Raw genomic sequence first — 57,671 nt, 5'->3', positions numbered from 1 at the left:
TTAGTTTACTTCCCAGAAAACTTACCAGAGTACTTAAACGGTTTTGGTGTGCAAGCAAGCTATACGATGCTTGACTCAGAGCAAGATACACCTGAATTCAATGAGCTAGGTGAAATCTCTGGTTATGTTGATTCACAAATGGCAGGTGTTTCTGATGAATCGTACAGCATCGTAGGTATCTACGAGCGTGATTCATTCGATATGCGTTTATCTTATGTATGGCGTTCTGAGTTCTACACAGGTAACGAAGCGGCAATCTTTGCTAACCCGATTCAGTTTTGGAATCGTCCTGAGCAAAGCTTAGACTTCCAATTTAGCTACAATGTGAATGATGACTTTGTTGTAACCTTTGATGCAACGAACATCCTCGACGACGTATATCAAAGCTACTACGGTGAAGGTAACGACAACCTATTTAACTTTGGTAACGGTATCTACTCACGTACATTCGCACTAGGTGCGCGTTATTCTTTCTAAATTTCTTTTATAGACCTAAAAACCCCGGCTTTGCTGGGGTTTTTTATTGGTTTCTATAAACCTAACCATCGGTCGAAAAGAGTTGCGATTTAATAAGTATGATAATACTATGAATTAGATTAGCATTAAATTTACAAAAATAACGAACGCTATGGCCAAGCTGTGTAATATCTAAGGCTGTAAATTTATTTGATACGCAATGTTGAGGGTTTTCGACATTGCTTGAAATAGTGAGTTGCGACTCATTATTGACCAATTAGGGTGTTGTTGTATGGAATCTCAAAAGTTATCCGTTGTAGAAAAGGTCGGCTTTGGTGCCGGTGACATGGCAGTAAATGTCATGGTTGCAGCGTTATTCTATTTTATGTCTTTCTTTTACACCGATATCTACGGACTTGATCCGGTTGATATGGGTGTGTTGTTTTTAGTGGCGCGTTTTGTTGATGCCTTTACCGACCCTTTAATGGGGGTGATCACCGACAAAGTGAAAACTCGTTGGGGTCAGTTCCGTCACTGGTTCTTATTTTTATCTGTGCCATATGGTTTGTCGGTCGTACTGCTATTTACCACGCCTGATTTCGACTACAACATGAAGTTAGCTTGGGCTTATGCCACTTACCTGTTTGCGACCTTGATGTTTACCGGTGTTGCTATCCCTTATATCTCTTACATTGGTGTATTAACTGCCGATCCTAAAGAGCGTTTGTCAGCCAATGGCTACCGTATGTTCTTCGCTAAAATTGCTAATGTAGTCATTGTATTTTCAGTTCCGCTACTTGCCTCATATTGGGGAGATGGCAGCTTATCGTATGGTTATAAACTGGCAATGGCATTGGTATCGGCATGTGCTGTTGCGTTGTTCTTGTTCTGCTTTTTTACTACCCGCGAACGTATTACTCATGAGCCACAAACCGAAGGCGTGCTTACGCAATTAAAGGTACTACTTAAAAACGACCAGTGGTTACTACTGTGTGCTGCATGTGTACTAGGTACGCTTGGTTATGCGATTCGTGGCAGTGTTGCTATGTATTACGCAACGTATTATTTAGGTGTACCAGACTTAGCAGGTGCCTTTACCAGTGCAGGTATTGCTGCATCTATTGTCTCTATGGTGGCAAGTACGTGGATCACGCAGCGTTACTGTAAAATGAAGCTATTCCGTCAATCACAAATTGCCGTGTTATTCATCTCATTGCTAATGTACTTTGTGGTGCAACCGGGTGATGTGATGATGGCGTTTGTACTTTATATCATCTTGTCATTTGTGGTTGATTTACACGCGCCAGTATTCTGGTCTGCAATTGCTGAAGCTGTAGATTACGGTGAAATTAAAGACGGTGTTCGTGCATCAGGTCTATCGTTTGGCGGCATTTCATTCTGCCAAAAAGCTGGTGGCGGTTTAGCTGGCTTAGCAGGTGGTTTATTACTGGCATTCTTTGAGTACAAGCCTAACGTTGAGCAAACCGAGTTCACCCTAATGGGCTTAGCACTGATGCTAACTATCATTCCTGGTGTATTTCACGCCTTACTTGGTTTGATCTTGAAAAAATACAAAATTACCGATGAGTACTATACGGATATGGTTATTCATAAACGCCTACCAAAATAACCACTCTTTAAATGCGCACACTAAACGGGGTGTGCGCTTTGCTCTTTAAAATAACAATTCGCTGGGAGGCAACAAACAGTATGAACACATTAAAAGTTAGCTATTTAGCAAGCATTTGTGCTGCATTATTAACTGTGACCGGTTGTAGTGAGCTGCCAACAGACAGTAAACAAACTGCTGCTGTGGAGCATGCTGAACATACCAGCGAACAACATTTATTTGCCCTAAACCAAGTAAGTTTAAGCGCCAGCCCGTTTTTACATGCACAGCAAACGAATGTGCGTTATTTATTAGCACTTCATCCTGATCAGCTACTTGCTCCTTACCTGCGTGAAGCCGGCCTTGAACCTAAAGCGCCTAACTATGGCAACTGGGAAAGCACAGGTCTTGATGGCCATATTGGTGGTCATTACCTTTCTGCCTTGAGTCTTGCGTGGGCAGCCACCGGTGACGAAGAATTAAAGCAGCGTTTAGATTATATGCTAAGCGAGCTGGATCGCGCCCAACAAGCCACAGGTGGTTACTTAGGTGGTATCCCAAATGGCGATGAAATGTGGCAGCAGATTGAAAAGGGTGAAATCAAAGCAGACTTATTTAGCTTAAATGACCGCTGGGTACCGCTTTATAACATCGATAAAATTTTCCATGGCTTGCGTGATGCATACGACGTAGCCGGTAGTGATAAAGCCAAACAAATGCTATTTAAGTTAGGCGAATGGTTCTTAGCGACCACAGCAAAGCTAACTGATGAACAAGTTCAACAAATGCTGTATTCAGAGCATGGTGGCTTAAATGATGTGTTTGCTGACATGTACTTTATTAGTGATGATGAGCGCTACTTAAAGCTAGCCCGCCAGTTTTCTCATAACATCATTATCGAACCTTTATTACACAAAGAAGATAAGTTAACGGGCCTGCATGCCAATACGCAAATTCCAAAAATTATTGGCATGTTGAAAGTAGCAAATGCCAGCGATGATGAAGCATGGCAGCAAGGTGCTGACTTTTTCTGGAAAACAGTGAGCCAAGAGCGCTCAGTATCAATTGGCGGTAACTCAGTACGTGAGCATTTTCATGATAAAAGTGATTTCACGCCAATGGTTGAAGATGTTGAAGGCCCAGAAACCTGCAACACTTACAACATGATGAAACTAAGTAAGTTATTGTTCTTAAAAAGCGGTGATACGCGCTATTTAGACTATTATGAGCGCGCCATATATAACCATATTTTATCATCACAACACCCAGAGCATGGTGGTCTTGTTTACTTTACCTCAATGCGTCCTGGTCATTACCGTATGTATTCGTCAGTGCAAGATTCAATGTGGTGTTGCGTAGGCTCAGGTATTGAAAATCACAGCAAATATGGTGAGCTGGTTTATAGCAATACTGGCAAAGAGCTATGGGTAAACTTGTTTATTCCAAGCACCTTAAACTGGCAACAGCAGGGCTTACAGATCACGCAAGAAAGCCAATTCCCAGATGATAACAAGGTCTCACTGACCGTGAATCGTTTGTCTGAGGGGCAAAACAATGAGTCGGTAATTCATATTCGTAAACCGTCTTGGCAACAAGGCGAGCTGAGCTTTACTCTAAATGGACAAGCTGTCAGCGCAATCGAAAAAGACGGTTACTACAGCATCAGCCATGCGTGGCAAAGTGGTGATAAACTTGCCTTTGAGCTTAGTCCTAAGCTTTATACTGAGCAGCTCCCTGATGGTCAGCATTATTATTCGGTGATGTACGGGCCTGTTGTAATGGCCACCAAAGTACAAGCATTTGCCAATGAAAAGCTTAACTTTGTTGCTGATAATAGCCGCATGGGCCACATTGCCGCAGGGCCGACTTGTCCGCCAGAGGCTCTACCAATTATGCTGAGCGAGCCAGAAAAATTTATTGCCGATCTCACTCGTAAACCGGGCCAAGAACTCGCATTTATCGCCGATAAAAATGTGGCGATTGCCAAGCAAGGTATCGATAACACTAAGAGCACAGAGCTAATTCCGTTCTTCCGCTTACACGATAGTCGCTATCAAGTGTATTGGCCGCAGCAAAGCGAAGCTGAGTTCACGCAATTTGTTGCCGATGCAAAAGCGGCCGAGCAAGCGAAAGAGCAGCTTCGTTTATTAACCGTTGATCAAATTACGCCGGGTGAACAACAACCTGAAGTCGAACACGACTTTAAAGGTGAAGGAACCCGTGCAGGTGTTAATAATGGTCATCATTGGCGCGATGCGACAGGTTGGTTTGAGTATCAGCTTAGTAACCCAGAACAAAAAGCGGTTGCTTTGCGTGTTCGCTATTTTATTGGCGATGTGAATCGTCATTTCTCAATTAATTTAAATGGTGAGCAATTAGCAGCAGTTAGTTTGCCTGTAGGTAAACCAACTGATGAGTTCTACACCATTGATTACCCGTTAACAGAAGCAATGAAAAAGTCGAAAACGCTGACCTTACGTTTTGCTGCCGACAAAGATTCTGTTGCCGGTGGTATCTATGGTATTCGTTTAATTAACGCACAATAAAGAGTTGGCTATGTTAAGCAACAATGTGTTCGCGACGGCGAAAGAGCAAGTCTTACCGTCGCTTTTAGATAACAGCGCTGAGCAACACAGTTTTTACCGAACACCGACAGGGCTTGGTTATCGAGTAATTGAGCAAGGTCAGGGGGATAAACCTAGTTGGGATGCCACAGTGACTGTGCATCAACGCGTTACCCTTAAAAATGGTCGGGTGTTGTTCGACACTCGCAAGCAAGGCGCTGCTGTAGAGTACGAAATTGCAGAGGCGATAGTGGGCTTGCAAGAAGCATTGCAATTAATGAATAAAGGCAGTCGCTTTGAGGTTTTAATCCCTGCACACCTTGCGCGCGATGTGTACAGCGTATTTATTGAAGAAAAGCATCAACAAGGCTGCCAAAGCCCCATGCTCGTTGATATTACCTTGGTTGATTTTAGTTGATAACACCTACTTTCAACCTCAAACGAGGTCATTAAAGCAAATAAAAAACCTGCAATTTGCAGGTTTTTTTGGTTTGAATAATTACTTTGTGAGCTTGGTTTTGAGCTTATTTAGGTCGGCGGGGTTAACAACCGGCCAATCGTTTTTCCAGCTCATAGGTAAAATACGTAGCTTTTGCACGCCGTTGTCGGCGGTTTCGTAGGCGTGTAATACTAAATAGTCTTTGCCATCAAAGGTGTATGCAGCATTGTGGCCAAGAGCAGCCCAATCTTTGTTACCTTCAATAACTAAACTGCCACCGCCATCAACCATAGAGCGACCTTGTTGATCTAAATATGGGCCTTCGATGTTTTTACTGCGGCCTACGCGCACGTTGTAAGTACTCTCAACGCCACGGCAGCATTTATCAAACGAAACAAACAAGTAGTAATAGCCGTTCTTTTTAAAGATATAAGGTGCTTCAATTGGGCCATGTTCCGTGTTTGGGCGACTCGCAATGTGGTGCCATTTTTCAGGTTTTGCTAAGCGCACCATGTCATCATCAAGTTGTACTAGTTTAAGACCACCCCAGAACGAACCAAAGCTCATCCACGGTGTACCATTCTCATCTTCGATAATGGCAGGGTCGATCGCGTTCCAATCGTCACGCTCAGGCACTGATTCAACCACTATGCCGTAGTCAATCCACTTGTAATCAGGTGATGATGGGTCAAGGGTTTCGTTAATCGTTACACCAATTGCTGAGGTGTTTTTGCCAAATGCAGAGACTGAGTAATAAAGGTAAAACTTACCATTTTTCTCATACACATCAGGTGCCCATAAGTGGCCATCAAAGCTTGGTGAAATACGCTTTGCCCAACTTGGCTCGTCTTTAAAAACGCGGCCTGTGAGTTTCCAGTTGGTTAAATCTTTCGATTCATAATAGGTAATACCAGGGCCTGTGCTAAATACATAGTACGTGTCGCCTTCTTTGGTCATCACCGGATCGTGTACTTCAACTTGCTTTGCAGAAACGGCTGCGGCAGAAAAAAGTAGCCCTGTTGAAAGCCACTTCATTGCGTGTGTCACCTTACTTACGGGTCTCATGCTTGAATACCTTTTGTTGTTTTAACTCTTGTGTTCATTCAGCTACTATATAATATGTAATACAATATTAACAATAAAATCGAGACGAAATACAGGACACATTATGCTCAAAAAATTATCTCGGCTAACGCTTGTTAGTGCGTTAAGTGCCTCGCCATTGTCAGCCCTTGCTGATGCTAATAGTAGCAAGACTTTAGCGCCAATTGATAACCCCATTGTACTCAAACGTGCCGATCCTTGGTTAGTTCGCGATGATAAAAGTGGCTGTTACACGTTTATAGGTAGTTCGCCGAAATTTGATGAAATTGAGCTGCGCCAAGCTTGTCGCTTAAACGATTTAAAATTAGCTGAGCCGAAGGTTATTTGGCAAAAGCGCGATAAAGGCCCAATGAGTGTCAATATTTGGGCCCCTGAGCTGCATCAGATTGATGGCAGTTGGTATATCTACTTCGCTGCAGGTGATATCGAAAAGCCGTTTAGTATTCGCATGTATGCACTTAAAAACGACAGCGCTAACCCGATGCAAGGTGAGTGGCAAGAAATGGGGCAAGTCACCAGCCATCTTGATAGTTTTTCGCTTGATGCCACAAGTTTTACGCACAAGGGTAAACGTTATATGATTTGGGCGCAGCAAAACCAGCCTGCAACCTATAACTCGGCTTTATGGTTAGCTGAAATGGACTCACCAACATCAATTAAAGAACCGATTATTGCGATTACAGAGCCAACTCTTGATTGGGAAGTGCAAGGCTATAAGGTGAACGAAGGTGCTGCAGTCATCACCCATGGCGATAAAATATTTGTCACTTATTCAGCCAGTGCCACCGATCATCGATATGCAATGGGCTTGCTATGGGCAGATGTGAATGCTGACTTACTTGACCCTGCTAGCTGGCATAAGAAGGCTGAGCCGGTGTTTACCAGCAATGCTGAGCTAGGTCGTTTTGGTCCTGGACACAACAGTTTTGTGAAAGCTGAAGATGGGATAACCGATTTAATGATTTATCACAGCCGTGACTATAAAGAGCTCAAAGGCACACCACTTACAGATCCTAACCGCCATGCGCGAGCACGTATTATTACGTGGGATAAAAACGGTTTTCCAGTGTTTTCACCAGAACTCGCTGATTAAAAAAGGGCGCCAATTGGCGCCCTACAACTTTGGGAACGAACGATTACCAGAAGCGGTAGTAAATAAAGGCAGTAATACCAATAATACCCGCGGTATGAATGTAATCCCACTTATCTAAGCCGGCAGCTACTTCTTTCATAGTTGCTTTATCTAGGCTTGAGAAAGTAAGACCTTTCAATTGTTCTTCGTCTGCTTGTTTGGTGAAAATACTCACCACAATCATAATCGCAACGACCACGACAAATAGCAGAATACAGTAATACAACCAGTTCATCGTGGTGATCCATGCAAACGATGAACCTGTTAAATCATCCTTAAACGGTAGTAACACTAAGCGGATCATACCCAGTACAAACCCTGATACTAAGCCCACAAAACCCGCTGTTGGAGTGATGCGTTTACTACATAAACCTAGTAAGAATACCGCAGCAATACCCGGTGCAATAAGAGACTGCACACTTTGCAAGTATTCATAAAGCACATCGGCAATTAAGCTCATCACGGGTATCCATAGAAGGCCTAATACAACAATAACGATAGTGGCAATGCGGCCTACTTTAAGAAGGTGCTTCTCAGATGATTCTGGTTTGAATTTTTTATAGAAATCAATGGTGAACAAGGTTGCTGATGAGTTAAATAATGATGCTAAAGAGCTCATAAGAGCCGCTACTAAACCACCAATTACAATTCCCTTTACGCCCGCTGGTAATAGCTCAGCAACTAACGTTGGGAAGGCTTGGTCAGCACTTTCATAGCTAATAATACCTTTAACATTTAATGCGTATGCAATCATGCCCGGTACTAAGAAGATAAATACAGGAAGTAGCTTTAAGTAACCGGCAAACATGGTACCACGACGGGCTTCTTTAATGCCTTTTGCAGATAAAACACGTTGTACGATGTATTGGTCTGTACACCAATACCAAAAACCAATTATGAATGAACCAAACACAATGCCAGGCCATGGGAATTCAGCATCTGAAGCACTACGAATAAGGTGCATATTAGCATCGTTGATACGCTCAACTTCTGCCCAGCCACCTACTTTATCTAAACCAACAACTAATATGACTAAGGAGCCAATAATGAGCACAGGGGTCTGCAACACCGAGGTCCACATGATGGCTTTCATACCGCCAAGTACCGTATAAATACCAGTGATCACCACAAGGCCAATGGCTGAAATCCAAAAGAAATCGATACCCCAAATACTCTCAATACCTAAGATTGTTTTAAACGCGATACCACCAGCATAAACCGTCACCGCAACCTTGGTTAATACATAACTAATCAATGAGATAACAGATAAGAAGGTACGTGATTTAGAGTTAAAGCGGCGCTCAAGGAACTCTGGCATGGTGTAGACTTTACTACTCCAATAAAAAGGCACGAAAATCCAACCGAGTAGTAGAATGATCCACGATTGCATCTCCCAGTGAGCCAGTGCCATACCCGATTGTGCACCTGAACCTGAAAGGCCCACTAAATGTTCCGAGCCAATGTTTGATGCGAAAATAGAGGCACCAATCACTAACCAACTTGCATTACGACCCGCTAAAAAGTAATCAGCGGTGTCTTCTTCTTTTTGTCGCATAGACATCACGACAACGCCCAGTAACAGGACAAAAAATCCTGCTAGCACTGCCCAGTCTAAGGTACTTAGTTCGACCATCGTGTGTTCCACCTAATTTTGAAAGAGAATTTTTGCTTTTTTAGTTGTCTAATAAAAATATTATATTATAAATAGGCCAAGTGAAAGAGATTTGTTAAAATAAGGTGACACTATGTAGTTGAAATGGTGACTTGATTGCGCAATTTATAGACACTTGCATTAGGCTATTTTTTGTTTGTTATTGATTTTAATCAATTATTTCCAGGATGACGGAATAGCTTTATAGATGTATCATATTACTCAGATCTTTTGAGGAACACACATGGCGCGCTTAGAAAATTTAAACCTATCACAACAAGTTACCAATGAGCTTGGTAAGGCAATTATTGTTGGAGATTATAACTCTGAAACGGGGCTACCAACCGAAGCACAATTATGCGAAGTGTATGGTATTAGCCGCACAGCTGTTCGTGAAGCAGTGAAAATGCTAGCAGCAAAAGGACTGATTTCTTCTCGTCCACGACAAGGTATTCGTGTTGAGTCTGCTGATAACTGGAATTTATACGATACAAGCGTATTAAAATGGTTGTTAGAAAGCAGCCCATCGCTGTACGTATTAAAAGAATTCTTACAAGTGCGCTTGGCGATTGAGCCACAAGCAGCAGCACTTGCAGCAAGAAAAGGCGACCAAGCAGCCATTGCAGAAATCAAAATGGCACTCGATAAAATGCAAGCGGCAGCAGAAGAGCCAGAAGGCGTAATGCATGAGCCAGATCTTGCCTTCCACACTGCAATTTTACATGCCAGTGGTAACCGTTTCTTCTATCAATTACGTGATTTTATTAGCACCGCATTACACGTGAGTATTCAACATACTACACCTGCTAAGGGCAACAAAAAGGCCATCGCTGAAGAGCACTTTAAAGTGTATAACGCGATTGCGAGCGGCGATCCTGAACGTGCTAAAAACATGATGACGTACATGATTGATGAAGCAATGGCGTTTATTGAAAAAGAAATCGCTGATAAAGAAGCGGCTCAATAAGTATCGCTTTTTGACGTTGTAATTACTTTAAAACAAAAGGTTATCATGCCAAATTCAAACGAGCTAAAAACAGTTTACCCAAGCCTTGTTGGTAAGAGTGTGTTTATTACTGGCGGTGCATCGGGAATTGGTGAAGTAATGGTAACGCGGTTCTGCGAGCAGGGCGCGAAAGTCACCTTTGTTGATATTGCAACCGAGCAAAGCGATGCGTTATGTGCGAAATTAGCTGGTAAATATGAGTTTGACCCGCAATTTATTCATTGCGATATACGTGATGTAGAAGCCTTAAAAGCGGCCATTGAGCAAACTCGTCAGCAACAGGGTGACATTGGTGTGTTAATTAATAACGCAGCCGATGACACCCGCCATGCCGCTGAAAATATGGATGTGAAATATTGGGAAGACAAGTTTGCAGTTAACTTGCGCCCGTGTTTTTTCTCATCGCAAGCTGTGGTTGAACACATGCAGCGTTTAGGCGGTGGTAGCATTATCAATATGGGATCGGTAAGCTGGCGTATTAAGCAAACAGGCATGCCAGCCTACACAACAGCGAAAGCGGGGATTGAAGGTTTAACCCGTTCATTAGCTGCTTCATATGGTAAAGACAATATTCGTGTAAATTCACTGGTTCCGGGGTGGGTGATGACAGAGCGCCAAATTACTCATTGGCTAACCCCAGAAATGATTGAAGATGTTCGTTTAAGTCAATGTATTAACGAAACAATTCAACCAGACCATGTAGTGAATGCCGCGCTATTCTTAGCCGCTGATGATAGCTGCATGATGACAGCACAATCACTGATAGTGGATGCAGGTTGGACTTAACTAAATTGTCAGTTGCATTAACTTAAAGCAAAGAAAAAAATTTTACATAATTCAAATGATACTATAATAATAAATAATTATTTAAAACATTTGAAATCTCATAGTTAGGAAGGTGGTAAGAAAGTTTGACCGACTTTGTGCTTGTTTATTTAATTCTGATTATTGGCGCTTGCCTGCAAAGTGTTATTGGCTTTGGTTTAGGCATGTTATGTGTGCCAGTGCTTTACTGGCTAATGCCAGAGCTGGTGCCGGGACCAATGATTTTGAATGCGCTGTTTTTAACGTCGGTGTTAATGATTAAACACCGTGGCTCGATAGACATGAAACAAACAGGCATATCCATTATTGGTGGAGCTGTGGGGGTTATCTTTGCTGCTATTGTGATGTTGTATGTCAATGCGAAGCAGTATCAGCTATTGCTTGGGGTGAGTATTTTGGTGGTGGTGGCGTTGTCTATCATAGGTATGAAACCGAAAATTTCCACCATTACAAGCTTGCTAGCGTCGATGTCGTCGGGCTTTTTAGGCACCACTACTTCTGCTGGTGGCGCGCCAATGGGGCTGCTCTATCAAGCTGAAGATAAAGACAAAATTAAAGCTAATCTAAGCGCCTTTTTCGTATTTATAAACTTGTTTGGCATTGTTGTACTGATGCTTACAGGCTCTGCCGATATGGCTGATGTGAAGTTGTTCTTTTTCTGCTTACCCGCAATTTTAATTGGCTGGGGCTTGTCGTTTGTGATCAACAATAACCTCAATGAAAAGGCCATTCGCGGCATCATCTTACTGGTTGCTGGTTTATCTGGCCTAGCACTTATTTTCATACACAGATAGAATGAGAATAGTTCAGCTGTTTGTGTAATGAAGCCTATGCTCGATGACACCATTAAAGTAATCATTTCTAGCCAATGCCAATTAGGCGAAGGTGCCTATTTTGCCAAGGCGCATAACTGTTTATTTTGGGTCGATATTTTAGGGCAGCGTTTGTTTCGTTTAGATTGCCAATCGATGCGCGTTAGCCAGTTTACTATGCCAGAACCTATTTGCTGGGTGATGGAAACCGAGCAAGGCGAATTAGTGGCAGGCTTTGCTAAAGGTGTTTATAAGCTAAATAGTGAAGACTTTAGCCGCGAGCTAGTTTATGCAATAGATCACGAACCGCTACAAAACCGCTTAAACGATGGTAAAACGTCTCGCCAAGGCTTTGGCTTTTTTGGCTCAATGGACTCTCAAGAGCAAAGCAGTAGTGGCAAGTTATACCGTTTTGGTCATGGTCAGACTCCGACAGCGGTAGATCATGACTACACGATTAGCAATGGCCCCGCGGTAAGTAAAAATGGCCAGTTTCTATATTCTACAGACTCAGATAAACAAACAATCTACCGCTTCACTCTGAATGAGCATGGCGAGCTTGCTGATAAGCACGAGTTTATTCGCTTTACTGACAATATGGGCTTTCCTGATGGCATGACCGTCGATAGCGAAGATCATCTTTGGGTTGCCGCATGGAATGGTTATGGCATTTATCGTTTTGCTCCAAGTGGTGAGCAGGTGCAGTTTATTCGCTTGCCCGCACCGCGTGTTACGAGTGTCGCATTTGTCGGCGAGGAGCTCACACATCTTGCGGTGACGACTGCTGCAGTAGGGTTAGAAGACTCGGTGCTCGCTGATTACCCGCACAGTGGGGGCGTGTTTATTCTTGAGCCGGGCGTTAAAGGTATTGCTGAAACGCCCCTAAAACTATAGGTTTTCCATCACTTGATAACGCAATTCGCCAAGAAATGCGCGTGCTGCCGGACCTAGTTTGTCACCATCTTTAAAGAGCAAATGTAACTTAGCGCTACGACTACTGTTATGAGTTAAATTGAGCGCTTTCATTTGCCCAGCAGCGAGTTGTTTTTCTATCGCTATTTTTGGTAGCCATGCAAAGCCAAGTCCATTACTGATCATATCAATCGAAGTGCGTATATGAGTAACGGTCCAGCGCTGGTCGGCACCTAACCAGCCACCATCTTGTTTGTGTTTTTTTGCTGAGTCGCGAACAACAATTTGGCGGTGTGACTTTAAATCTTCGAGAGTGATTTCACGCTCTATCGCATGTAAAGGGTGATCTGGGTGAGCTACAGCGATAAATTCGATATCGCATAATTCTTCGTGAAAGTTTGCCGCTATCGGAAAGCCGGTAATGGCAATATCAACCTGATCGTTTTCGAGCAGCTCATTGCCCCCCATTAGCACAGACTCATGCAGTTCAATACGCAGTTGCGGGTATTGCGACGAAGTATCGTTAAGCACTTTATAAAGCAATTGCTGCGGAAAAATAGCATCAACAGCAATGCGTAATTTACTTTCTATACCTTCACCTAAGGTTTGACCTATAGCCTCAACTTTTGCAGCTTCATCAAGTAAGTAATTGGCACGGCGCAGTATCATTTCACCAGATTCAGTGAGTACTGTTTTACGGCCTTGAATGCTGAATAACTTTACATTGAGTGCAGATTCAATCTTACCAACTGCATTATGAATACTCGATTGGCTTTTATGAATGCCTTGTGAGGCTTGGTTGAAGCCTCCAAATTCAACAACAGCACGAAACATGCGCCACTGTTCTAGCGTAATTCTTAGCATGATGTTCCTTTGCTTACTTAACTGCCTAATAGTACCTGTAAATGCTGAAAAAGTTTACTTTTTAGCAGTGGGCAACTCAATATACTCAAGCTCATCACCAGGAATGCTTGCAAAGCGCTGAGCTTGCCAATCTTGTTTTGCTTGCTCGATGCGCTGTTTGCTGTAAGCGACAAAATTCCAGTGTAAATATGGGACTTTATTAAATTTACTGCCACCAAGTAAAATAAAGCGGCTGTGCACCAGTGTCGTTATTTCGTGTTCGCTGTCATCAAGTAGCACAAAGTCGCCTTGGGTATAGCGAGTATCACCCACACTAATTTCACCATAAATAACATACACGGCGGTTTCATGATGAGGATGCGGTTTAGTAATATGGCTACCTTGCTCGGCTACCGTATCTACATAAAACATCGGCGAGTAGCTTTTCACCGGCGAGCTTAAGCCATAGGCATCACCCACGATGAGTCGCATCAACACGCCTTTTTCTATTTTTTCAGGCAGCTGCTGTTTTTTGATATGTTCAAAGCGCGGTGCTATTTCGGTCATACTCTCAGGTAAAGCAACCCAGCATTGCAGGCCATTGATGTCGTGCTCGCTCGCCCGCACCTCAAGGCTTTCTCTTTCTGAGTGCACTATACCGCGACCTGCTGTCATCCAGTTAACATCGCCGGGTTCTATTTGCAGGCTATTACCTAGCGAATCGCGATGGTAAATGCTGCCCGTAAATAAATAAGTGAGCGTTGACAGGCCAATATGAGGGTGAGGCTTTACATTTATGCCTTCACCGCGAGGAAAGTGATTCGGCCCCATGTGGTCAAAAAAGATAAATGGGCCTACCATTTTCTTGTCAAAATGCGGCAAGATGCGTTTTACATCGAGCCCACCAATATCGTGGCTGGTTGCTGTTAATAATTTTGCCATGCTCGCGCCTCTTAAAAATAAACTCAGCCAATAACCTAGGGTATTGGCTGGGATTAATATTATGCCTGACTACGCTTTAAAACTAGTTGATCTAGGCTGATTTTGCCTGCCCCAACACTCGCTAATGCTAAAAAGCCGCCAGCCATTGCAATGTTTTTGTAGAACATTAAAAATTGCATTTGATCATCAAGTTGAAAGTGGAATAACAAAGCACTGACTAGGCTGAAACCAGCAAAAGCGACAGCGGTTAGTTGTGTTAAAAAGCCCAGTAAAATAAATAACCCGCCCACAATCTCAAATGCAATCACAAACGGCAGTAAGAACTCTGGTAAACCGACACTACTCATATATTGCGCTGTTGCATCAAAGAATTCTATTTTGCTAAAGCCGGTTAGTAAAAAGATCGCCGATAAACCAATACGTGCCAATAAAGTGCTAATATTTTGTAATTGTGGTTGTGCTGTTATTAAAGTAAAAAGTTTCATAGTAGGTATCCTGTTTAGTTAAGCAGTGTGTCTGCGATGGAGTAACTATAAGTTCACTTTAAAAGAATTAAAAATTGTAAAATTAGCGTCAATTATTCTTTAAAAGAGAATTTAAAAGGAGGTTGAATATGAAGTTGTTGTTATTAATAGGGTTTAGTTTTTCGGTGGCAGTAAGCAGCTTGGTGTTTGCTAATCAAAATTTACCAAATAGCCGCCATTATGAGTTATTAGCTTCAGATATTGCGGTGCAACAAAGCTGGCAAGTTAAAGACACAATTAAAGGTTATGAGATGCTGGAATATCAAATAAACCTTAATAAAGGCAATACCTTAATGGTTGATTTGGCTCCTTCAAACTCGAGTAACTACTTTAATATTTTACCAAAAGGCAATCCAACCGCTTTGTTTGTTGGCCCGGCAAAAGGAGATCATGCCGAGATTAACATCCCTGATGATGGTGATTATGTGATTCGGGTGTTTTTGATGCGCAATGCCGCGCGTCGTGATGAGCAAAGTAACTTTACAGCCGATATCACGGTAATAAAAAGTGCACTAAAAGGCATGCACCCAAGCTGGGATGTCGATGGTGATGGGATTAATGATTGCGAGAAAGACGGTAGCTGCGATCACACTGTTGACTACAGTCTTCCTCGAAAGTCGAATTAGGCCGCGTTTAGGCCTAATTAAGCGTATTATTCAGGCGCCACTTCAAGCGTTGTGAATAATGAGTAGCGTACGTTATCGATATCTGCCTCTGTTGGCTTTTGATCAACAGATGCTTCAATCAAATACATATCGGCGTGAGCGAATGTCACAGTAAAGAAACCTTTTTTATCGGTTGTTACTTTCACTTCGTCTCGCTCATTACGGTAGCGAGCACTACCACGAACAATAGCAAGCTCAACGTCAGCAGCTGGTTTGCCATCCATTAATAATTGGAACTTAGCCTCTTCACCTGCAAACAGATCGTTCGGGTGAGTTGGGCCTGAAATTTCTAAGCCCTGACCAAGCAATGTTGGCTTAGAAGTGCCATTACGGCTAACGAAAGTATCAACCGTTGCGATTGATTTTACAGTGCGCACGTCGGTTGCACCTGCCGGTAGGTCTGCTTCTTTTTTACCTGCAAACACACGACCGCGATTACCGTCTTTGTCTTTATAAAAAGTCATTAGCATTGGTTTTTGCTGCATAGCAATATGATAAGTACCGTCTTGAGATAAACTCACTGCCGCTGAATTTTTGCGTTTTAAGTAGTATGCGCGAATCGTTTCTTCAACCGGTTTACCATCTGGAGCAAGGGCAATTAATAGGTTGTCGTCGTACTCTGCGCCTTTTTCTTTCGGGCGGTATGCTTTATCTGGGCTAAACAACTCATTTGAAATACTGGCATCGATCATCACATAGTGAGTTTTCTCACCTGATAAAGAAGTGTGAGATGGCATTAACCAACGGGCATGTGCTTGTGCATAGCCAGACGCGATTGCTGTGAAGGTCACTGCGCCAATCAGCGCCGTTTTTAATAATCTTAATTTCATTGTTTGTCCTTAATTACTGGTAATGGTAACAAAGCTAGTAGCGAACTCTTTTTCGCCTTTAATTGTGACTTTGCCGTCTTTCGTTAAGTCGATTTCAACGCGGGTGTAATCTCGGCCACCTTCTTCACGAACAACCTCGACATTAAGTAGGTAGCTACCAGGTTTAACTGGATTGCCTTTTAAATCTTTTCCTTGCCACTCAATGGTATAAGTACCAGGGCGTTTTGTTGCACCCGTCACACCATCGAAGTTGTCGTTGCTACGGCCGGCTTTTCGCCACCACTGACGTAAGTCTTTAAACCATTCAGCTTTTTCGACCCAAAGTGCAATAGTGGTAACGTGCTTACGTTCAGGTGTTTCTAGCCATAGCGCCACGTAAGGGCGATGGTATGGAGAAACATCTAGCTCTGGTAAGGTGAACTCAACGGTTAGGTTGGCGTCTTTTGCAAAGCTCAGTGGGCTGAATAAACAGCTGATCAATAGAGCGGCGATTAAGTGGGCTTGTTTCATTAAGATACTCCTTTAAGTTGAGGCACCCAAACTAGATAAATGACCAAAGGCGTGGCAACACCAAGAAGCGTTAACCAAAGGCCTGCGGCCCGTTTCTTACGGTTTTGAAAGAGAATAATTAATCCGGTGATGGCAAACAGAATCATCAAAACAGCCGAGATATCAATGACCCAGCTCCATGCTTCACCTGTATGGCGGCCTTTGTGTAGGTCGCCAATCAGACTCATAAAGCCACCGGTTTGATAATCAATATTAAGTTCGCCCGTTTGAAAATCGATTTCGGCGTAAGCAAAGCCTGCTGGCAGCGGGTAGTCGAGCATCACCAAAGCATCTTCTTTTTCCCACTCAATACTTTTTACATTACTGAGTGAAAATTGCTGCTGCATGTACTGTTCTATATCAGGGTATAGGCTCGGTAACGTGTCGAGATTAGCTTGTGCTTTTTCGAATAACTCCGCAGAAACAAGTAGTTGGTTCTGACCATTATGTTTATCATTTTCGAGCCAACTAACGTGATTCAGAATAATGCCGCTGACACAAAATAAAATAAGTAAAAAGAATAGGGCAGTTGAAAGGTATATATGTAAGGCGCGGCTTACACTATAAAAGCTGCGTTTATTTAAAGAAAACATAATTAGGTGTATTTGTTTGTTATACGTATATGATAATGATTTGCATTAGTGATAACAAGCAAGTTTACGTTCTTTACATTTCTTTGCGTTAGAAATGAATAGCAAGATAAGCCATTACCGCAAGTTGCGAGCTGAGAAAACAAGCAAGCAACATTAAGCGGGTGTGTGTGGTCAGTTTAGTTTGAGTTAGGGTTTGTTTATTTGGCGCTGATGGGCGGTTAATTAAATAGGCTAAAACGCTTAATTCAATCACCGCCACCAAATACATAACCCAAATTGGCGCGGCACTTTGTAGTAAAAAAGCATACCCGATAGCCATGCCCAAACCTGCTAAGAACTTAGCGCGAGTAGGAACAACCTTATATTCTTGCCAAAACCTTAAAGGCTGGCCGTATCTAGGGTGGTTTAGCAGCCAGGCAGAGAGCTTAGGTGATGAGCGGGTAAAGCATGCCAATGCTAGTATAAAAAAGATAGTTGTAGGCATCACAGGTAATGCAATACCTATGATACCTAAACCCACCATCAATAACCCGAGTAATTGATAGCAGCCATTTTTATAGGCGGTAAACGCCGCTCTCACATTCATCAATAAAATTGGGCCTGATAAAACTTAAATCGTTGCAGTGCTTGCTCTGCACCTTCTATCAAGGTGGCCTGTTGCTGTTCACTGAGCTCAAGGTTATCAATAAGATGACTTAGTTGACAGCCTTTAGAGTACTTACTGGCTTTAGCAAGGTAGCGCGCACCACGTTGATTATTTAACTTTAGCTCAGCTTCAACTTGTTTACCTAATGTAGTTGCAGAAAATTGCGACCCTTCAACTACATACAGCCAACCAAGTACATAGGCAAAGTCGGCATTTTGAAAGCGACAGGGTTGATATTTATGATTTGGTAACGGGTGTTTTAAATCGTTTAAATCGTGCTCGATTAAAGATAATCGCGTACGATCATGTAAGTTATCTATATACTGATGTAAACCAGCATGTTCGTATAGACCTTTTAATTCTGATTGAAAGGCATACTGTAAGGTTAAAAACTTTTTATAGTTATCTAAATCAGCACTAGGCGCTAGTGCTAATAGATGATGGTCAATATCATCCGTGATGGTGCTTATCGCTTGTTTTAGCTTTTCAGCTCGAGAAAGTAGCTCGAGTATTGACATGAATATGTTCCTCTGCAACGTCTTCAAAGTAAATGCACGGGGTAGTTGATGTTGTCATAGGGTCTATACCCATAATTTCTAAGAGCTAATTTGATATAGCTACTATACAGCTTTTATCAATAAATCTAGCTCAGAATGGCGCTATATAATAATGATTTTCATTTGTATAGCTAGAAAATGTTTTTGCTAGAGGTACAGATCGGACCTGCATCAATAGAACTGTCAGCACTTGGGTCGTGAGGTAAGAAGTTTGCTAGTAACTACAGAGCGCTAAAAGTAGCGTAGAATTGTTGTGTGTTTTCGAGTAAAGATAAAGCAAGGAGACTAGCTCCTTGCTTATGCGTATTGGTGTTAGAAATAATAACCAATATTGATATTGAAGCGGGTTTCAGTCTCGTCGCTGTCGCCAGCAATTGAACCACCAACAAATGGTTGGTTTTTCGCTTGTACAAAATCAAAGTAAGTGAATAAACCACCTGCAGCGACAGATACACCGGTTACGTTCATCCATGTATCTTCGCTGTTGTCTGACTTGTCGTAAATAATGCCGTAGTCATTATAAAACTGCAGGTTCGTTACCGGACCCCATTCTACTGGAAGGCTATAAGCGATATTGGCATTGGTCATGGTCGCTTCTGCGGCGATACTATCGTAAAAGGCATAAGCACCCACGGCCATGCGGTTTACGTTATCAATATCGTAGTTATACTCACCATGCTGTAGTTGGAAATTCCATGGACCAATTGTGCTGTTTAAGTGCACAGCCCAGGCATAGTAATCGCCGGCTTTATCTTCACCATCATGTAGTCCGCCAGAAAGAGCTGAGACACCAAGCTCTGTTGTGCCACCGTCATGTTCAAAGTGATAGCCATATCGGCCAGAGAAAGTGTTGTATTCACCAATAGCATTGCCTGGTTCAGCGTATACACCTTCTTCGGCTGAGCGAAAACCAACTACATCGTAAGAGTAGCGGTCACTTCTGTCGCTTACATAACCGTCAACGCCACCTAACTCATCATTTTTGAAAAAGCCAAGGTCAATTTGCCAGTTGTCAGCAATTTTGCGTTTAAATAGTACACCTAAGTCGTGGTCATCTTCTAAACCAACATAGTAAGTGGTACCAAAAAAGTAGTTATGTGAATTATACGGCCAGTTACCAAAAGGGACTTTGGTAATACCTGCCTGCACCTGCCAATCTTCGGCAAAGTCATAGGCTGCATAAGCATACTTAACAGCGGTCATGTAATCGAAAAAACGAATTTCAGCGTTTAGCTGCACATCACCAACATCACCTGCAAAATTAAGCCTGAAAATATCAAAGTCGAAGTCGCCACCACGATTTTTATTACCGTCATTGTAAGATGTATGACTAAAGTTGGTACGTACAGCGCCACCTACTTTAATACCTGATTTTTTCTCAGGTGTTGCTACAGCAGCTGTTTGCTGCTCAAGTTGCTTTTGTTGCTTTGCTACTTGTGCATCAATTTGCTCTTGCTTTGCAGCTTGCTGTTTTGACTTTTCTTCTGCTGCATCTAGCTTTTGCTGAAGTTGTTGCATTTGTTGCTGAAGAAGCTGTAACTGTTTTTGAAGGTCATCGATTTCAGATGCCTGACTAAGACTAGAAGTAGTGCCCAAAGCAATAGCAAGGGCTAACTTTGAAAGTTTAAGCATGAATAATCGCTAGTATTGGAATCGGTACTATAAAGCATAGATGATATTTGTGATGAACCCAAGACTAGCCACATAAAATTAATATTAATCAACTAGTTTAAATTTTCTTTATGGTTCAAACGTCTTTGTGATTGCGCCAACTTCGAGAAGTGGTGAAGCATCGAGCTGATCAGCATCCATCATAGCAGCGACTCGTTGCATAGATGAAAGTAGTAAGCTTTGCTCCCATTCTTCAAGAGCGGTGAATTTCTCTATGAAGTGTTCTTGTAAGGGCTGCGGAGCCTGATTAAGCAGCTGTTTTCCGCGCTCGGTTAAATACAAACTGACACGACGTTTATCAAGTTGACTGCGCACGCGGGTGATGAGCTCTCGGCTCTCAATACGGTCTAAAATATTTGTCACGGTTGCAGGGCTTAAGTTCACATTCTGGGCAATGCGACTTGCCGTAATGCCATCGGTTTGTGCAACTTCGTTCATAATGAGTAGTTGTGGGCCGGTCAACCCTGATGTTTTATTGAGTTGTTTAGAGTGTAGGTCGATAGCTCTAATCACCTTACGTAACGACACTAATAGCTCGTCATACTTTTGCATGTTTCTGTCTCTTAAATTGGCGACGCTCACAGCCGCAATCGCGAAATATTACATGTCTAATAAATTGAGTTCAAATAAATAATGGTTATCTAAGCTATAAATACTGTTTAATATCGCTGGTTTTGAGGTGGATTATTTGTTTAGAGTAAGAATAAAAATTTAAATTTAGTCAATTAACTTTAGTAAATGTTCTTAGCACTTAACATGCACTTATAAAGTGACTTACCTTTTTGTAGTAAAACAATTTATGTAAATAACTAAATATTATTTACTAATGACGGTTGCATTGGGTAAGGTTGGTTTTTCTTTCATCAAATGGGACGAGTTATGAAGTTATCGCCATCAGTTACGATTGAGCAAAGTGAAAGCGGACTTGAGTTTATTAAGGTTGCAAGCGAGTTTTGTACAGCGACGATTTTTTTACAAGGTGCACAAATTACTGAGTTCACGCCAACCGATAAAAAGCCACTATTATGGGTCTCTGAATTAGAAGATTACCAAGAAGGTAAAGGTGTGAGAGGTGGTATTCCGATTTGTTGGCCATGGTTTGGTGTAAGCCAACATGAAGGCTGGCCTGCGCATGGTGTTGCTCGCACAAGTTTATGGCGTGCTGAAGAAGTAAAAGAACAAGACGATTCTATTTATATCAGCTTGTCATTGCCTATGACGCAAATTGATGAAAAGTATTGGCCTTATAAAACTAAGCTATTAGCCGAGTTTATTTTAACCTCTAGTTTAGAGCTGCGTTTAACAACCACAAACTTAGATAACCAAACCGTAAAGTTTACTCAAGCACTACACACATATTTCCCAACGCCTGCAATCGAAGAAACAAAAGTAGATGGTCTGCAAGGTGCGAAATACATCGAATTTGCAGAAGGGCCATTTGAGCAAAATGAACTCGTATCGTTTGCACGTGAAACAGACATGGTTTACACCGAAGCGAAAGATACGCAGCGTATCATCACGCCAGATGGCATTATTGAAGTAGGCCGCGAAAATTCAACATCGTGTGTACTGTGGAATCCATGGATCGAGAAATCAAAACGGTTATCAAATTTTGCTGATGACGAATATCACGTGATGTTGTGCCTAGAAGCCGCTAATGTACTTGACGATGCAGTAGAGCTTGCACCCGGTGCAAGCCATACACTTGCAACAAAACTACGCTGGGTATAATTTATAACATATAAAAACTCAGTGTTAGCACGTAAGGCCGGCACCGCTGGCCTTTACAAGGAATTACCGTGTTTAGTAATCAACAAATAGAAACCCTTCCAAAGCATCAAACGATTCAATTTCAGCCACTTGCAGAAAATGCTATCTGGCAAGTACAAATAAATTGGCTATTATTTTACATCCCATTGATGCTCACAATTATTGTGGTTAGGCACTTAAATCAAGGTTTGACCGAGGCTGTTGCAGCACCTTGGTTAGCTATTTTACCTGTCCTTGTCGTAATCTCCCTGAGCTATAACTATTTTAGTGTGCGCGCCAAAGGCGTGGCTGTACGCGAACATGATATTGCATTTAAACGAGGTTTAATTTGGCAACAAGTTACCCTATTGCCTATTTCTCGCGTGCAGCACACCGAAATTCATCGCGGCCCAATTGAGCGAAAATTAGGCTTAGCAACACTCAGGCTTTACAGTGCGGGTGGCATGAGTGCTGATCTGCATATTAGCGGTTTAACTGACGAGCAGTGCAATGATGTCCGTCAGTTTGTGCAGGGTTATGGTGATATCACATCAGCTCAAGATAATGAGTTTGCCGATGAATGATCAGCAATGGCAACGTGTCTCGCCATGGGCAATATTGTACTTTATTGTTCACTTTGCACTGCGCTTTATAAAAGATGGCCTTTTGAACTTATTGCCAATTTTGGTGCTATTTGTCACTCAAGTAGAGCAAAAAATGTTTTGGGGGCAGGTAGCCGCTTCAGTCGCTTCAATATTTTTAATGCTATATGCCTTTGCTTATTATCGTAATTTTAAATATCGCATAACGGATGGTAACGAAATACTGCTCAATAAAGGGGTATTCAAGAAAGAGCGATTAACCTTAAAGTTTGCTCGAGTGCAAAACGTAAATATTGCCGAACCTTTTTATTTTCAGCCGGTTAATTTAGTTAATTGTATATTTGATGCTGCCGGAAGTAGCGCTCAAGAAGCTGTGATCCCGGGAGTAAAGCTTAGCTATGCCGAGCATGTACGCGAACAAGTGATGGCGTTTAAGGCTCAGTTAGAACAACAAGAACAGCCGCCTATTGAGCAAAGCGAAGCCGTTAACAAGTCGCACACCTTAACGATTAGCAATGCTGAAATTGCTAAATTTGGTTTGATGTCGAACATGGCGATTTTGGCCTTAGCCGCACTGGCTCCATTTATGAATGTGATTCTTGAGTACCTCGAAAAAAATATCATAAACCGCCTTGAGGCCATGCTTAATGAGCAAGCTGCCTTCGTTGGCAGCGCCGCCGCAATAGCAGTGTTAATCATGGTTATTGCAATTGTTTTGTTTGCCATTTTACTGTCTGTAGTGATGGCTTTAGTGCGATTTTTTAATTTTAAGCTTTATTTTCAGGACGATAAGTTTAAGCGTGTGGCAGGTTTATTTGAGCGTCAGCAACTATCGATTAGCGTTTTGAAAATTCAAAGTGTGCAAATCAAACAGAATATTATTGCGCGTCTGCTGAATCGCTTTACCTTGATTTGCCCACAAGTAAGTAGTGGCGGTATAGCCGCTGGGGTCGCGGCACATAAAAATAAACAAACTTTTGTGATGCCAGTCTTAACTAAAGAGCAAGTGCAAACTGTGTGTCGTTGGTTATTTCCTTGGTTTGTTGATTTAACAGAGCTTCACTTTATAAAGCCAGAGCGGGCTTTACTTTATAAGAACACACTTTTATACGTGCTACTGCCAACTATAGTTTCTGCTTTAATTTTCAATGCTTTATTTAATGCTACTATGATGCTTTGGAGCATTTTAGTGGCTCTGTTGTTGATGATTGGTGTGTTTTTAAGTTATCAAAAAACAGGTATGGCGATGTATGAACATGATGGCCGTTTCTTTGCTGTATTTAAAACAGGCATGTTAGGTATTCAATATCGTGTTTTTGAAATTTACAAAGCGCAAAGCGTCACCACAATAAGCACTTATTTAATGCGCCGATCACAGCTTAAAAGCTTGTATATACAACTAGCTTCTGGCTCTGTATCAATGCCTTACTTAAAAGCAGAGCTGGCTGAGCAGTTTGCTGATTTCGCCCTATATGAAATAGAAGGCGTTGAGCGGAATTGGTTTTAAATGAAAATAATTCTCAATAACTTTATTTTTGTGTTGATTTTAGGTATGATAGCGCAGTGTTAAGTAACTGGGCTCATAATGATTTATTTTTTACCTACTCTAGCTATCTTCGGTGTTGTCGCTTTATTGTACTTTGTTCATTCTAAAAAAGAGTGCACCGGGTTGTGTGTTAGCTTTGCTGTGACAGGCATCGCTTTGTTGTTAACAATGACCATGATGCTGGCTGGCTTAGGTGCGCTAAGAAGTAGTTTAATGTTTGCTGCGACTATTTTTATAATCTATCAACTGCTCGGTTTAGTTAGGCCAATTAAAATAGATTAATTTCTTACATTTTTTTACTACAATCACTTAAAAAATGTACGCATACTAATCCTTGAACTAAGCAACTTGCTAATCAAGGATTGTGATGAAAAAAGCCCTATTAACGGTGGCGCTACTTGCCGCTGGCCATGCTTCAAGTCAAGAGACTTGGCAAACTATTCATACCGAACACTTTAACGTGCATTTTAGTACGCAGAACCAGCAATGGGCCCGCTCCGCGGCAACCGAACTTGAAATTGTCCGCGATAAGGTATTAAAACAGCAAAACCGTGCCCTTGATGAAGTCGTCGATGTGTTGGTTTTCGACCCATTCAACGCCTCGAATGGCTTTGCTCTACCGGTGACAAACAAGCCTTTAATGGCCTTGTTTACAACACCACCGCAATCTGACACCGTGATTTCTAATACTGATGGTTGGCAGCAACTATTGATTTTGCATGAATATATTCATTTAGTGCACCTTGCTCAGCCTACACGAAGCGATATACGCCAAGCTATTCGCAATAGTTGGGATATTTACGATTTAGTTGATGGTGAAATGCCGCGCTGGGCCGCCGAAGGGTATGCAACCTTACTTGAGTCGAAAATGACTGGTCGCGGGCGTTTATACGATAACCTTTCAGAGGCAATACTGGTTGAATTTGCACAACAAGGTGCGCTGCCACGGTATGGTCAGCTAAGCAGCACTGAAGGGGGCTTTTTAGCTGGTTCTATGGCGTATTTAATGGGGTCTCGCTTTCTTGCATGGCTTGAAGAGAACTATTCAGCGCAAACTCTTGATGCAGTTTGGACGCGCATGCAAGCGGTTAAGTCGCGTAATTTTGATGAGGCTTTTAGTGGCGTATTTGGCGACTCACCAGAACGACTCTATCGTCGTTTTATTGCCGAATATACCTACAAAGCTATGGCTAAAGAAGTAAGTGAGCAAGCACTTACAAGTAAGCTTTGGTTAGAACTTGATTTATACGCCTCGAACCCTGTTTTAAGTTTAGATAACAGTAAACTTGCTATTGTTGAGCGAAACAAAGATGACGAAACGCGTTTAGTTATTTACAGCACTGATGATAATCAACAGGCAGCAGATGACTTTGCGAAAGAACAGCAAGCGCTACTCGATGATGACACTGCTGATATTGCTGATAAAGCACCGCGTGTTTTTAAACGTAAACAAAAACATGTGCTTCATCAAATTAATAGACAGGGCATAAAAAACCCACAGTGGTTAGACGAAAATACCCTGTTCTTCACCGCCACAACAACCGTTGCTAAAGGCGCAATTCAGGGTATTTCTGACTTATACCGTTATGATATTGAGACCGGAGAGGTCAGTGCATTGACGCATCATGCAGGGCTGCGCCGTTTTACAATTAGTGATCACGGACAAACGGTTTACGCTGAGCAAGCTAAGCATGGCTTCTCGGAGCTGGTGCGTTTTGATCTCAATACGGGTGTCGCAACACCTTTATTTGAGAAAAGCCTAGAAACGGTTTATGACTATCCATTATTAAGCCCTAATAAAACTCAGCTTGCTTATTTAAAAGCGACATTGAATGCTAATTGGCAGTTGTATATACAAGATTTGGATGGTCAGCAGTCTCATGCCGTGCCTATGCCTGTAGGCTATCAGTATGTGTCACAGCCCAACTGGCAAGCTGATGGCAAAGGACTTTATTTTGTAGCGGGTAAAAATAAAGCTCTCGATTTGTATCATTATGATCTTCAAAGTAATTCACTAAGCCAATTAACACAAGGACAAGAAGCTGTCGCACACCCAATGGCAATGAACAATGGTGAACTTTTGTATTTATCGATCACTGCTGAAGGGCCTAACATTAAGCATTTTGCTGAGCAACCACACGGATTAGAGGTTGTTGAGTTTGCTAAAAGCGCAGCTCCGCCGCGAGGAGATGTAACGAGCGAAGTATTACCTGAGGCGAAGATTTACCCGCAAAGCCCAACTGAGCCAGCCAATTATGATGTATGGCAGCAAAAGCCGACTTTTTCGCTGGCATCTCAATATTATTCAGCTTCATCTTCACTTCTTACCCTTGGGGTCAAAAGTAGTGACTTTTTAAAGCAGCTTGATTTACAAGCAGGCTATAGTGCTGATTTACATGATAAAGCATTGGAAGGGGTGTTCGCGGCGGTTAAGTACTCGAAATTTGATTTAAAATTTAAAGCGTTGTTATTTGATTACGACCTTGAAACAGCAAGGCAATACCATTCTCAAACGTTGCTGGACTTAAGTAACACTGGGGCACATTTTGCCATGAGTTACCCAATGCAGTTTCAACAACTTAGTATCATACCGAGCCTAAGCTATAACTACAGTGATTTTAGTGAAGGAGATGATCAATGGTTAACAGTTGGTCTTAAGCAAAAATGGCAACATGATAGGCAGCGTTATGGTTTTGCTCAGTCTGTGAGTGCCCAGTGGTTGTCCGGTGATGATGACTCAAACAATTGGCAGGGCTATAACTTTGCCACCGTATTAAGCGGTTATGCCTTTGATATTCCTGTTTATGTTAATTTCGCTCAGCAATATCGCGATGACAGCGCACTTGCTTTAGGTGGCTATGAGTCAAATTTAATTAATCAAGAAACGCAAAGTGGCTTTATTGTTGCTCCAGAACTGCCGTTTATTAGCCAGCTAGGTGAGCGCTATAAAGGTTATGGCGGGGGCATAAGTTACAAAGATTCACTGCCTTGGCTTTACTACCAACAGCATCAGGTTGATAACCGAGTCTATGCGCAAAGTTACGGGCTTAAATGGCAGGGAGATTTTAGTTTTGGTATGGGGCCTGCGGGCTTGAATGATGTAAATATTGACTTTGGCGTCGCCCGAGTAGAAGGCGACGACTTTGAAAATGATTTACGAGCATGGCTAAGTTTTTATTACTCGTTATAACTTAGTGTTTTTCAGATAAAGCGAAAAGCTTGGCGTGATAAAGCGCCAGTTTTTCGTCTTTATTTTCTATCTCTATGGCTTTTTCTAGCCACTCTTTACTGCGTTGTTCATTGCCTTGCTGATAACTAATAATTGCTAATTCAATATAGGGTTCAGATAAGTACGGGGCTAACGCAATAGCATTTTCAATCTGTTGCTTTGCTTTGTAATATTTACCATTGTTGCGAGCGTTAATCGCGGTTGCTAGCAATTCAAACGGATCTTGCTCAAGCAAAGCCAGTTGTGAGTTGATTTGCTCAACTAGTTCAGGATCATTAAGTTGCTTGGCAAGTACTGCGTAGTTGTGCAGTAAATTAGTATCATCAAGGTCATAGTGGATAGCTGTTTGGTAAATTCGCTTTGCGCCCGCTAAATCACCCGACTGGCGATGTAAAACAGCGGCTAAATTATAAAGTGAGGGTGCATGTGGTGTGTATTCGTTAGCTTTTAAAATGTAGCTGTAACTTAAATTGAATTGCTTTTTAGCCAAGGCCTCGCTTGCTAAGTTACTATAATAACGGCTAATTAAGTCTTTTAAATCGGCACGGCCTGAGTAAAAGCTACCACGCGCTGGAAAGTAATCGATGACAGTGCCTGGTTTTACTAAGTAATGCTCGTCCTCATTTAGTGGTGCGTAAACTTTTGTTCGAAAATGGCCCGATACATACACTATGTTGCTTTGTTTACTGTAAACTGGCTCACTCGACACCGCCTGAAAGCCTGTTTTAAGCCCAGCAAGCTGAGCATAAGCTTGGGTTAAAATGGCGAGACTAATACAATTACCTTGCTGCCTACGTAATGCCTCTTGCGCACTAAGGGTGGCACTATAATAGTTAAAGTTAGTGAGTTTATTTTCTAGGTAGTGATAAAGAATTTCATCGTCTCTTAAGTAGTCACCTTGGCGCTGCGTGAAATAATCAAGGAAACGTTTTTGTTCATCAGCAGGTAAAGTAAATAACGCGGGATCAGGTAATTCTACTTGTTGAAATTTCTCGGCGGCCATCAAGCTTGCGACACTAGGCGGCGCAGCAAGTTGTTGTTTAGTGCTTTTACAGCCAACCAAAAAAGCACTTAACACTAATGCATATATAATTGATTTCATTGCTTTCTCCTGCTGAGCACTCTTTGTTCAATGTACCCATATTGCCATAACTATTCAAGCTGCTTAAAAAGTGTCATTGATTGTAAACACCCTGTATGGATATCTTGCCAGCAAGCGGTTGTTTGTTTTTTATTCTTTATTGCATTCTAGCGTTCTCTCATTACAATGCCGCGCTCTTTTAAAATGCATAAAAAACAATGATTTACTTTGTTTTTATGGCTAATTTATAAATTGCTAACTTATTAACTAAATTGTAACGAGAGAGGTCTATTTTGGCGCATTTTTTGCCGGTTATTTCATGCTTTATTTTGGCGTTTAGCTTTTATCCGCTTTTAAATAAAATCCGTAAAAATCGCAGTGTGTCGGGCGTTTCGTTATTAATGATGAGCTTTGGTGTTGCGCAAAGCGTGTATTTCATTACTTATAATCTGTTCTTTCAGCGCTTTTATATGGCACTACCATTTATTGTTACTGGTACGCTAAGCGCACTGATCCTTTACTACTTTGCTCGCTATAACGCAGCTCGTACGCAGCGGTTACAGTTGGTTGGATTGCTATTGCTGTCGATGATCCCTTTTTCTTTATTACTTAGCCCATCTCTTGAAACTGCAAAAGTACTCAATTGGTTAACCTATGTGGGGTTAGTCATGAGCTCTATTCGTGTTATGCCGCAGACTTATAAAACCATTAAAAGTGGTGATATTAGTAATTTAAGTGCGCGCTACTTTAGCCTGCAATTTGTTGCTGGAAGCTGTGGCCTCGCTGCCGAGCTTGCTATGGCGACACCGAGCGTGTCTCACATACTGACCTTTGTAATGATATTACTGACTAATGCTGCACAACTAGGGTGTATTCAATATTATAAATCGCGCCCGGCAATGGCTTAAATTATGTAAAAACAAAAAGGCTGCCAAGTGGCAGCTTTTTTGTGTTGCTTTGCTTATGCTTCGAGGGCTTTACTAATTAAGCGATCGATATATTGCTTATGCGCTTTAGCTGCGGTGTCTGCACCCCATGGCACGCTCATATCAGCAATTTGATTTAACTGATAAAGCGCAGCTGCTTTGGCTAGGTTGTCGTGCTTACTCGCTTTACCTAAACCAGCAATCGCGATTAGCTGATTCACATATTCAACTTGTAGATTGTGACTTAAGGTATTTGCTTTTTTGCTGTCTACAAAAATGCTTGCTGTTAAGTCATTCATAAATTGGTTAAGTGAATACTCGTTGCCATACATAGCGCTATCTGAAATACGCAGCATGACAGCCGGGTGTAATAACTGAGCAAGTACCAGCTTTTGCATGCCTAAAATCATGCCATGTGGTTTAGGGTCTTCGTTTTTACCATAATGGTTAAAACCACGACGTTGTTGTAGCAGGTAGTTATAAATTGGCTGCATGCTTGAAAGCACATTTGGTGAGAACACTTTGTCAGCTAAAATTTGCATTGCATGTTGCTGACGCTCAAGTGGCACTGGCGTAAATGGTGCGCCATTTTTGTCATCGCCCACCACATTTCGCTCTACATAAACACCACCAATTTGACGAGATACTACGCCAGCTTGTGTGCGGTAGCTTCTAAATAAAATGTTGGCTGAGGTAACAAGTTGTTGGTATGACTCACCATCAACAGTGGCTTTGTCTTTAAGCTCAGTAAACAGCTTATTGATAAGCTCCATACGATCATCAGCATAAGCGGCAGGGTTAGATGACATATCGCCAATCATCACACGAGGGTCGATATGACGCCCAGGAGCACGCATGTCATCAGCATCATTACCAAAAGCTAAAGCGTGCTCAGATGAACGAGCGAGAATTTTTTCAAGGCGCTGTTGTTCGGCATCTTTATCAGCTAAAGCCGGGCTATAGCCATATTCAATCGCCCAATCGTCATAAGGGCCGGGTTTTGTTTGGAATATATCACCTTGCTGCATGCCAATAGGGGCAATGTTTGCTGGTGCATAATCCATCACCGAGCCAGTTACGATACCTTGGGTTTTACTTTTATCGTGAACTTCTTTTTCATCCCACAAAATTGACGATTTCATATTGTGGTTAAGGCCAAGGGTATGGCCTACTTCGTGTAACACCAGTTGAGTTAAGCCTTGGCGTAAAATTTCTTTGTCTTCAATGCTTGCACCTGTGCTTAAGCCTTTAGCAAGTATCATGTTTTCTTGAATACTGTGACCCAGTGAACAATGCAGTTCTGAGGTGCTTGGGCTGCTTTGAAGTGTTGCTGCACCTTGCGTGTATAAGGTGTCGTACATCCAACGGTTTTTCATGAAAACATACTCTAACATGATGTCAGAGCCTAAGATCTCACCGGTTAATGGGTTCGCAAGAGCAGGGCCATAACCGCCAAATGGAGGGCGTGGTGATGCAGTCCAGCGCAATACATTGTAGTTAATATCGCCAGCATCCCAATCAGCGTCATCAGGTTGTATTTTTACTTCGATAGCATTTTTAAAGCCTGCTTTTTCAAATGAGCTGTTCCAAGCTAACACTGCATCACGAATAGTATCTCGCCACTCAACTGGCGTGGTATTTTCAATCCACCAAGTAATTGGTTTAACTGGTTCAGAAAGTGCGGCTGATGGGTCTTTCTTCTGTAGGTCCCAGCGCTTGATGACATCTTCATACGGTGCCCAGTCTGCAGATGTCATATTATCGAATTGATTGGTGAAATAACCAATTCGTGCATCATCTAAACGTGGTTGATAGTTGTTGCTTGGCAGTGCGACAAATGAGTGTTGTACTTTAATTGATACATTACGTGGATCGCTTACTGCACTTGAGCCACGTACTTTTGGCTCGGCATTAGTAAACACGTAATCAACAACAACATCGAGGTTATTTGGGTAAGGGCGTTGCGTGGTGATGCGTGATTTTTTATCGTCTAATTTTCCAAGTTTAAAGCGTTTGCTAGCATCTTTATCTTTTGGATTTACCCAAGGTGATACCTTATGCAGTGCTTCACTTAAAAAAAGCTTATCAACGTTAAATGCTATTTTGCCGTTTTCTTCTTTTTCAATTTTAATACTAGCAAGTACAGCTTCGCTTATGTTGGCATCGGCAGCGCGAGCAAGCGCTGAGTTTTCGTCAAATTTGTAGCGAGGAGTTTTACTTACAATATCAATACGGTCAAAATATTTACGAAATTCAATTAATTTTGTTTCACGGTATGCCCCTCTGAAATGACCCGCATCTGTAACACCGTCAACTGTGTGGGCAAAGTATACAAAGGGTGTATCAAGCTGAGATTGGTCTATAACCATTAGGTTATTACCGGTCTTGTCATCTTGGTAGAGAGTAAAGATACCAGCATATTCACTTTTATCTTTGATCATTTCGGCAAGTGTTTCTGGTTTTTTTTCTTCTTTTTTAGCTGCAATAGCATGGCCATTCATGGCAAGCGCTAGGCTTAATGCCAAAGCAATATTTGTTATTTTCATTCTAATTGTTCCTTTAATTATTTCTCAAATCAGTTTAATGAAATAAACCCATGATAAAAGGTTATTTGTTAACAAGTGTAAGGGCTGCTTTGTAATTCTTTGATATTATTTTACTTTTGTTTGTAACAAATTGTTCTTAATTGGCGTTTTTTAAATTTGTTGCCAATTTTGCCTGTTTTGTAACAGTTACTTACAAATGTCACATTAATGTTTCTGTCAGCTTTGGTATGATATGGGCAGTTAAAATATTAAAGGTGTAAGTTATGAGCACGAGATTACTAAAATGGATATTGCCAATCGTTGCTTTAGCGGTCGGTATTATTGGCTTTATGGGTATCAATGCTATTGCCCAAGAACCAAAAGACAAGGAAGTGGTAGATGTTCGACCTCTTGTCCAAGTTGAACCTGTTGCCAGCGATGATCATCAAGTGGTTATTAATAGCTACGGTGAAGTGAAGCCACTTGAAAGTACATTATTGGCATCGCAAGTCGCAGGCGAAGTGACCAGTTGGCATCCAAACTTTGTACCCGGTGGAATTGTCGCTCGTGGTGAAGTGTTATTCACTATCGAGAAAGACAACTATGAAGCCGCTGTACTTCAAGCTGAAGCATCATTAGCAAGTGCTCAAGCAGCTCTGATTGAAGAGCAAGCACAAGCTAAAGTTGCATTGGATGAGGCAAGACGCTATCCAGAGCGCGAGCGCACGGACTTATTCTTACGTAAACCTCAAGTTTTAAGCGCGCAAGCAGCTGTTAAATCAGCGCAAGCAGCACTTAAACGTGCTGAGCGTGACCTTGCGCGTTGTGAAGTGAGAGCACCTTACGATGCGTTAGTGATCAGCCGTGAAATTGGTGTTGGTCAATACATAAATGTAGGTAGCCAGGTTGCTGAGCTAAATAACATTGAAAGTGCAGAAATCATTGTACCAATTGCTGGCTTTGACAGCGTGTTTTTACCTAAGCGCTTAAAAGGTGTTAAAGCGACCATTATCAATAAAGGCTTAAACAGCTTTACTCGTGAAGCAGAGATTGACCGCGATCTAGGCGTTGTAGATAACGCGACACGTATGAGCAACTTAGTGGTTCGTGTTGAAGACCCATACGGTTTAAAGCATGACGTACAACCAATTAAATTTGGTGCTTATGTACAAGTTAACTTTGCAGGTGCCATGTTACAAAATATCTATCGTTTACCGCAGTCTTTGGTAAATAACCAAACAGTGTGGATTGTAAATGATGAGAATAAACTTGAACCACGAAAAGTAACTGTAGTGCGTGAAGAAGGTGAGTACTTCTACATTAGTGATGGCCTTGAAGTGAATGACCAGCTTGTTCTTACTTTACCTGAGTACCCTCAAGCGGGTATGGAAGTAAAGATTGCTGGTATGAAAGAAATGACAAGCGATGCAGAAACTGCAGCGGTTGAAAAGCTTTAAGGTAACACTATGACTGATACAAACACAGAAAAGCAGTCAGGCCTGATAGCCTATTTTGCTAATAACTCGGTCGCTGCTAACTTAATGATGGTGTTTATCATCATCATGGGGATCATTAGTTATTTCACTATTCAGCGTCAGATGTTCCCGAATGTTGAAATTAACTATATTGAGGTGCAGGCGAATTATCCGGGTGCATCACCACAAGAAATTGAAGAAAGTATTCTGATCAAAATTGAAGAGTCACTAAAAGATGTTACCGAAATTAAGCGCGGTGTTTACCGCTCGTTTCGAAATAGTGGCCGTGCCAGTCTTGAGATAAACACAGATGCTGAGCTCACTGATGTGCTCGACAAAGTGAAGTTACGCGTCGACAGTATTGCCACGTTCCCTGCGGGAATGGAGCCTGTCACCATTAGTCAGGTTGAATTTCGTCAAGACGTGATTGGTATGACGCTCGTTGGTGATATTCCGCTGACAGAGTTAAAGCCTGTAGCAAATCAAATTGAAGATGAGTTGCTGCAATTATCAAACGTATCGCTGGTGCAAAACGATGTGCCGTTAGATGAAATAGCGATTGAAATTGACCCAGACTCACTGCGCCAATACAACTTAACGTTAAGTGATGTAGCTGGTGCTGTTCGTCGTTATTCAGCCAACATCTCTGCCGGCCAATTACGCACTGATGCAGGTATTATCTCTGTTCGTGTTGAAAACCAATATTACAGTGGTGAAGAGTTCCGCCAAATTCCAGTCAAGGTGGGGGCTAATGGTGCGAAGGTATTGTTGCAAGATATCGCTGTAATTAAAGATCAATTTATTGAAGGTGAACGCTACTTTAAATTTAACGGCGAAAATGCGGTTTATTTGTCTGTAAAAGCAACCAAAGAACAAAACATGATCCCGGTTGCAGATTCAGTGAAAGCGTATATTGATAAGAAAAACAAAGAGCTGCCTGCGGGCTTGCGTCTTGAACCTCTTATGGATATGACCTATTACCTTAACGCACGGTTAGACATGATGAAAACCAACCTAATTCAAGGGGCTATCTTGGTTGCCATTATGTTGTCTATCTTCTTACGCTTTAAGTTAGCGCTTTGGGTAATGATTGGTTTACCTGTGTGTTTCTTGGGCGCAATGATGATGATGCCATTATTTGGTATCAGTATTAATATCGTGTCGTTATTTGCATTCATTATGGTGCTGGGGATCGTGGTCGACGATGCCATAGTCATAGGGGAAAGCGCCTACACCGAAATTGAGAAAAAAGGCGGTGGTGTTGTCAATGTAGTGAATGGTGCAAAACGTGTTGCTACCCCAGCTACATTTGGTGTATTGACTACGATTGCTGTGTTTGCACCGTTTACATTATCAAGCGGGCCAGAAAGTGCATTTTTCTTTGGTATCGCGGTGGTGGTTATTCTGTGTCTAATATTCAGTTTGATTGAGTCGAAGCTTATATTACCTGCTCATATCGCCCACACTAAATTTCCGCCTATTAATCCAAACAGCTGGCGTGCTCGTTTTAATAAGCGCTTTTTTAAGTTTGTAAATGGTCCTTATAAAGCATTTATCGTACGTTGTGTTGAATGGCGCTGGCTTGTTTTATTTTCTTTTGTGGGCTTATTAATTATGACGTTTGGTTTGATTTCATCAAATCAAGTGCGTGTTGTTCCAACCCCAAAAGTACCGCATGATTTCCCGCAAATTCGTTTAGAAATGAATGAAAATGCGTCGGATATTCAAACCATTAACGCAATTCGAGAAATTGAAGCGATGGTGGTTAATGTTGATAAAGAAACCGAGCGTGAATTTGGTCAAAAACTTATTCGTGACATTTTAGTCTTTAACCAAGGGCGTACTGAAGCGCAGCTTTTAGCGCCACTTGTTGATGAAGATCTTCGCCCATACAACGCATTTGAATTATCTCGTCGCTGGCGTGAGCAAATGCCAAGTATTGCCGGTGTCAAATCATTACAAATTTACGATGATGTGAATGGTGGCGGCATGGATGGTGAGTTTGGTTACTTACTGTATGGGCCTGACATCGATACATTGAACGAGGCAGGTCGTCGCTTTATTCAATTACTGCAACAGCAAAAAGGCTTATTTGATATTAGCTCAACCATCGACCCGGCGAGCAAAGAAGTGCAATTAAGCTTAAAACCTGTGGCATATGATTTAGGGTTAGATCTTGCTAATATCGCAAACCAAGTTGGCGCAAGCTTCTACGGTGGTGAAGCGCAACGTGTTATTCGCCGTGGCGAAGAAGTGCGCGTAATGGTGCGTTACCCTAAACTGACACGTGAAGCATTTGCATCTCTTAAACATGCAGTAATTACAACACCTGAAGGTAAAGAAGTACTATTAGGTGATGTTGTAGAGCTGACTGAAAAGCCAGGTATTAGCTATATTCGCCGCGAAGGAGGTTATCGAACTGTGTATATTTATGGCAGTATCGATGAAGAAGCGATTGAGCCAGGTGAAGTTGTTAAGCAAGTTAAAGAGACTCTTTTACCGCAACTTAAAGAAGAGTATCCATCAGTAAAAACTGAGCTAGGTGGCTCAATTGAAGAGCAGCAAGCACAAGCTAATGAGCAAATTATGTTCTTCATTGGTGGTATGATTTTAGTGTATATCTTGCTTGCAGTACCGCTTAAGAGCTATTCGCAACCACTCATTGTAATGTCGGTTATTCCATTTAGCTTAACCGGTGCAATTTGGGGTCACTTATGGTTTGGTCTAGACATTAGTTTAATGTCGGGCTTTGGCTTAATCGCTGCTGCAGGGGTGGTGATCAATGACTCACTGGTCATGACTGACTTTGTAAACCAAGCGCGTCGCGAAGGGCTTTCTACACGTGAAGCAGTTATAGAAGCAGGGTGTGCACGTTTTAGAGCAATCACACTGACTTCAATTACGACCTTTGCCGGTGTATTACCAATTATGTTTGAAACCAGCTTACAAGCTAAGTTCGTAATTCCAATGGCTGTAGCACTTGGTTTTGCGGTAATGTTCGCAACCTTAATTACATTAGTACTTGTTCCATGTTTGTACATTGTAATGAGTGATGTGGGCAATGGTGTTCTTAATATCTTCCGTGCAGGTTATAGAGTGGTTACCAGAACTAAGCCAGCTCATAATTAGTACAGACTAGCTATTTAAAAGCCAACCAAACGGTTGGCTTTTTTGTTACTAAAATATAGTAACTATTTGCTATATATAATGTTTGATTACATTCTTTTGTTTGATTTGTTTTCTGGTCGCGATTATACTCATTTTGTTTTTGGCAAACTAACTGAAAGGTTAGGACGCAAAGTTTCCGGTCTAAGGTTTTAAGACTATGATAGCGGGACCGCTGATAAGCACATAATCTACGTGCTTTGGTTCTTTTGCCTCAAACTTTACATAAATATTTTGTTCGATTGTTACTATAGTACCTATTCGTTGCTCTTAGGGTGATATTTTGTTTATGCATACGTCAATGGCCTCTGGAAGATGGTTGCCAATTGGTTGCTTAAATCATCATACCCAACTTTTTGTTGGTGATAAGGTGATAGTGACCTTTTATGACATGCAAGGAGAGCTAGTCGATTTATCATTCGAATATGCAATTGTGAGCTCAGATGATGGAGAGCCTCATAATTGGCCTCGCTCTGTGGCTGAACATATTAATGTGCATATTCCGTTGGTTAAAGCGGGCAAAATGACAGAGCAAGGTTTGGTGGTTGCATACCGTTCAAACCAAATTTATGCCCTAGAAGGTTCGGGTATAACGCATGTAAAAGTGGCGTTTAATTGCATCGCTAAATGTGAAGAGCGAGTACAAGATAGATTAAACGAGTATGACTATGTCTACCCACAAGCATGCAATGATTACAATGCAGGTGTAAAAGTACTTCAACCTAAAACGGGTCATATTTACATGTGCAAGCCATGGCCGTTTAGTGAATTTTGCCGTGTTAAAGATTCACATAACCCACTCTTTGAACCGGGAGTTGGGAAAAGTTGGGCTATGGCGTGGCAGCAAGTGTCACATTAACAGTTTCCCCCTAAATGCTATTTTAGCATTGCTTAGCCCACTCAATTTGAGTGGGCTTTTTTAATACCAACCCGCAATAATACTTAATCATTTTGAGGGATTAAACCTGTCGCTAACTGCGTTAAAAATTTCTCATTTAGAACAACTAAATAACGAAATTTTTGCCTTGTTATCAACGAGGTTTTATTGCCTCAAAATAGACTGCTTAATTAAGCTGATTGGTATAATTCTGTGATAAACTGCCAGCAATTCGTTTTTTACTTTGGTTTTTCCCTGTGTCATCAAAATCGTATTCTTTGTCTTTATTAGCGCATCCACCTGTTGCCAAAAAACACCCTCAGCAATTAACTACTCACCAACAGACTCGCACCGATAATTATTATTGGATGCGTGATGATGAGCGTGAAAATGAGGATGTATTAGCGCATCTAAATGCCGAAAACGATTATTGCGACAAGCAACTAGCAGACATAAAACCACTGCGCGAACAATTATTTAATGAGTTAAAAGACCGTATTGTAAAAGACGACAACACGGTACCTGTGAAAGATGGTCAGTATTGGTATCACTCAGAAGTACGTGGCGATGATGAATATGCGCGCCATTATCGCAGCAGCTCAATAGAAGCGCGCGATAAGCACTTGTTGTTAGATGTAAATCAATTAGCCGGCGATTACGAATTTTATGAGTTGGGCGAAGTAGCTATTAGCCCTGACGAACAGCTACTTGCTTACTCAGAAGACACCGAAGGTCGCCGTATATATACCGTGCGTTTTAAAAATATTGCCAATGGTGAGATGTTTAGTGATGTTATCGAAAACACCGAAGGTCAAGTGGTATGGGCTAATGACAGTAAAACCGTTTTTTATGTGAAAAAAGACTTACAAACTTTGTTGGGTTTTCAGGTTTACCGCCATGTTTTAGGCACCCCGCAAGCTGATGACGTATTGGTTTATGAAGAACAAGATAAAAGCTTCTTCATGGGGCTTGGCAAAAGCCGCGATGAAAGCCTTATCATTATTGACCTTGCGACCACAGAAACAAACGATACTTGGGTGCTAGATGCTAATAACCCAGAGGGGGAGTTTAGCGCTTTAATGCCACGCGAAGAAGGCCATGAGTTCGATGTCGATAAGCTAGGTGATACCTTTTACATTGTGACTAACTGGCAAGCGAAAAACTTTCGCTTAATGACTGCGACACAAAGTACCGTTGGCGATAAAAGTCTTTGGCAAGAACATACCCCGCATCGCGAAAACGTGTTGTTAGAAGGGGTTGAGATATTCGATGACTACCTTATCCTCACTGAGCGAGAGCTTGGCCAAACACGTTTTGTGGTAGTTAATCAGCACGATCAGCGCCTTACTTTAGAGTTTGATGATCCTTGTTATTATGTCGCAATTGCAATGAACCCAGAGCCGAATGTGAGCACTGCACGCATTTACTATTCGAGCTTAACAACGCCTGGTTCTTTGTATGATGTTGATTTAAAAACCGGGAACAAAACCTTATTAAAGCAACAGCAAGTACTCGGCGAGTTTGACCCGCAAAACTACCGTTCAGAGCGTTTAATGATCACCGCAAGAGATGGCGAAAAAGTACCGGTGTCTTTGGTTTATCGTATTGATAAATTTAATAAAGATGGCACTAACCCACTACTGCAATATGGCTATGGTGCGTACGGAATTACCATCGATCCTAGCTTTTCAAGCAGCTCATTAAGTTTGCTAGACCGTGGCTTTGTTTATGCGATTGCGCATATTCGTGGTGGCGAAATGCTAGGCCGTCACTGGTATGAACAAGGTAAAAAGCAATATAAACAAAACAGCTTTAGTGACTTTATTGATGTTACGCGTGCTCTTACTACGCAAGGCTATGCACACCCAGAAAAAGTATTTGCCTCTGGTGGTAGTGCTGGAGGATTACTGATGGGGGCTGTAGTAAATCAAGCTCCTGAGCTTTATTTAGGTATCGGTTGTCATGTGCCATTTCTAGATGTGCTAACCACCATGCTAGATGAGAGTATTCCTCTTACTACGAATGAATATGACGAGTGGGGCAATCCAAATGACCCTGCGTTTTATGATGTGATTCAGGCATATTCTCCGTACGATAATATTAAGCCGCAGGACTACCCTAATATTCTCGTAACTACCGGCTTTCATGACTCTCAAGTGCAATACTGGGAGCCAATGAAGTGGGTGGCAAAACTGCGTGAATTTAAAACTGATGACAACATTTTGGTGTTTAAAACCGATATGGATGCAGGCCATGGCGGCGCATCTGGTCGTTTTAAAAGCCTTGAAGAAAAGGCATTAGAAATGGCGTTTTTTATTGCTTTATTACCGAATTAAGGCTTAGATAAATAAGTAAATAACGTTTATAAGCGTAAACTTAAGTTGTATTTCAAAGGGGTAAGCATGTTTAAAGCCCATGGTGATTGGCGCTATTTTGTTGAGCCGCCAGTGATTTATGTGGAAATGAGCGGCAGCTTTAACAAAGAGGCGGTTGCTTCATTTAGCATTGAAGTCGGTCAAGAAATCATGAAATACCCTGAACAGTCAATTCAGTATGCGGTAGTGAATTTGGAGCAATTTGAATTAGCGACGGCTGATAGTATTGAGATTGCAAAGGCTTACTTTCAGGCCGTAAAAGCGCGGGGCTACAAACGTGTTGATTATATTAAAGCAAATATCATTGCCCGCAATTTGTTAGAGGTAGTTTGGTCGGGGGTAGAAATGGATATTTATTTTCACCTAGATGCCGAGAGTCTTTTTCAAGCAAGGCCCGAGTACGAAAATTTAAGAAAGTGGTTAAAGTAAAAAAGCCCTCAATTGAGGGCTTTTTAGTCTCTGTTCTAAACATTAACCAAGGTAAGCTTTTAACATCCAAACAAGTTTCTCTTGTTCTTTAATGTAGTCACCCATTAATGATGCTGTACCTTCGTCGTCCGCATCACCTGCTTGCGCTAAGATTTCACGCTGCATCTGAATAAGCGTGCTGTAACCCGCTAAAAGATTTTCAACAGCAGCAGTACCTTCAGTGATATTTTTAGCTTCACTGATCTTGCTTGCTTCAATGTACTCAGAGAATGCATGCACAGGTGTACCACCTAAGGTTAAAATACGCTCTGCAATCTCATCTACTTTCTCAAGTAGTAAGTTATAAATTTCTTCAAATTTAAGGTGTAATTCAAAAAAGTTTCGACCTTTGATATTCCAATGGAAACCACGTGCGTTCATGTATTGAATTTGGTAGCAGCTTAGTAAAGAGTTTAGTGAATTTACGATGTCTTCACTTTTTGCGCTGTTTAAACCAATTGCATTTACCTGTGACATAGATTGCTCCTTAAAAAAACCGTTAATTGTTTACTTGCTAGTGCTTGGTGTTAAGTATTAGCCATCTTGGTTAATCTGTAAAATGGTTTAATTCGAACACCGTGATAGGTTTTAGCTATCAAAGGCGGTTTTTACCCGCTAGTGCACTATCAACATAACATTGAATTACCTGTTATATAGACTTGGGGCAACTGAGCAAAAAATCTACCTTATTTTGCAGATATGCAAAAATTAAGCAGAAAGTATGATCTAAAACAAAGTTTGTATTAGCTGATAAACACGCCGATTTAGAACTTGATTTAGGTCAAAAAAGCAACGAAATAGAAGCGCATAATGACCTTACCGCATTTAACCAGGAGAATAAAAATGGACGGTAAAACAGTTAAAGAAAGTAAAGCTGAAATAGTTGTTGTAGTGATTGCATTACTTGCATTTGTTATCGGTTTAGTAGGTCATTTAGCAGGCGCTAGCTTCGCAAACTTTGATACCTTTGGTTACATTGCTGCACCAGTACCACTGATTTTAGGGGTCATTGTATTAATCTCATACAAAGTGGCTGCAAGTGCTGAAGATTAAAGTATTACTCACTTTGATTTATAAGCTTAATAATGTAATCCATCACTTGGCGTGAGTAGATCATACTGGTGTGACTCAAATGAAACACCTTATGCTCTGCCATGCCATTGAGTTTGGTTTCATCTATCAAAACCGTACCATCAGAAACACTGCCTTTGGCAATCAGTGGCATTAGCCCTATTGGTAAGTCGCCAGCAATACTATAAAGCTTGGCATTAAACGGCCAATCCCCATTCTCTGATAATAAAAATTCCACACTGTTTTTTAACAGCATTTCAAAGCCTTTTTGCTGCATTTGCTTAGCAATATGGCTGCCTTTATGTGGGGTGCCTAAGGTGATCACCTTTTCGACATGGCGACTTTGTAGTGAATTGGCTTCAAGGTAAGCGCGGGCGACTAACCCCCCCATTGAATGGCAAACCAAGGCGGTTGGCTTACCATTAATAAAGCGATCAATCTTATCGAAAATTGCAGCTCTATCGGGGGAGAGTGTATTGTAGGTCAAATTGAGTATTTTAAGCCCTGACTTTTCGAGACGCGCACACAGAGGGCGCATCACAAAGCCTGACATATAAAGTCCGTGTAATACTACAACCTGCCTAATTGCCATCGCATTCCTTACATTAACTGTTGCGGTTTAATTTCGATATTTGCTGTATCTGAGCTAACCCATACTTCGCCATCTTGAACTGTGATGGTGAGCTTAATATTACGATCGGCTAACTCTGCTAGTGCTTGGGTAGCAGCATAATCGAGACTAAAAATACTCAAGTTTTTAAAATCATACAACTTAGGCTGATGTTTTTGCCACCAAATTGCTTGGTTATTTTCACCGTAAGTATACAAAACAACTTGCTTGGCTTTATTGCAGGCTTTTTTTAGACGTTTTTCATCAGGTAAACCTAACTCAATCCATAATTCAATTTCTTCGCTGTAGTTAATGTGCCAAAGCTCTGGCTCGTCATCTGCGCATAAGCCTTTCGTAAACTCTAAGCCTTCACGAGCATTAAGTGCAAAAGCTAACAAGCGGATCATCAAGCGTTGTTCGGTTTCTGATGGATGTTGTGCCAGTGTTAAATTGAAATCTTGATAAATGTGGCGGTCCATATCGCTTAGCGATAATTGCGCTTTAATAATGGTTGATTTAAGAGCCATAACTGCTTACTTGAAAAAATTTGCGCCATTATAGCGCAATTAATCTTACCGACGCTTAAATATCTCCAGCGAAACTTTTGGTTAATCCTTATTTATTATCACAGGCAGCATTCATAAACCTAAATTACGCCGGTGACATTTTAGTCACATTTACTTTGCTAACGTCTAAAGTTGATTAATTCGAATTCAATAATTAGGGCTATTTGGGAGGATGAAAGTATGTGCAAGTTATTGAAATCAAGATCATGGTTGATGCCAAGAGGGACGCAATTATGAAAGAACAATTTAGACAGATACTCTGGTCATTTACATGGCTATTGTTGAGTAGTTTGGCATTTTACTCTTACGCAGTAGAAGAGCCTGGGGCAATAACGGTTATTGTTAAAAATCAGACTACAGATCGACCACTTCCAAACGCACAAGTCATACTTAAGGAACGAGAAACCTCTGCAATACAAACCTTACAAACTGATCTACAAGGGCGTATTGTTGTTGAGCAACTCGACCCGGGCCTTTACTCAATAAAGATTACAAAAAGTGGCTTTGCGGCTTTATACGAACCAAGTATTCGCGTTGTAACTCGTAAAAATACGAAGGTTGAATTTGACCTTAGAGAACAAGCCATAGAAGTAGTTGAAGTAAGAGCCCAACAAGCTGATACATTTACTTCAGGCTCTAGCACCTATCTCGACAGAGAATCTCTGCGAAGTGCCGTGGGAGGAGGTGCAGATCCACTACTTTCTCTAGATGGATTGCCAGGTGTCGCATCTGACAGTGAATTTGCAAGTTTTAGTGTGCGTGGTCGAGGCCCAAGAGATAATTTACTCTTTGTTGATGATTTTCCTTTTGATAAAGCTATTCACTTTGATGCGACGTTAGGTGAAGAGGAAGATGTAGGCGGCGGTGGTCGCTTTTCTATATTTGCCCCCAATGTGATAAATGGAGCAGAATTTTCACCCGGCGGGTGGCAAGCAGCTTATGGTGGTCGTGCAGGGTCTTTACTGAAGCTAGAAGTGGCCGATGGTAACCCTAGTCCATCAGCAAGTTTTCGCTACGACCTTGCTGGTTATGAAGTTGGTTATGACGGCCCTATAAATATCACTGATGAAGCAACTATGCTTTTTTCTGCAAGGCGGTTAGATTTTGGTGCCTTGTTTGAAACTATCGAAGAGCTAGATATTGGTGAACCTGTTTTAAGGGATATTATTTTTAAATCAGTGATACCCATTAATCAAAATAACACTTTTGAAGTGTTACTCATGGATACGCATGAGAAATATACTCGTGGCGTTGAGCATGTTTCTGAATCACCTAATTTTGAAGATACTGCATTGCAAAATGCCGAGCAAGATAGTGACTTGTATGGTTTAACATTGACCACATTACTTGGTGAAACTGCTGTTTTGACTAATAAAGTTTACTACCGAAAAAGTGATAAATTGAGCTCTGAAGGTGAGGCTTATCCAGATCTTGTGCCCGAGGGAACACCTGCTTCTGAATACCCTATTCGAGAAGACATTATCACTATATCTGAAGGTGAAACAGAAATTGGTTGGAGAAGTGATTTTGAGGTAGAAAATCAATTAGGGATGTTGAGCGTCGGTGCCCGAATTACGCAAATTGAACTAGATTACAGCACCTTTTTAGATGGTGAATGGAATCGGTATGTTTATGATAGTGACGATTATAGACCAGACCCACAGCAAAAGTTTATTGTACTAACCCCTGAAAGCCTTAATTCAGTCACGTCTTTGAAAGAAGTAAACTATACAGGCTACATAGAACAAATTTTTGAAATGGGTGATTGGGATTTTGGTACAGGTTTACGATTTGAACGAGATGGGTTTGCTGATGAAAGTTTTATATCACCTCGATTCAGCATCAACTGGATGCCAAGTCAAAAGGTAAGGTATTTTGCAACGGCGGGGTTATTTCATCAGTCACCGCGATATTTAGAACTTGCAGCTAACGAGACTAATAATCTTAAAACTGAAAAAATTACCCATACGAGTGTTGGTTTTAAATATTTCCCTAATGCCAACTGGTCATTACTAACGGAAGTTTATTATCAGCAACTTAGCGACTTAGTGGTTGACCTAGACCGTACCAGTGGAACTTATGCAAATGATGGTGATGGTACTTCATATGGTGCTGATTTTGTGCTTAATGCTACTATTTTCGAAGGTCTTTACGCCAGTGCAACCTATTCTTACAATGATGCGGTCGTAGACCGAAAGGATGGTTTTGGCGACGTAGCTGCTGAATTTAGTCGTGAACATGTTGCCACGTTAGGGCTGACATGGGAGATAAGTGACCGTTGGAAACTTGCTGGACGATATAAATACCTTTCAGGCAGACCAGATGACATATTTATTGTACATGAAGATGTTTTGGGGCCAGGGCAGCCTTTGCGTTACTCTAAGGAAATTACAGAGCGTAATGTTGGCCGTAAAGAAGGATCAGGCTCATTGAATGTTCGTGTAGATTACCGACGTGCCTTTGGTCCTATTGATGTTACCGCCTTCCTTGATGTTATAAATGTCACGGCAGCTTCATCAGCTGATGACACTGAGTTTGATTACCGCCGAGGGATTGAAGTCGTTGACGATAGCGAAGCTGAACCGCTGATCGGATTGCGATTAGATTACGCTTGGTAAGGAAGAAAAATGCTAGATGCTTTGAATACTGAGCCGATTAGAGCTTTGATTGTTGAAGATAATCGTGACATTAGTGCGAATATTGCTGCGTATCTAGAAAGGCACTGTTATCTCTTGGACTTTGCTTATGACGGTATAAGTGCAATGCAACTAGCGATGAACAACAAGTTTGATGTCATTGTTTTAGACCTAATGCTTCCAGGGATGGATGGCTTACACTTTTGTCAAAAGTTGCGAGCTGAAGCTGACGTTGAAACACCTGTACTTATGCTCACTGCGAGAGACACGCTTGATGATAAACTGAGAGGATTTGCAGTAGGAGCCGACGATTATTTGGTAAAGCCATTCGCATTGCAAGAGTTACATGTGCGCCTTCAAGCTCTTTATAAGCGGAGTCACGGCAATACCAACAAGGTATTGACTGTGTCTGATCTAACGATGAATAAGTCCACCTTGCAAGTACATCGTGCAGGCCAGCTTATTGAGCTTAATCCTGCAAGTATGAAGTTATTGCAGCGGTTAATGGAGGTATCTCCTTCTGTTGTTACACGCGATAGTCTCGAAACTTTATTATGGGCAGATGAGCCTCCCGATGGTGACGCGCTTCGTTCGCACATGTACAAGTTAAGACAGGCAATTGATAAACCATTTGATACGCCTTTGATTCATACTGTGCACCGTATTGGCTATCGAATTGCAAAGGACGTGCAATAATGTATCGGCATAGTTTGCACAAACGTGTCGCTATCGCATTTGCAATGTGTGTGGCTGTGCTGAGTATTGCATGGGGGTTTGCTTTCTTTGCTGCAATAAGATTGAGTGAAGATCGCGTGCTAACCCAGCAATTGCAAGTTGCATCAGATAACTACCCTGCTATTACTACCAATCTTAAGGCGTACGATAAAGTAGATAACTTACCTCAATCACTTCATGCGTGGGCGCAAACAAATCCAGCAGTAGGCTTGTATGAATTTGATAGCGAAGAATTACATGTTGCCGTAATTGATACAGGCAATGAGCAGTCACCTGGGTTTGTAGTGTTTGATGTCGCGCAGATTGAGGCTTCTTCGTCAGAGGATTGGTGGTTATTACTTATTATTAGCAGCCTTGTAGGAACATTGGGGTTATTAGGCTTTGGGCTTGGAATTGTTGTGATGCGTCGAGCTTTGGCTCCCGTAACTCAACTTGCTAAAGCTGTGGCCGACATTGATCCTGAGCAATTATCAAACGAAGATTACAAGCGTATACATGCTAACCGATATACAAATGATGAAGTTGGCATGCTCGCAAATACAATAGAGCAGGCTTTTGAGCGAGTGAGTGCATTCATCGCAAGAGAACGCTATTTTACAGACTCAGCAAGCCATGAATTGCGTACGCCAGTGACAGTCATTACCGGCGCCCTAGAGCTTTTAGAACAAAGCCAATTGACTCCTGCCGATATGAAGGTGCTAGATCGTGTAAGGCGGGCAACACACGACATGAATACAATGATCGAAATGTTTTTGTGTCTTGCTCGTGAAACTGATGATGGCTTGTATGATGAGCAGTTTTTAGTAATGCCACTGGTAAGAAAAGCAGTAGAGCAGCAACGCTATTTGTTAAACGGTAAGCTTGTTGGTGTTGAACTTGATGAGCTCGCCAACCCCATAATTTATGGGCATGCACAGGCATTTTCTATTGCCGTTAATAACCTGGTGCGAAACGCGTTTGAGCATACCCTTGCAGGACAGGAACCGATTGCAATTTTGATTAAAGAGCATGAATTATTAATCACTAATCAGTTCAGTGACGGTGATGCCCAACATACGGCGACTGAAACAGCTTCTCACGGCTACGGCTTAGGTTTAGGAATTGTGCAACGCTTATGTGAGCGCAATGGTTGGTCATTCTCACTGCATGCAGATACAGCGCATGTAGTCGCTCGTCTTTCGTGGTGATGGAAGGCATGATTTTATTTTTAAACAATCCTGCTTGATGTAGTAAACTATACCTATCAGCAAAATCCCCATGGCGTTAGCCTTTAAAATAAAGAGCTTAATAATCTAATGAGTAGAGCAGGAATACAGTGGTTCCCGGGTCACATGAACAAAGCCCGCAACGAAATTAAAGAAATCATGCCACAGATGGATGTGATCATTGAGGTACTTGATGCCCGTATTCCTTACAGTAGTGAAAACCCAATGGTTACTGCGCTTCGTGGCGACAAGCCGGTGATCAAAATCATGAACAAGGCGGACTTAGCTGATCCTAAGTTGACGCAAGCTTGGAAAGACTACTTTGAGCAGCAAAGTGGCGTGAAAGCGATTGATTTTGGTAATGATAAAGCAGGTGAAGTGCACCGTATTAATGAGCTTTGTAAAAAATTAGTACCGCATAAAGTAGGCGCTGATAAACAAATTAAAGCCATGATCATGGGTATTCCAAATGTTGGTAAATCAACACTTATTAATACCTTAGCCGGCCGTATTGTGGCAAAAACAGGTAATGAACCTGCGGTAACAAAAGCGCAGCAACGTATTAAGCTTGACGATGGCATTATGCTTTACGACACGCCGGGCATGTTGTGGCCTAAAGTAGAAAACGAAAACTCAGGTTATCGTTTAGGAGCAACCGGTGCAATTCGTGATACCGCTATCGATTACGAAGAAGTGGCTAGTTACACCGCTGAATATTTACTGCATGCATACCCAGAGCTTTTAAAAAGCCGTTATAAAATTGACGAGCTACCAGAGTCTGACTGGGAGTTTGTTGAAATGGCAGGTAAAAAGCGTGGCTGTATCCGCGGCGGTAATCAAATCGATACTTACAAGATGTCTGAAATTCTTATTAACGAATTACGCGATGGCATTATTGGTCGTATTACCATGGAAACACCGGCCATGCGTGAAGAAGAAGAGCAAATGGTTGCACAGCTTCGCGCTGCCGCAGAGGCAAAAAAAGCCGCAAAAGAAGAAGAGAAAAAACAACGCCGAGCGCGTGCGCGTAAGAATCGCCGTTAACCAGCCATCATTTGTTTTTCAGACATAAAAAAAGCCCTGTAAGGGCTTTTTTAGTTTCATATCTACCGTCACCGATATGAGCAATGTAGCAAGTAAAATAGTAGGGCGATCACCTGTTGCCAATATCAAGGGGCGTTGCGATTAGCAACAGGCGATCTTAGCTTTATCGTGGGCCACACGTGTTTCAGGGTCGAGAAACAAATCAGTTTATTCCGAACAAGTCATAACACTTTACTGTCTTGTTGATAGTGATTATCAATTAGATTTACGTGTCTGTCAACACTCAATTGAAAATAATTCTCATTTCTTTGTGTTTGTTTTTTAAACTTCAGCAATACAATGCATTAGCACTAAAGTTAGGCTGTAAATTACGCGCAATAAAAACTATGCTGGTGCTATAACAATTAAAATAAAAACACACGATGTTCTCAATTTGGTCAATAAGCCTTCTTGCAATTGTATATCTGGCAATTTTATTTGCGGTTGCAGGCTGGGCTGATAAAAGAAAAGTATTGCCTTTTAAAGGCTTAACCTATGGTTTATCGCTTGGAGTGTATTGCACCTCTTGGGCGTTTTTTGGTACCACAGCACAAGCTGCATATAATGGCTGGTGGCTAGCACCGACTTATGCCGGCACTATTTTGCTATTTATTTTTGGTTGGCGAGTGTATTGCCGTATAGCGCATATTTGTAGGCAGCAAAAAATAACCTCGATGGCAGATTTTATTGCTACGCGATATGGTCAGTCGTCGAGCTTATCAGGGCTCATTTCATTGATTTCAGTGATTGCTATTGTGCCTTATATTTCTTTGCAGCTAAGTGCTACCGCACAAAGTATTAATTTATTAACTAACCGTTCAATGATGCAAAGCCATGAAGTATGGGCCGATAGTACTTTTTATATCACGCTTGTATTAGCACTGTTTGCTATTTTATTTGGTGCAAGGCGCTTAAAGCCTAGCGAACATAACCCCGGTCTTATTGCCAGTATTGCCTTTGAATCTGTGGTTAAGTTATTGGCATTTTTAGCTGTGGGTTTGTATGTGTGCTTTGCTCTATTCGACAGCCCAGTGGCACTGTACGATAAAGCCCATGAACTAAATATTGATCAGCAAGTGGCTGCTACACAAAGCCCGACCTATGTGTATGTTGCCCATACTTTACTTGGTATTTTGGCGACCTTATGTTTGCCAAGGCAGTTCCACATGAGCTTTATCGAGAAAAATAACGATAAAGAATTGGCCTCGGCACGTTGGCTATTCCCGATTTACTTATTACTTATCAACCTGTTTATTCTACCAATTGCATACGCTGGATTAATTTACTTTCAAGGTCAAGAAGTCGGTTACGACACCTTTGTATTGGCGCTACCTATGGCGGCTGATGATGCCTTTGTGGCGCTATTGGCGTTTTTAGGCGGCTTTTCAGCGGCAACCAGTATGGTGATTGTGTCATCCATTGTGCTTTCAGTGATGATCACCAATGACTTTATTAATCAATTTATTTTACGCCGCTCACAGCTCACATCGAGTAGCCGCGGACTTGATAAAAACAACCTATTACATGCGCGTAAAATCGTTATCGTACTGATTTTATTGCTTAGTTATTTTACTCACCGGGTTCTTGGCGAAAGTACAACCCTTGCCAATGTGGGTTTAATGTCGTTTACCTTAGTTGCACAATTTTCACCGGCCATGATCATTGGCTTATGGTGGCGACAAGCATCCTGTCGCGGTGCACAATTGGGCATTTTAAGTGGCTTTATCATTTGGGGTTACACACTCTTACTGCCAAATATTGCTGGAGGTTTAGGTCGCGATAGCTTATGGCTTGTGGATGGACCTTGGGGAATTAGCTGGCTCGCGCCTACCGATTTATTTTCTTTAGGCATGGAAAGTATCAGCCAAGCCTTGTTGCTGTCGTTAGGTGCGAACTGTTTAGTGTATTTTTTAGTGCCGCTATTTAGTCGTGCAACCTTAGCTGAACGCTTACAGAGCAATAAGTTTGTATCGCAGCTGAGTGATTCTCGGGTGAGTAATCATCTGCAGCCCTTGAGCTATCACGACCTAGGTGCACTTTTGCAGCGATTTGCCGAAAAAGAAGCGGCGCAGTCTTTGGTAAATCATTACTTTCCGGATGATAAAAGTAAGTGGAAGCGCCCTGCCAATGTCGAGTTAGAGCTATTAGTTGAGCGCGAGATGTCAGCGGTGATCGGTGGCGCATCGGCACGGCTAATTTTAGATGTGGCGAAAAATGAGCAGCGCCAGCCTCTAGAGCAGGTTGCTGAGTTTGTTGATGAAGCAAGCCAAGTACTTAAATTTAATCGTGATTTACTGCAATCAACAATCGAAAACATTCAACAAGGGATCAGTGTAGTTGATAGTGAGCTGCGGCTGGTAGCCTGGAATCAAGGCTACAAAAACATGTTCGCCTACCCAGATGATGCGCTCTACATAGGCCGCCCTGTTGCTGACATTATTCGTTTTAATGCCGAGCGCGGCTTATTTAGCGGCGAGAGCATGACCAGCGAAGTTGAAAAACGCTTAGCCTATTTACGCCAAGGCAGTGCTTATAAATACCAGCGCTCGCACAATGATGGCCGTGTGTTTGAAATGCAAGGTAACCCACTGCCAGGTGGCGGCTTTGTAACAACCTATACAGACATCACCGAGTTCGTAAAACAACAAAAAGCGCTAACAGAGGCTAATGTTAGCCTTGAAGAAAAGGTAGCAGCACGCACCTTGGCGCTAACACAGGCAAACCAAGAGTTGTCGATGGCAAAGCAAGTGGCAGAGCAAGCAACGGTCAGTAAAACACGGTTTTTTGCGGCTGCCAGCCACGATTTATTACAGCCTTTTAATGCCGCGAGTTTATTTTGTTCTTTAATGAATGAAAAAGCCCAAGACACCGAGCTTAAAGAGCTGGCGATGAATATAAAAAATTCACTGGGCAGTGCAGAAGAGTTGTTATCGAGTATTTTAGAGTTAACCAAACTTGACTCTGGCTCGTTTAAAGTACAAATGAGCGAATTTGCAACCAGTTCTCTTGTTGAACCACTTCGCAATGATTACGAAGCTTTAGCGCGTGAAAAAGGTTTGAAATTTATTGTTGAAACCTGCGATGTGCGCCTGCATACCGACAAAGCGCTATTACGCCGAGTACTGCGTAACCTTTTGAGTAATGCGATTCGTTACACAGAGCAAGGTGAAGTGCGATTAAAAATGCAGTACGAAGATAATCATGTGTCGTTTATTGTTGAAGATACCGGTATTGGTATTGCTGCCAATGATCAGCAAACGATTTTCCAAGAGTTTAAACAGCTTGGTGCAAAACCAAGTGCTGAAGGCTTAGGTTTAGGGCTGGCTATTACCAAACGTATTTGTGATTTGCTGAAAATACCCCTAGTGATGGGATCTGAACTTGGTAAAGGTACGCAATTTACCCTAACACTACCTTGTAAAGTTAGCGCTGCACCAGCGCAAACCAAAGGTGCAGAGGCATCACAAGAAACAGAGCTAGGGCAATTGCGTATTTGGTTGCTTGATAACGACCGCAACGTGTTAGAGGCATTAAAACAGTTACTTGAGAACTGGGGCTGCGAAATCTCAACGGCCACTAATTTAGCGGAGCTTGAGCAGCTAAAGGCAAGCCAAGCCCTGCCGCAATTGTTGATTATTGATTATCAGCTTGATGATGGAGTAACAGGCCTTGAAGTAATTGAGCAAGCCGCACTAACATGTTTACCAGCTATCGTTAATACCGCAAATCATGATGAAGGTATACGCGAGTTAGTGCTCGATGCGGGCTATCCATTGCTTTATAAGCCTCTGAAAGCGCCCGCCTTAAAACGCATGATTAAGCGACTGACTTAGGCACAGTAATTGTAGCTTGTGTGCCTTGCTGGGGTTTTGAGTTTATTGATAACTCAAAGCCTTGGTTGCGCACAAGTTCTCGGGTGATCACAAGCCCTATACCTGTGCCATTTGCTTTGGTTGAGTAAAATGGCACGAACAAGTTATCGGGGTTTTGAATACCACAACCTTGGTCGCTAATTGCAATACTTAAGTTATTACCTTGTCTTGACCAAGTGAGGGTAGGGGCTGAATTGCTACCTGCTTCAAAGGCATTTTTTATCAAGTTGATTAACGCTTGTTCTAGCTGCCCTAAGTCGGCATTAAAATGTAACTCTTCGCTGCTATTTATTACTAGTTCAGGAAAGATAGCGCTTAAGCGAGTGTTTAATTGCTCGCTACTGATTACCTGTTTTTGTGCGGGTGGTAGCTTGGCAAACGCACTGTAACTGGCCACAAAATCAAGCAAGTGCTGGGCGCGTTTTTCTATTACTTGCAGCATATCTTGGGCGAGATCATCGTGACTGCTAATTTGCCCTTGGCGTTTAAGGGTTTGCAATGACTGACTCATTGAATAAATCGGCGTGAGTGAGTTACGCACTTCATGATTTAACACTCGAATTAACCGTTGCCAAACAAGTTGTTCATTATCGCGAAGCTGTTGCTCAATTGAAAAGAAGGTTAGTAATTCAAAGTTTCTGCCAGTCCGCCAAAAAGTCTGCGATGAGATTTGAAAGCGTTGTTTAAACAGTGAGTCACTGTTTTGTTGCCACTCGCCATCATGCAGGGCAATGCCTAAGTCGCTGGCCGATTTACCTTCAATCTGGTGATGGTTAATACTGTTTTTAAACGCCTTATTACTAAAGTAAATCAAGCTATGGGGGTCTAGTATAACGATGGGTAAGTCCAGCATGCTGGCAAACTCAAAAACAAACTCTTCTGTTTGCATATAATGGCGTTTGTTCTTGGCTATTTTATTGCTGAGCTTGGCAAAATCTTGCTTTAGCGCTGCAACTCGTCCACTTTGGTAAGACGCTAAATGCCAACTATTACTTTCGTCATTTGCCAGTGCATCTAGTTGCAGACCAAAGCGTTCAACCACATCGGTGAACACACGGTAGCTTTTAATTAAAGCAAAAGCGCTTATCCCGATAAACGGCAATAACAGGCTGATACTGGCAAACCAATCTAGTTTTAAGCTGAGCGAAAGGGCAATGCCAAGCGTTAATAGCAGCGCTATAACCATATAAAAATAGCGTCGAATACGCTGCTCTAACGACAACTTGCTACTCATTTAGCGTTCTACTTCTTTTAAATCGAGCTGATGTTTATCAATGCGACGATAAATCGCCGATTTACTTAATCCTAAAAATTCTCCTGCGGCGATAACATTGCCATTAAATTGCAGCAGCGCTTTTTGAATCATTTGTTTTTCAAGTTCTTCAAGGGGCAATAGTGGCAAAGCCTGTTCCGCATTACTATTCGTTTGCTCGCAACTTGGTTGATCTAAAATGAGGTCATTGGCTTGAATATTATTGTTATCGCTCATGATCACTGCGCGTTCAATGCAGTGGCTTAGCTCACGAATATTACCAGGCCAGCTGTAATTTTTTAGCGCCTTTAGGGCATCATTACTGAGCGCCATATTTGCGCGTTGATATTTTTTACCATGCACTAACAACAGGTGTTCAGCTAATGGGGCAATGTCGTCTTTTCTGTCGCGAAGAGGTGGAATGTGCAGTTCAATGGTATTAAGCCTAAATAATAAGTCACGGCGGAACTCACCCTGCTCAATGGCTGTAGCTAATTCACTATTGGTGGCAGAAATAATGCGAACATCGGCGGTTTTGGTTTGGCTTGAGCCTAGCACTTCAAACTCTTTGCTTTCTAGCACGCGGAGCATTTTACTTTGCAGCTCGAGGCTTAACGTTGCAATTTCATCTAAAAATAAGGTGCCGCCTTCGGCAATTTCAAACCGTCCTAAGCGGTCTTCTTTGGCATCAGTGAAAGCGCCTTTCTTATGACCAAATAATTCGCTTTCGAATAGCGTTGGGGCAATGGCGCCAACATTCACGCTTACATAGCGTTTATCAGCTCTGAGTGAATGCTGATGAATATAATGTGCCAATAAGCTTTTGCCTGTGCCATTTTCGCCGGTAATTAAAATACTGGCATCGGTTTTTGCAGCGCGCTCAGCTTTGGCGAGTAACAGCTGCATGATTTCTGATTGGGCTATGTAATGTGCTTGTGAGTCACTGGTAAGTGCCTTTAAGCACGCGTTGTCGTGATTACTTTGCTTAAGTTTTAGTTGTTGTTGCACAACGGCGGTTAAGCGTAGGTTATTCCACGGTTTTTCAACAAAGTCGACAGCCCCTAATTGCATGGCTTTTACGGCAACATCAATGCTAGCCCATGCGGTCATTACAATGACTGGTATGGTTGAACCTAATTGATTTAGTTGCTTTAAAAAGCGTAATCCCTCTTCACCTGAGGTAGTGTCGAGCTTGTAGTTCATATCGAGCAAAATCAGGCTAATGTGCTCGGTTTTTAATAACTCAAGCGCATGTTCAGGGCCTTCGGCCTCAAGGCATGGTAAGCCTAGTTGTTGTAATGCAACAATAGCAGCCAGACGTACATCAGCTTGATCGTCTATGACTAAGATTTTGTCCATGATGTTTTCTTATTATCCTGTTGAGGCAGCTTAAGCTAAAACTAAAGCTGCCTTTTGTGCTGTTAATCGTTACGCAGTGCGGCCATAGGTTTTGCTTTAAGCAGTAAAACCAAAGGTCTAAAGCAAGCGAATAGCGCAATACATAAGGTAATACTCCAAGCGAGTAATTGCAGTCTTACATCAAGCACCAGCCACGACATTAGCTGCCCTTGTAACATGTAAAAGCCCACCATTACCGCAGCGAGCGCAACTGCAAAGCCAATGAGCACAGGAATAATGGCTTCAACACTCATCAGCTTGAATAAGCGCGCTTTTTTCGCACCTAATGCCATGCGAATACCAAACTCATAACGGCGCAGACCAAGGTTATAGCTCAGTACCCCAAAAATACCGATTGCTGCTAATAATAGAGTAAATAACGCTAAGGTACTACACAGAACCACGGTCAGACGGCTCATATACAGTAAATTGTCGTACTCTTGCTGTAAGTCGTTAAACTGCCACATGGTTAAGTCGCTGTTCTTTTCTTTCAGCGTATTAAGTATTTGTTTATTAGTCAGCTTAACGCCATCAGTAGCTTTAATAGTAAACATGTAGCTATATGGTGTCGCTGGCCACCAAATGTGACGACCAAACGACTCATCGTAGTATTTAGGGTGATTAAAATCTTCGGTTACACCCACCACTTCATACATCTTTTCTTCTAAGCCTTGGTAGCTCTTGCCGATGATATTTCGATAGTCTTGGCCTGGTAATAAATTCTCAGCCACGCTGACTGATACCAGTATCTCGTTGGTTTCACCACGTATTGCTTGCTCGCTAAAGGTGCGGCCGGCGAGAATTTTGGTGTTAACTAACGCAAAGTAATCAGGCCCTACCCACTGACTAGGGAAGAAAACGGAGCTTTTACCGTTTACATCTGTCAAGGTGTTAGCGTTTTGTCTTTGCGAAACAGGGCTGTGACCCAGGGCAACATCATCAATGCCTTGGCTATCAAGCAAAACCTGCTTGTATTGCAGCATATGTTCGTAGCGCTCCGCCAATGACATCTGATTATTTGGCTGGAAAAGGTTGGCAAAATACAGGTTTTCGGTATCACTGCCGAGTGGGCGGTTAATCGTGCCCATGGCTTTACTGACTACCATCACCGAAAAACTAACAAGCAGCGCGGCAACAAACATTTGTGAGCCAATTAAAATCCGTACTGTGCGGCCTGATACCTGCGAAACCCCGCCTTTTCCACTGTTCTGCATTTGCGTATTTAGGGTTTTGTAATTTACCAAACGCGCTGTAATTACAGAGAAAATATAAGCAAGAGCAACACACAGTATGATGGCAACAATAACCAACGTGCTATCAACCGCCAAGCTGTTAACCAGTGGTAATCGTCCTTCTGCCAATACTTTAAATAAACGTATGCCCCATACCGATAAAAACAGTGCAATGCTTACCGATAAGGTCATTAAAATTAGTGACTGTAAAAAGATACTTTTAAATAACGTGCTGCGTTTAGCACCTAACACCGCCTGCAAGGCGAGGGTTTTATGTTGAGCAAGAGCGCGCGAGAAGAATAATGTGCTTACATTCAGTACTGCAATAATCAGTAGCCCTACCGCACCGGCTAACATCATCAAGCTTAAGTCATCGTTATTACCCAGCTCAACGTCACGGTAAGGAGTTACTTCAGGTTTTACATCGGTGATACCACCATTGTTTAGCCACTCTGACTTAATCGTATCAATTTGTTGTTTTAAATCGACTTTAACTTGATCTATGCTGACCCCAGGCTTTAAAACGGCAATCAGTTTTAGGTTTTTAAAAGTGTTTGTCCATGGGCTTTGCCAATCGTCATTGTGAAAGAAACGGCGGTCCGCACTTGATGGAAACCACACTTCAACATCGCTTGCTTTAAACATGTAAGGTGGGCTGAATGAGTCATCAACAACACCGACGATACGGTGAACATAATCGGTTTCACCCGCCATGACTGAGAGTGTTTTACCAATAATGTTCGGGTCGCTGTTGTAATGCTTGCGCCAAAAGTTAGCAGAGATAACAACGCGGTCATCAGGTGTTTCTAGCGTTTCTCCAAGGTCAAAACCTTGTCCCATTAAAAATGGCGTGTTTAATAAGTCAAAGTAGTTGCCGCCAACATACAGCACAGGCTCTTTAGGCTCGCCATCAAGGTTTGCAAAGATTTGCTCACCCGCATTGATCATCATACTTTGTTCAAAGCTTTGATTATGCTTAAGCCAATGCACCATCGACTGATAGCTTTGAAAGCCGGTGGCATCGTAGTCATCATAAGTAAGTGATTGCTCAACCACCACCATGCGGCTTTCATCGTACACATCAAGGGGCTTTAAAAAGTAGCTGTTAACAAGGCTAAGCACCACAAATAAGGTGGCAAGAGTTAAAGCAAGCGTTGCGATAACCGCTGTCACAAAGCCCGGTGCATTCATTAATGATGCCCACGCTAAGCTTAGTTGGGCGCGTGTTTTGGTTAATTTCATTACATCACCTCGGCGCTTTCGAATACTTGCTCTGTGGTGTCGCTGCTAGGTGCTTGGCGAGCTTCTGAGTAGGAAACAATTTCACCATCTAGCAATTTAAGTTGCGTTTTAGCACGTCCGGCATAACGTAAGTCATGGGTTACCATACAAATGGTGGTGCCTTTTTTATTCAGCTCATCAAGCAAGTCCATGACAGCATCACCATTTTTTGAATCTAGGTTACCGGTTGGCTCATCCACCAATAAAATGCTTGGCTTACCAGCCAATGCGCGGGCAATGGCAATACGCTGTTGCTGACCACCGGATAATTGATTGGGTTTGTGCTGGGCACGGTGGCCCATTTCCACTTCATCAAGGGCTTGTTTTACCGCAATCTCTATTTCGCTAGGGCTCATGGCTGGCTCTCGGTAAGTGAGTGGCA

General features: G+C 42.0%; 47 protein-coding genes, 1 pseudogene and 1 riboswitch (2 of these 49 cut by a window edge). Of the genes and pseudogenes, 27 read left to right on the top strand and 21 right to left on the bottom strand.

Annotation, left to right across the window (positions count from 1 at the left end; genetic code table 11):
- From ACSFVZ_RS09640 to ACSFVZ_RS09625, 4 genes are all read left to right on the top strand, one after another.
- Positions 1-477 carry the final stretch of a TonB-dependent receptor gene (locus tag ACSFVZ_RS09640; protein WP_235383099.1) on the top strand. 2,340 nt of this gene lie to the left of the window's left edge, so only the last 477 of its 2,817 coding nucleotides appear in the window; its start codon lies beyond the left edge, outside the window; its stop codon occupies positions 475-477.
- A 271-nt stretch (positions 478-748) separates the two neighbouring features.
- Positions 749-2,086 (top strand): MFS transporter, encoded by a 1,338-nt coding sequence (locus ACSFVZ_RS09635; RefSeq protein ID WP_138557847.1) that lies wholly within the window; start codon positions 749-751, stop codon positions 2,084-2,086.
- Between the two features lie 80 nt (positions 2,087-2,166).
- Positions 2,167-4,611 carry a beta-L-arabinofuranosidase domain-containing protein gene (locus tag ACSFVZ_RS09630; RefSeq protein ID WP_435558699.1) on the top strand — a complete coding sequence of 815 codons (2,445 nt, stop codon included), beginning with the start codon at positions 2,167-2,169 and terminating at the stop codon, positions 4,609-4,611.
- Between the two features lie 10 nt (positions 4,612-4,621).
- Complete coding sequence (locus ACSFVZ_RS09625) at positions 4,622-5,047, top strand: FKBP-type peptidyl-prolyl cis-trans isomerase (RefSeq protein ID WP_435558698.1); 426 nt, start codon at positions 4,622-4,624, stop codon at positions 5,045-5,047.
- 81 nt (positions 5,048-5,128) lie between these two features.
- On the opposite strand, the gene ACSFVZ_RS09620 is transcribed toward ACSFVZ_RS09625, so the two are convergent.
- Entirely contained in the window at positions 5,129-6,103 is a 975-nt protein-coding gene (locus ACSFVZ_RS09620; RefSeq protein WP_295511664.1) for an arabinan endo-1,5-alpha-L-arabinosidase, read from the bottom strand.
- A gap of 133 nt (positions 6,104-6,236) precedes the next feature.
- Between ACSFVZ_RS09620 and ACSFVZ_RS09615 the strand changes: the two genes are divergently transcribed.
- Entirely contained in the window at positions 6,237-7,265 is a 1,029-nt protein-coding gene (locus ACSFVZ_RS09615) for a glycoside hydrolase family 43 protein (protein ID WP_435558697.1), read from the top strand.
- A 43-nt stretch (positions 7,266-7,308) separates the two neighbouring features.
- Here ACSFVZ_RS09615 and ACSFVZ_RS09610 read toward each other — a convergent pair whose 3' ends face one another.
- Positions 7,309-8,937: a sodium:solute symporter gene (locus ACSFVZ_RS09610; RefSeq protein ID WP_055020596.1), complete on the bottom strand. Its 1,629-nt coding sequence runs from the start codon at positions 8,935-8,937 to the stop codon at positions 7,309-7,311.
- 262 nt (positions 8,938-9,199) lie between these two features.
- On the opposite strand from ACSFVZ_RS09610, the gene ACSFVZ_RS09605 reads away from it, so the two are divergent.
- From ACSFVZ_RS09605 to ACSFVZ_RS09590, 4 genes are all read left to right on the top strand, one after another.
- On the top strand, positions 9,200-9,922 hold the full coding sequence (locus ACSFVZ_RS09605) for a FadR/GntR family transcriptional regulator (protein WP_135923032.1): 723 nt from the start codon (positions 9,200-9,202) through the stop codon (positions 9,920-9,922).
- 45 nt (positions 9,923-9,967) lie between these two features.
- Positions 9,968-10,747 carry an SDR family NAD(P)-dependent oxidoreductase gene (locus ACSFVZ_RS09600; protein ID WP_135923031.1) on the top strand — a complete coding sequence of 260 codons (780 nt, stop codon included), beginning with the start codon at positions 9,968-9,970 and terminating at the stop codon, positions 10,745-10,747.
- 125 nt (positions 10,748-10,872) lie between these two features.
- On the top strand, positions 10,873-11,580 hold the full coding sequence (locus ACSFVZ_RS09595) for a sulfite exporter TauE/SafE family protein (RefSeq protein ID WP_435558696.1): 708 nt from the start codon (positions 10,873-10,875) through the stop codon (positions 11,578-11,580).
- Positions 11,581-11,607: 27 nt separating this feature from the next.
- Positions 11,608-12,492 carry an SMP-30/gluconolactonase/LRE family protein gene (locus tag ACSFVZ_RS09590; RefSeq protein ID WP_435558695.1) on the top strand — a complete coding sequence of 295 codons (885 nt, stop codon included), beginning with the start codon at positions 11,608-11,610 and terminating at the stop codon, positions 12,490-12,492.
- Here the strand turns inward: ACSFVZ_RS09590 and ACSFVZ_RS09585 are convergent.
- Genes ACSFVZ_RS09585 through ACSFVZ_RS09575 form a run of 3 tightly spaced genes read right to left on the bottom strand, consistent with a single transcriptional unit; the run spans position 12,487 to position 14,780 of the window.
- Positions 12,487-13,374 (bottom strand): LysR family transcriptional regulator, encoded by an 888-nt coding sequence (locus ACSFVZ_RS09585; protein ID WP_435558694.1) that lies wholly within the window; start codon positions 13,372-13,374, stop codon positions 12,487-12,489. The two genes, ACSFVZ_RS09590 and ACSFVZ_RS09585, sit on opposite strands and share 6 nt — an antisense overlap.
- Positions 13,375-13,428: 54 nt before the next feature.
- Positions 13,429-14,295 carry a pirin family protein gene (locus ACSFVZ_RS09580; RefSeq protein ID WP_235383106.1) on the bottom strand — a complete coding sequence of 289 codons (867 nt, stop codon included), beginning with the start codon at positions 14,293-14,295 and terminating at the stop codon, positions 13,429-13,431.
- Positions 14,296-14,354: 59 nt separating this feature from the next.
- Positions 14,355-14,780, bottom strand: coding sequence for a DoxX family protein (locus ACSFVZ_RS09575; RefSeq protein ID WP_138557840.1), 426 nt, complete (start codon positions 14,778-14,780; stop codon positions 14,355-14,357).
- Between the two features lie 128 nt (positions 14,781-14,908).
- Here ACSFVZ_RS09575 and ACSFVZ_RS09570 point away from each other — a divergent pair, with 128 nt between their 5' ends.
- A complete protein-coding gene (locus ACSFVZ_RS09570; protein ID WP_435558693.1) occupies positions 14,909-15,445 on the top strand; it encodes a hypothetical protein in 537 nt (178 codons plus the stop codon).
- Positions 15,446-15,471: 26 nt separating this feature from the next.
- On the opposite strand, the gene ACSFVZ_RS09565 is transcribed toward ACSFVZ_RS09570, so the two are convergent.
- The 7 genes and pseudogenes from ACSFVZ_RS09565 to ACSFVZ_RS09535 all read right to left on the bottom strand — a co-directional run bounded on the left by ACSFVZ_RS09565 (position 15,472) and on the right by ACSFVZ_RS09535 (position 20,882).
- Positions 15,472-16,314 (bottom strand): DUF4198 domain-containing protein, encoded by an 843-nt coding sequence (locus ACSFVZ_RS09565; RefSeq protein ID WP_199527190.1) that lies wholly within the window; start codon positions 16,312-16,314, stop codon positions 15,472-15,474.
- Between the two features lie 9 nt (positions 16,315-16,323).
- Positions 16,324-16,824, bottom strand: coding sequence for a DUF2271 domain-containing protein (locus ACSFVZ_RS09560; RefSeq protein WP_199527191.1), 501 nt, complete (start codon positions 16,822-16,824; stop codon positions 16,324-16,326).
- Positions 16,824-17,456 (bottom strand): PepSY-associated TM helix domain-containing protein, encoded by a 633-nt coding sequence (locus tag ACSFVZ_RS09555; RefSeq protein WP_435558692.1) that lies wholly within the window; start codon positions 17,454-17,456, stop codon positions 16,824-16,826. The genes ACSFVZ_RS09560 and ACSFVZ_RS09555 overlap by 1 nt, the downstream gene beginning before the upstream one ends.
- A gap of 196 nt (positions 17,457-17,652) precedes the next feature.
- A pseudogene (locus ACSFVZ_RS09550) lies at positions 17,653-18,042 on the bottom strand (YbaN family protein); the annotation flags it as partial.
- Positions 18,042-18,620, bottom strand: a complete 579-nt coding sequence (locus tag ACSFVZ_RS09545) for a biliverdin-producing heme oxygenase (RefSeq protein WP_435558691.1) — start codon at positions 18,618-18,620, stop codon at positions 18,042-18,044. The gene ACSFVZ_RS09545 and the pseudogene ACSFVZ_RS09550, both read right to left, overlap by 1 nt.
- Before the next feature lie 351 nt (positions 18,621-18,971).
- Positions 18,972-20,291: a porin gene (locus ACSFVZ_RS09540; protein ID WP_435558690.1), complete on the bottom strand. Its 1,320-nt coding sequence runs from the start codon at positions 20,289-20,291 to the stop codon at positions 18,972-18,974.
- Between the two features lie 108 nt (positions 20,292-20,399).
- Entirely contained in the window at positions 20,400-20,882 is a 483-nt protein-coding gene (locus ACSFVZ_RS09535) for a MarR family winged helix-turn-helix transcriptional regulator (protein WP_135923020.1), read from the bottom strand.
- A 327-nt stretch (positions 20,883-21,209) separates the two neighbouring features.
- On the opposite strand from ACSFVZ_RS09535, the gene ACSFVZ_RS09530 reads away from it, so the two are divergent.
- The 5 genes from ACSFVZ_RS09530 to ACSFVZ_RS09510 all read left to right on the top strand — a co-directional run bounded on the left by ACSFVZ_RS09530 (position 21,210) and on the right by ACSFVZ_RS09510 (position 27,417).
- A complete protein-coding gene (locus tag ACSFVZ_RS09530) occupies positions 21,210-22,061 on the top strand; it encodes a D-hexose-6-phosphate mutarotase (protein WP_281546725.1) in 852 nt (283 codons plus the stop codon).
- 68 nt (positions 22,062-22,129) lie between these two features.
- Positions 22,130-22,663 carry a PH domain-containing protein gene (locus ACSFVZ_RS09525; protein WP_135923018.1) on the top strand — a complete coding sequence of 178 codons (534 nt, stop codon included), beginning with the start codon at positions 22,130-22,132 and terminating at the stop codon, positions 22,661-22,663.
- Entirely contained in the window at positions 22,656-24,188 is a 1,533-nt protein-coding gene (locus ACSFVZ_RS09520) for a PH domain-containing protein (protein ID WP_253039025.1), read from the top strand. Before ACSFVZ_RS09525 ends, ACSFVZ_RS09520 begins: the two co-directional genes overlap by 8 nt.
- 78 nt (positions 24,189-24,266) lie before the next feature.
- A complete protein-coding gene (locus ACSFVZ_RS09515; protein WP_135923016.1) occupies positions 24,267-24,509 on the top strand; it encodes a hypothetical protein in 243 nt (80 codons plus the stop codon).
- A gap of 85 nt (positions 24,510-24,594) precedes the next feature.
- Positions 24,595-27,417: a TolB family protein gene (locus ACSFVZ_RS09510; RefSeq protein ID WP_435558689.1), complete on the top strand. Its 2,823-nt coding sequence runs from the start codon at positions 24,595-24,597 to the stop codon at positions 27,415-27,417.
- 1 nt (position 27,418) lies between these two features.
- Here the strand turns inward: ACSFVZ_RS09510 and ACSFVZ_RS09505 are convergent, their stop codons facing one another.
- Positions 27,419-28,558, bottom strand: coding sequence for a tetratricopeptide repeat protein (locus tag ACSFVZ_RS09505; RefSeq protein WP_435558688.1), 1,140 nt, complete (start codon positions 28,556-28,558; stop codon positions 27,419-27,421).
- A gap of 272 nt (positions 28,559-28,830) precedes the next feature.
- Here ACSFVZ_RS09505 and ACSFVZ_RS09500 point away from each other — a divergent pair, with 272 nt between their 5' ends.
- On the top strand, positions 28,831-29,445 hold the full coding sequence (locus ACSFVZ_RS09500; RefSeq protein WP_435558687.1) for a hypothetical protein: 615 nt from the start codon (positions 28,831-28,833) through the stop codon (positions 29,443-29,445).
- 53 nt (positions 29,446-29,498) lie between these two features.
- Here ACSFVZ_RS09500 and ACSFVZ_RS09495 read toward each other — a convergent pair whose 3' ends face one another.
- A complete protein-coding gene (locus ACSFVZ_RS09495; protein ID WP_435558686.1) occupies positions 29,499-32,009 on the bottom strand; it encodes a zinc-dependent metalloprotease in 2,511 nt (836 codons plus the stop codon).
- Positions 32,010-32,272: 263 nt separating this feature from the next.
- Between ACSFVZ_RS09495 and ACSFVZ_RS09490 the strand changes: the two genes are divergently transcribed.
- From ACSFVZ_RS09490 to ACSFVZ_RS09470, 5 genes are all read left to right on the top strand, one after another.
- Positions 32,273-33,445, top strand: a complete 1,173-nt coding sequence (locus ACSFVZ_RS09490; protein ID WP_135923011.1) for an efflux RND transporter periplasmic adaptor subunit — start codon at positions 32,273-32,275, stop codon at positions 33,443-33,445.
- Positions 33,446-33,454: 9 nt separating this feature from the next.
- Positions 33,455-36,592, top strand: a complete 3,138-nt coding sequence (locus ACSFVZ_RS09485) for an efflux RND transporter permease subunit (protein ID WP_135923010.1) — start codon at positions 33,455-33,457, stop codon at positions 36,590-36,592.
- 131 nt (positions 36,593-36,723) lie between these two features.
- Positions 36,724-36,808: riboswitch (cyclic di-GMP riboswitch) on the top strand.
- A 109-nt stretch (positions 36,809-36,917) separates the two neighbouring features.
- On the top strand, positions 36,918-37,487 hold the full coding sequence (locus ACSFVZ_RS09480) for a chitin-binding protein (RefSeq protein ID WP_135923009.1): 570 nt from the start codon (positions 36,918-36,920) through the stop codon (positions 37,485-37,487).
- Between the two features lie 275 nt (positions 37,488-37,762).
- Complete coding sequence (locus ACSFVZ_RS09475) at positions 37,763-39,841, top strand: S9 family peptidase (RefSeq protein ID WP_435558685.1); 2,079 nt, start codon at positions 37,763-37,765, stop codon at positions 39,839-39,841.
- Between the two features lie 66 nt (positions 39,842-39,907).
- The gene (locus tag ACSFVZ_RS09470; protein WP_253039030.1) at positions 39,908-40,309 is read left to right on the top strand and encodes a hypothetical protein; all 402 of its coding nucleotides are present in this window, start codon (positions 39,908-39,910) and stop codon (positions 40,307-40,309) included.
- Positions 40,310-40,351: 42 nt separating this feature from the next.
- Here ACSFVZ_RS09470 and ACSFVZ_RS09465 read toward each other — a convergent pair whose 3' ends face one another.
- Positions 40,352-40,825: a Dps family protein gene (locus ACSFVZ_RS09465; RefSeq protein WP_054552310.1), complete on the bottom strand. Its 474-nt coding sequence runs from the start codon at positions 40,823-40,825 to the stop codon at positions 40,352-40,354.
- 366 nt (positions 40,826-41,191) lie between these two features.
- Between ACSFVZ_RS09465 and ACSFVZ_RS09460 the strand changes: the two genes are divergently transcribed.
- Positions 41,192-41,401, top strand: a complete 210-nt coding sequence (locus ACSFVZ_RS09460) for a hypothetical protein (protein WP_253039031.1) — start codon at positions 41,192-41,194, stop codon at positions 41,399-41,401.
- Between the two features lie 4 nt (positions 41,402-41,405).
- Here the strand turns inward: ACSFVZ_RS09460 and ACSFVZ_RS09455 are convergent, their stop codons facing one another.
- Both ACSFVZ_RS09455 and ACSFVZ_RS09450 read right to left on the bottom strand, forming a co-directional pair.
- Positions 41,406-42,011 carry a PGAP1-like alpha/beta domain-containing protein gene (locus ACSFVZ_RS09455; RefSeq protein ID WP_135923006.1) on the bottom strand — a complete coding sequence of 202 codons (606 nt, stop codon included), beginning with the start codon at positions 42,009-42,011 and terminating at the stop codon, positions 41,406-41,408.
- A gap of 8 nt (positions 42,012-42,019) precedes the next feature.
- Positions 42,020-42,556, bottom strand: coding sequence for a YaeQ family protein (locus ACSFVZ_RS09450; protein ID WP_138558096.1), 537 nt, complete (start codon positions 42,554-42,556; stop codon positions 42,020-42,022).
- A 272-nt stretch (positions 42,557-42,828) separates the two neighbouring features.
- Here ACSFVZ_RS09450 and ACSFVZ_RS09445 point away from each other — a divergent pair, with 272 nt between their 5' ends.
- From ACSFVZ_RS09445 to ACSFVZ_RS09425, 5 genes are all read left to right on the top strand, one after another.
- A complete protein-coding gene (locus ACSFVZ_RS09445) occupies positions 42,829-45,213 on the top strand; it encodes a TonB-dependent receptor (protein ID WP_253039033.1) in 2,385 nt (794 codons plus the stop codon).
- 9 nt (positions 45,214-45,222) lie between these two features.
- Positions 45,223-45,927, top strand: coding sequence for a response regulator transcription factor (locus ACSFVZ_RS09440; protein WP_135923003.1), 705 nt, complete (start codon positions 45,223-45,225; stop codon positions 45,925-45,927).
- On the top strand, positions 45,927-47,153 hold the full coding sequence (locus ACSFVZ_RS09435) for a sensor histidine kinase (RefSeq protein WP_435558683.1): 1,227 nt from the start codon (positions 45,927-45,929) through the stop codon (positions 47,151-47,153). The genes ACSFVZ_RS09440 and ACSFVZ_RS09435 overlap by 1 nt, the downstream gene beginning before the upstream one ends.
- A gap of 108 nt (positions 47,154-47,261) precedes the next feature.
- A complete protein-coding gene (gene ylqF / locus ACSFVZ_RS09430; protein ID WP_138558098.1) occupies positions 47,262-48,215 on the top strand; it encodes a ribosome biogenesis GTPase YlqF in 954 nt (317 codons plus the stop codon).
- A gap of 422 nt (positions 48,216-48,637) precedes the next feature.
- Complete coding sequence (locus tag ACSFVZ_RS09425) at positions 48,638-52,087, top strand: PAS domain-containing hybrid sensor histidine kinase/response regulator (RefSeq protein WP_435558681.1); 3,450 nt, start codon at positions 48,638-48,640, stop codon at positions 52,085-52,087.
- Here the strand turns inward: ACSFVZ_RS09425 and ACSFVZ_RS09420 are convergent.
- The 4 genes from ACSFVZ_RS09420 to ACSFVZ_RS09405 all read right to left on the bottom strand — a co-directional run.
- The gene (locus ACSFVZ_RS09420) at positions 52,071-53,360 is read right to left on the bottom strand and encodes a sensor histidine kinase (RefSeq protein WP_435558680.1); all 1,290 of its coding nucleotides are present in this window, start codon (positions 53,358-53,360) and stop codon (positions 52,071-52,073) included. The two genes, ACSFVZ_RS09425 and ACSFVZ_RS09420, sit on opposite strands and share 17 nt — an antisense overlap.
- Positions 53,361-54,737 carry a sigma-54-dependent transcriptional regulator gene (locus ACSFVZ_RS09415; RefSeq protein WP_138558101.1) on the bottom strand — a complete coding sequence of 459 codons (1,377 nt, stop codon included), beginning with the start codon at positions 54,735-54,737 and terminating at the stop codon, positions 53,361-53,363. It lies immediately after the preceding gene.
- Positions 54,738-54,799: 62 nt separating this feature from the next.
- On the bottom strand, positions 54,800-57,250 hold the full coding sequence (locus ACSFVZ_RS09410) for an ABC transporter permease (protein WP_435558679.1): 2,451 nt from the start codon (positions 57,248-57,250) through the stop codon (positions 54,800-54,802).
- Positions 57,250-57,671 carry the 3' portion of an ABC transporter ATP-binding protein gene (locus ACSFVZ_RS09405; RefSeq protein WP_135922992.1) on the bottom strand. The gene runs 331 nt beyond the window's last position, so only the last 422 of its 753 coding nucleotides appear in the window; the start codon falls outside the window, past its right edge; it ends in the stop codon at positions 57,250-57,252. The genes ACSFVZ_RS09410 and ACSFVZ_RS09405 overlap by 1 nt, the downstream gene beginning before the upstream one ends.

This window comes from Pseudoalteromonas nanhaiensis (genome assembly GCF_051235485.1).
Taxonomy (GTDB): Bacteria; Pseudomonadota; Gammaproteobacteria; order Enterobacterales; family Alteromonadaceae; genus Pseudoalteromonas; species Pseudoalteromonas lipolytica_C.
This window is presented reverse-complemented; position numbering and strand designations above follow the sequence as displayed.

Bases quoted from the DNA above. Each gene is read 5' to 3' on its own strand.
- ACSFVZ_RS09460 (WP_253039031.1), top strand. From the start codon at position 41,192: ATGGACGGTAAAACAGTTAAAGAAAGTAAAGCTGAAATAGTTGTTGTA.
- ACSFVZ_RS09555 (WP_435558692.1), bottom strand. From the start codon at position 17,456: ATGTTTTCTTTAAATAAACGCAGCTTTTATAGTGTAAGCCGCGCCTTA.
- ACSFVZ_RS09610 (WP_055020596.1), bottom strand. From the start codon at position 8,937: ATGGTCGAACTAAGTACCTTAGACTGGGCAGTGCTAGCAGGATTTTTT.
- ACSFVZ_RS09510 (WP_435558689.1), top strand. From the start codon at position 24,595: ATGAAAAAAGCCCTATTAACGGTGGCGCTACTTGCCGCTGGCCATGCT.
- ACSFVZ_RS09625 (WP_435558698.1), top strand. From the start codon at position 4,622: ATGTTAAGCAACAATGTGTTCGCGACGGCGAAAGAGCAAGTCTTACCG.
- ACSFVZ_RS09470 (WP_253039030.1), top strand. From the start codon at position 39,908: ATGTTTAAAGCCCATGGTGATTGGCGCTATTTTGTTGAGCCGCCAGTG.
- ACSFVZ_RS09615 (WP_435558697.1), top strand. From the start codon at position 6,237: ATGCTCAAAAAATTATCTCGGCTAACGCTTGTTAGTGCGTTAAGTGCC.
- ACSFVZ_RS09545 (WP_435558691.1), bottom strand. From the start codon at position 18,620: ATGTCAATACTCGAGCTACTTTCTCGAGCTGAAAAGCTAAAACAAGCG.
- ylqF (WP_138558098.1), top strand. From the start codon at position 47,262: ATGAGTAGAGCAGGAATACAGTGGTTCCCGGGTCACATGAACAAAGCC.
- ACSFVZ_RS09620 (WP_295511664.1), bottom strand. From the start codon at position 6,103: ATGAAGTGGCTTTCAACAGGGCTACTTTTTTCTGCCGCAGCCGTTTCT.
- ACSFVZ_RS09535 (WP_135923020.1), bottom strand. From the start codon at position 20,882: ATGCAAAAGTATGACGAGCTATTAGTGTCGTTACGTAAGGTGATTAGA.
- ACSFVZ_RS09425 (WP_435558681.1), top strand. From the start codon at position 48,638: ATGTTCTCAATTTGGTCAATAAGCCTTCTTGCAATTGTATATCTGGCA.
- ACSFVZ_RS09565 (WP_199527190.1), bottom strand. From the start codon at position 16,314: ATGAAATTAAGATTATTAAAAACGGCGCTGATTGGCGCAGTGACCTTC.
- ACSFVZ_RS09420 (WP_435558680.1), bottom strand. From the start codon at position 53,360: ATGAGTAGCAAGTTGTCGTTAGAGCAGCGTATTCGACGCTATTTTTAT.
- ACSFVZ_RS09435 (WP_435558683.1), top strand. From the start codon at position 45,927: ATGTATCGGCATAGTTTGCACAAACGTGTCGCTATCGCATTTGCAATG.
- ACSFVZ_RS09465 (WP_054552310.1), bottom strand. From the start codon at position 40,825: ATGTCACAGGTAAATGCAATTGGTTTAAACAGCGCAAAAAGTGAAGAC.
- ACSFVZ_RS09580 (WP_235383106.1), bottom strand. From the start codon at position 14,295: ATGGCAAAATTATTAACAGCAACCAGCCACGATATTGGTGGGCTCGAT.
- ACSFVZ_RS09445 (WP_253039033.1), top strand. From the start codon at position 42,829: ATGAAAGAACAATTTAGACAGATACTCTGGTCATTTACATGGCTATTG.
- ACSFVZ_RS09505 (WP_435558688.1), bottom strand. From the start codon at position 28,558: ATGAAATCAATTATATATGCATTAGTGTTAAGTGCTTTTTTGGTTGGC.
- ACSFVZ_RS09415 (WP_138558101.1), bottom strand. From the start codon at position 54,737: ATGGACAAAATCTTAGTCATAGACGATCAAGCTGATGTACGTCTGGCT.
- ACSFVZ_RS09605 (WP_135923032.1), top strand. From the start codon at position 9,200: ATGGCGCGCTTAGAAAATTTAAACCTATCACAACAAGTTACCAATGAG.
- ACSFVZ_RS09520 (WP_253039025.1), top strand. From the start codon at position 22,656: ATGAATGATCAGCAATGGCAACGTGTCTCGCCATGGGCAATATTGTAC.
- ACSFVZ_RS09570 (WP_435558693.1), top strand. From the start codon at position 14,909: ATGAAGTTGTTGTTATTAATAGGGTTTAGTTTTTCGGTGGCAGTAAGC.
- ACSFVZ_RS09630 (WP_435558699.1), top strand. From the start codon at position 2,167: ATGAACACATTAAAAGTTAGCTATTTAGCAAGCATTTGTGCTGCATTA.
- ACSFVZ_RS09635 (WP_138557847.1), top strand. From the start codon at position 749: ATGGAATCTCAAAAGTTATCCGTTGTAGAAAAGGTCGGCTTTGGTGCC.
- ACSFVZ_RS09480 (WP_135923009.1), top strand. From the start codon at position 36,918: ATGCATACGTCAATGGCCTCTGGAAGATGGTTGCCAATTGGTTGCTTA.
- ACSFVZ_RS09585 (WP_435558694.1), bottom strand. From the start codon at position 13,374: ATGCTAAGAATTACGCTAGAACAGTGGCGCATGTTTCGTGCTGTTGTT.
- ACSFVZ_RS09590 (WP_435558695.1), top strand. From the start codon at position 11,608: ATGAAGCCTATGCTCGATGACACCATTAAAGTAATCATTTCTAGCCAA.
- ACSFVZ_RS09455 (WP_135923006.1), bottom strand. From the start codon at position 42,011: ATGGCAATTAGGCAGGTTGTAGTATTACACGGACTTTATATGTCAGGC.
- ACSFVZ_RS09600 (WP_135923031.1), top strand. From the start codon at position 9,968: ATGCCAAATTCAAACGAGCTAAAAACAGTTTACCCAAGCCTTGTTGGT.
- ACSFVZ_RS09410 (WP_435558679.1), bottom strand. From the start codon at position 57,250: ATGAAATTAACCAAAACACGCGCCCAACTAAGCTTAGCGTGGGCATCA.
- ACSFVZ_RS09530 (WP_281546725.1), top strand. From the start codon at position 21,210: ATGAAGTTATCGCCATCAGTTACGATTGAGCAAAGTGAAAGCGGACTT.
- ACSFVZ_RS09575 (WP_138557840.1), bottom strand. From the start codon at position 14,780: ATGAAACTTTTTACTTTAATAACAGCACAACCACAATTACAAAATATT.
- ACSFVZ_RS09490 (WP_135923011.1), top strand. From the start codon at position 32,273: ATGAGCACGAGATTACTAAAATGGATATTGCCAATCGTTGCTTTAGCG.
- ACSFVZ_RS09440 (WP_135923003.1), top strand. From the start codon at position 45,223: ATGCTAGATGCTTTGAATACTGAGCCGATTAGAGCTTTGATTGTTGAA.
- ACSFVZ_RS09495 (WP_435558686.1), bottom strand. From the start codon at position 32,009: ATGAAAATAACAAATATTGCTTTGGCATTAAGCCTAGCGCTTGCCATG.
- ACSFVZ_RS09540 (WP_435558690.1), bottom strand. From the start codon at position 20,291: ATGCTTAAACTTTCAAAGTTAGCCCTTGCTATTGCTTTGGGCACTACT.
- ACSFVZ_RS09450 (WP_138558096.1), bottom strand. From the start codon at position 42,556: ATGGCTCTTAAATCAACCATTATTAAAGCGCAATTATCGCTAAGCGAT.
- ACSFVZ_RS09560 (WP_199527191.1), bottom strand. From the start codon at position 16,824: ATGAAACAAGCCCACTTAATCGCCGCTCTATTGATCAGCTGTTTATTC.
- ACSFVZ_RS09485 (WP_135923010.1), top strand. From the start codon at position 33,455: ATGACTGATACAAACACAGAAAAGCAGTCAGGCCTGATAGCCTATTTT.
- ACSFVZ_RS09515 (WP_135923016.1), top strand. From the start codon at position 24,267: ATGATTTATTTTTTACCTACTCTAGCTATCTTCGGTGTTGTCGCTTTA.